Annotated in this window: 45 protein-coding genes and 2 pseudogenes (1 of these 47 running past the window's edge); 37 read left to right on the top strand and 10 right to left on the bottom strand. The window is 57.0% G+C overall.

Annotated features, from left to right (window positions below; all coding sequences use genetic code 11):
- Positions 1-763: the start of a Na(+)/H(+) antiporter NhaB gene (nhaB, locus tag L379_RS10190; RefSeq protein ID WP_017693269.1), read on the bottom strand. Its footprint begins 776 nt before the window's first position; only the first 763 of its 1,539 coding nucleotides appear in the window; the start codon lies at positions 761-763; the stop codon falls past the left edge of the window.
- Between the two features lie 201 nt (positions 764-964).
- Here nhaB and fadR point away from each other — a divergent pair, with 201 nt between their 5' ends.
- Positions 965-1,684: a fatty acid metabolism transcriptional regulator FadR gene (fadR, locus tag L379_RS10195; protein WP_015570315.1), complete on the top strand. Its 720-nt coding sequence runs from the start codon at positions 965-967 to the stop codon at positions 1,682-1,684.
- A 114-nt stretch (positions 1,685-1,798) separates the two neighbouring features.
- Here fadR and L379_RS10200 read toward each other — a convergent pair whose 3' ends face one another.
- Entirely contained in the window at positions 1,799-3,331 is a 1,533-nt protein-coding gene (locus L379_RS10200) for a SpoVR family protein (RefSeq protein WP_017384314.1), read from the bottom strand.
- A gap of 321 nt (positions 3,332-3,652) precedes the next feature.
- On the opposite strand from L379_RS10200, the gene L379_RS10205 reads away from it, so the two are divergent.
- The gene (locus tag L379_RS10205) at positions 3,653-4,951 is read left to right on the top strand and encodes a D-amino acid dehydrogenase (RefSeq protein WP_015570317.1); all 1,299 of its coding nucleotides are present in this window, start codon (positions 3,653-3,655) and stop codon (positions 4,949-4,951) included.
- A gap of 9 nt (positions 4,952-4,960) precedes the next feature.
- On the top strand, positions 4,961-6,031 hold the full coding sequence (gene dadX, locus L379_RS10210; RefSeq protein WP_032653929.1) for a catabolic alanine racemase DadX: 1,071 nt from the start codon (positions 4,961-4,963) through the stop codon (positions 6,029-6,031).
- 97 nt (positions 6,032-6,128) lie between these two features.
- Here the strand turns inward: dadX and L379_RS10215 are convergent, their stop codons facing one another.
- Both L379_RS10215 and ldcA read right to left on the bottom strand, forming a co-directional pair.
- Complete coding sequence (locus L379_RS10215) at positions 6,129-7,862, bottom strand: potassium/proton antiporter (RefSeq protein ID WP_017384312.1); 1,734 nt, start codon at positions 7,860-7,862, stop codon at positions 6,129-6,131.
- Positions 7,863-7,959: 97 nt separating this feature from the next.
- The gene (gene ldcA / locus L379_RS10220) at positions 7,960-8,874 is read right to left on the bottom strand and encodes a muramoyltetrapeptide carboxypeptidase (protein ID WP_032619539.1); all 915 of its coding nucleotides are present in this window, start codon (positions 8,872-8,874) and stop codon (positions 7,960-7,962) included.
- A gap of 107 nt (positions 8,875-8,981) precedes the next feature.
- Between ldcA and emtA the strand changes: the two genes are divergently transcribed.
- Complete coding sequence (gene emtA / locus L379_RS10225) at positions 8,982-9,593, top strand: membrane-bound lytic murein transglycosylase EmtA (RefSeq protein WP_017384310.1); 612 nt, start codon at positions 8,982-8,984, stop codon at positions 9,591-9,593.
- A gap of 37 nt (positions 9,594-9,630) precedes the next feature.
- On the opposite strand, the gene L379_RS10230 is transcribed toward emtA, so the two are convergent.
- On the bottom strand, positions 9,631-10,362 hold the full coding sequence (locus tag L379_RS10230) for a flagellar brake protein YcgR (RefSeq protein ID WP_017384309.1): 732 nt from the start codon (positions 10,360-10,362) through the stop codon (positions 9,631-9,633).
- A 160-nt stretch (positions 10,363-10,522) separates the two neighbouring features.
- Between L379_RS10230 and L379_RS10235 the strand changes: the two genes are divergently transcribed.
- Positions 10,523-12,625 (top strand): TonB-dependent siderophore receptor, encoded by a 2,103-nt coding sequence (locus L379_RS10235; RefSeq protein ID WP_032619544.1) that lies wholly within the window; start codon positions 10,523-10,525, stop codon positions 12,623-12,625.
- A 90-nt stretch (positions 12,626-12,715) separates the two neighbouring features.
- On the opposite strand, the gene L379_RS10240 is transcribed toward L379_RS10235, so the two are convergent.
- Positions 12,716-14,398, bottom strand: coding sequence for an alpha,alpha-trehalase (locus L379_RS10240; protein WP_023303876.1), 1,683 nt, complete (start codon positions 14,396-14,398; stop codon positions 12,716-12,718).
- A gap of 437 nt (positions 14,399-14,835) precedes the next feature.
- On the opposite strand from L379_RS10240, the gene L379_RS10245 reads away from it, so the two are divergent.
- The gene (locus L379_RS10245) at positions 14,836-16,173 is read left to right on the top strand and encodes a carbohydrate porin (protein ID WP_023303875.1); all 1,338 of its coding nucleotides are present in this window, start codon (positions 14,836-14,838) and stop codon (positions 16,171-16,173) included.
- A gap of 87 nt (positions 16,174-16,260) precedes the next feature.
- Here L379_RS10245 and gap read toward each other — a convergent pair whose 3' ends face one another.
- Both gap and L379_RS10255 read right to left on the bottom strand, forming a co-directional pair.
- Positions 16,261-17,271: a type I glyceraldehyde-3-phosphate dehydrogenase gene (gap, locus tag L379_RS10250; protein ID WP_015570325.1), complete on the bottom strand. Its 1,011-nt coding sequence runs from the start codon at positions 17,269-17,271 to the stop codon at positions 16,261-16,263.
- A 78-nt stretch (positions 17,272-17,349) separates the two neighbouring features.
- Positions 17,350-18,330, bottom strand: a complete 981-nt coding sequence (locus L379_RS10255; protein ID WP_032653925.1) for a GlxA family transcriptional regulator — start codon at positions 18,328-18,330, stop codon at positions 17,350-17,352.
- Positions 18,331-19,178: 848 nt separating this feature from the next.
- On the opposite strand from L379_RS10255, the gene L379_RS10260 reads away from it, so the two are divergent.
- The 13 genes from L379_RS10260 to L379_RS0124120 all read left to right on the top strand — a co-directional run bounded on the left by L379_RS10260 (position 19,179) and on the right by L379_RS0124120 (position 32,290).
- Entirely contained in the window at positions 19,179-19,673 is a 495-nt protein-coding gene (locus L379_RS10260; protein WP_006810964.1) for a hypothetical protein, read from the top strand.
- A gap of 23 nt (positions 19,674-19,696) precedes the next feature.
- Complete coding sequence (gene tssJ, locus L379_RS10265) at positions 19,697-20,200, top strand: type VI secretion system lipoprotein TssJ (protein WP_022648418.1); 504 nt, start codon at positions 19,697-19,699, stop codon at positions 20,198-20,200.
- Between the two features lie 28 nt (positions 20,201-20,228).
- Positions 20,229-21,572: a type VI secretion system baseplate subunit TssK gene (gene tssK / locus L379_RS10270; protein ID WP_015570328.1), complete on the top strand. Its 1,344-nt coding sequence runs from the start codon at positions 20,229-20,231 to the stop codon at positions 21,570-21,572.
- A gap of 17 nt (positions 21,573-21,589) precedes the next feature.
- Positions 21,590-22,828, top strand: a complete 1,239-nt coding sequence (locus L379_RS10275) for a DotU family type VI secretion system protein (RefSeq protein ID WP_003859963.1) — start codon at positions 21,590-21,592, stop codon at positions 22,826-22,828.
- Positions 22,829-22,830: 2 nt separating this feature from the next.
- Complete coding sequence (tssM, locus tag L379_RS10280; protein WP_032653921.1) at positions 22,831-26,451, top strand: type VI secretion system membrane subunit TssM; 3,621 nt, start codon at positions 22,831-22,833, stop codon at positions 26,449-26,451.
- A gap of 16 nt (positions 26,452-26,467) precedes the next feature.
- Positions 26,468-27,184 (top strand): type VI secretion system-associated protein TagF, encoded by a 717-nt coding sequence (gene tagF / locus L379_RS10285; RefSeq protein WP_015570330.1) that lies wholly within the window; start codon positions 26,468-26,470, stop codon positions 27,182-27,184.
- 11 nt (positions 27,185-27,195) lie between these two features.
- Entirely contained in the window at positions 27,196-28,212 is a 1,017-nt protein-coding gene (tssA, locus tag L379_RS10290; RefSeq protein ID WP_032653920.1) for a type VI secretion system protein TssA, read from the top strand.
- A 75-nt stretch (positions 28,213-28,287) separates the two neighbouring features.
- Complete coding sequence (gene tssB / locus L379_RS10295) at positions 28,288-28,812, top strand: type VI secretion system contractile sheath small subunit (protein ID WP_008502644.1); 525 nt, start codon at positions 28,288-28,290, stop codon at positions 28,810-28,812.
- 3 nt (positions 28,813-28,815) lie between these two features.
- A complete protein-coding gene (gene tssC / locus L379_RS10300; protein ID WP_006810956.1) occupies positions 28,816-30,315 on the top strand; it encodes a type VI secretion system contractile sheath large subunit in 1,500 nt (499 codons plus the stop codon).
- A gap of 65 nt (positions 30,316-30,380) precedes the next feature.
- Positions 30,381-30,887 carry a type VI secretion system amidase effector protein Tae4 gene (locus tag L379_RS10305; protein ID WP_032653917.1) on the top strand — a complete coding sequence of 169 codons (507 nt, stop codon included), beginning with the start codon at positions 30,381-30,383 and terminating at the stop codon, positions 30,885-30,887.
- Positions 30,884-31,309: a T6SS amidase immunity protein Tai4 family protein gene (locus tag L379_RS10310; RefSeq protein ID WP_032653915.1), complete on the top strand. Its 426-nt coding sequence runs from the start codon at positions 30,884-30,886 to the stop codon at positions 31,307-31,309. The genes L379_RS10305 and L379_RS10310 overlap by 4 nt, the downstream gene beginning before the upstream one ends.
- Positions 31,310-31,489: 180 nt before the next feature.
- Positions 31,490-31,972 (top strand): Hcp family type VI secretion system effector, encoded by a 483-nt coding sequence (locus L379_RS10315; RefSeq protein WP_014884229.1) that lies wholly within the window; start codon positions 31,490-31,492, stop codon positions 31,970-31,972.
- A 75-nt stretch (positions 31,973-32,047) separates the two neighbouring features.
- Complete coding sequence (locus L379_RS0124120; protein ID WP_050597040.1) at positions 32,048-32,290, top strand: hypothetical protein; 243 nt, start codon at positions 32,048-32,050, stop codon at positions 32,288-32,290.
- Between the two features lie 108 nt (positions 32,291-32,398).
- Here the strand turns inward: L379_RS0124120 and L379_RS10320 are convergent, their stop codons facing one another.
- Positions 32,399-33,379: an IS5-like element IS5 family transposase gene (locus L379_RS10320; RefSeq protein ID WP_001575870.1), complete on the bottom strand. Its 981-nt coding sequence runs from the start codon at positions 33,377-33,379 to the stop codon at positions 32,399-32,401.
- 110 nt (positions 33,380-33,489) lie between these two features.
- Here L379_RS10320 and L379_RS10325 point away from each other — a divergent pair, with 110 nt between their 5' ends.
- The 17 genes from L379_RS10325 (at position 33,490) to L379_RS10405 (ending at position 56,599) form a co-directional block, all read left to right on the top strand.
- A complete protein-coding gene (locus L379_RS10325; RefSeq protein WP_369797632.1) occupies positions 33,490-34,236 on the top strand; it encodes a hypothetical protein in 747 nt (248 codons plus the stop codon).
- A 56-nt stretch (positions 34,237-34,292) separates the two neighbouring features.
- Positions 34,293-34,646: a hypothetical protein gene (locus L379_RS10330; RefSeq protein ID WP_096152387.1), complete on the top strand. Its 354-nt coding sequence runs from the start codon at positions 34,293-34,295 to the stop codon at positions 34,644-34,646.
- Between the two features lie 90 nt (positions 34,647-34,736).
- Entirely contained in the window at positions 34,737-36,512 is a 1,776-nt protein-coding gene (tagH, locus tag L379_RS10335; protein ID WP_017384296.1) for a type VI secretion system-associated FHA domain protein TagH, read from the top strand.
- Positions 36,509-37,306, top strand: coding sequence for a PP2C family protein-serine/threonine phosphatase (locus L379_RS10340; RefSeq protein ID WP_003859969.1), 798 nt, complete (start codon positions 36,509-36,511; stop codon positions 37,304-37,306). The genes tagH and L379_RS10340 overlap by 4 nt, the downstream gene beginning before the upstream one ends.
- 16 nt (positions 37,307-37,322) lie before the next feature.
- Positions 37,323-38,309: a hypothetical protein gene (locus L379_RS10345; protein ID WP_032653907.1), complete on the top strand. Its 987-nt coding sequence runs from the start codon at positions 37,323-37,325 to the stop codon at positions 38,307-38,309.
- A 9-nt stretch (positions 38,310-38,318) separates the two neighbouring features.
- Positions 38,319-39,131 (top strand): type VI secretion system accessory protein TagJ, encoded by an 813-nt coding sequence (locus L379_RS10350; protein WP_017384294.1) that lies wholly within the window; start codon positions 38,319-38,321, stop codon positions 39,129-39,131.
- Positions 39,124-39,687, top strand: a complete 564-nt coding sequence (gene tssE, locus L379_RS10355) for a type VI secretion system baseplate subunit TssE (RefSeq protein WP_015570336.1) — start codon at positions 39,124-39,126, stop codon at positions 39,685-39,687. The genes L379_RS10350 and tssE overlap by 8 nt, the downstream gene beginning before the upstream one ends.
- A 2-nt stretch (positions 39,688-39,689) precedes the next feature.
- Positions 39,690-41,561 carry a type VI secretion system baseplate subunit TssF gene (gene tssF, locus L379_RS10360; protein ID WP_023296775.1) on the top strand — a complete coding sequence of 624 codons (1,872 nt, stop codon included), beginning with the start codon at positions 39,690-39,692 and terminating at the stop codon, positions 41,559-41,561.
- Positions 41,558-42,601 (top strand): type VI secretion system baseplate subunit TssG, encoded by a 1,044-nt coding sequence (gene tssG / locus L379_RS10365; protein ID WP_032653904.1) that lies wholly within the window; start codon positions 41,558-41,560, stop codon positions 42,599-42,601. Before tssF ends, tssG begins: the two co-directional genes overlap by 4 nt.
- A 38-nt stretch (positions 42,602-42,639) precedes the next feature.
- Positions 42,640-45,255 (top strand): type VI secretion system ATPase TssH, encoded by a 2,616-nt coding sequence (tssH, locus tag L379_RS10370; protein WP_032653902.1) that lies wholly within the window; start codon positions 42,640-42,642, stop codon positions 45,253-45,255.
- 24 nt (positions 45,256-45,279) lie between these two features.
- Positions 45,280-46,713 (top strand): serine/threonine protein kinase, encoded by a 1,434-nt coding sequence (locus L379_RS10375; RefSeq protein WP_032653898.1) that lies wholly within the window; start codon positions 45,280-45,282, stop codon positions 46,711-46,713.
- Between the two features lie 25 nt (positions 46,714-46,738).
- Positions 46,739-48,205, top strand: coding sequence for a Tle-like phospholipase domain-containing protein (locus tag L379_RS10380; RefSeq protein WP_017384289.1), 1,467 nt, complete (start codon positions 46,739-46,741; stop codon positions 48,203-48,205).
- Positions 48,202-48,963 (top strand): ankyrin repeat domain-containing protein, encoded by a 762-nt coding sequence (locus L379_RS10385; protein WP_023303867.1) that lies wholly within the window; start codon positions 48,202-48,204, stop codon positions 48,961-48,963. Before L379_RS10380 ends, L379_RS10385 begins: the two co-directional genes overlap by 4 nt.
- Before the next feature lie 197 nt (positions 48,964-49,160).
- Positions 49,161-51,083, top strand: a complete 1,923-nt coding sequence (locus tag L379_RS10390; RefSeq protein ID WP_032653896.1) for a type VI secretion system Vgr family protein — start codon at positions 49,161-49,163, stop codon at positions 51,081-51,083.
- A gap of 75 nt (positions 51,084-51,158) precedes the next feature.
- Positions 51,159-51,599, top strand: coding sequence for a DcrB-related protein (locus L379_RS10395; RefSeq protein ID WP_017384279.1), 441 nt, complete (start codon positions 51,159-51,161; stop codon positions 51,597-51,599).
- 3 nt (positions 51,600-51,602) lie between these two features.
- Positions 51,603-56,027 (top strand): RHS repeat-associated core domain-containing protein, encoded by a 4,425-nt coding sequence (locus L379_RS10400; RefSeq protein WP_155858413.1) that lies wholly within the window; start codon positions 51,603-51,605, stop codon positions 56,025-56,027.
- An 8-nt stretch (positions 56,028-56,035) separates the two neighbouring features.
- Positions 56,036-56,599, top strand: coding sequence for a hypothetical protein (locus L379_RS10405; protein WP_032653893.1), 564 nt, complete (start codon positions 56,036-56,038; stop codon positions 56,597-56,599).
- A 550-nt stretch (positions 56,600-57,149) separates the two neighbouring features.
- Here L379_RS10405 and L379_RS25105 read toward each other — a convergent pair.
- Positions 57,150-57,540: pseudogene (locus L379_RS25105) on the bottom strand (DUF933 domain-containing protein); the annotation flags it as partial.
- A 19-nt stretch (positions 57,541-57,559) separates the two neighbouring features.
- On the opposite strand from L379_RS25105, the pseudogene L379_RS26455 reads away from it, so the two are divergent.
- Positions 57,560-57,671: pseudogene (locus tag L379_RS26455) on the top strand (RHS repeat protein); the annotation flags it as partial.

Raw genomic sequence — 57,671 nt, 5'->3', positions numbered from 1 at the left:
TTGCTAACCCGCAGACCAGCACGGGCACGCTGACGGGCGCCATGCGCAGGAAAAATTCGCCAAAATGCCACTCAGCCGCTTTGGCGATAATCAGGTTTTGCGGCTCCCCGACCATGGTCATCACGCCGCCCAGCGCCGTCCCCACGCCCGCATGCATCATCAGGCTGCGCAGAAACGCGCGGAACTGTTCCAGCACGTCGCGGTTGTGCGCCTCAACGTGGCTGTCGTCCTGCAAGTTATCGCCAGGACGAGACGAGGCCACCCGGTGGTAAATCCCGTAAAAGCCGACGGCGACGCTGATCACCACCGCAACGACCGTCAGCGCATCCAGGAAGGCAGAGAGGAAGGCCGCGGCGAGGCAAAACGCCAGCGAGAGCAGCGTTTTCGACGGAATGCTCAGCAGCAAACGGGTGAAGATAAACAGCAGAAGCTGCTTCATAAAGTAGATCCCCGCCACCATGAAGATCAGCAGCAGCAGGACTTCAAGATTCGACGCTATCTCGTTTTTAACATGCTCCGCGCTGGTCATTCCAATGACCACGGCCTCCAGCGCCAGCAGCCCGCCGGGCAACAGCGGATAGCACTTCAGCGCCATCGCCAGGGTAAAGATAAACTCGGCGACCAACATCCACCCGGCAACGAAGGGATCCAGCAAAAAGATAACGGGATTAACGACCAGGAATACCAGTAAAGTAAGTTTGTACCAGTCAGGTGACTGACCTAAAAAGTTGCGCCACAGCGCGCGCCCAAATGAAATTTCCACGACAGACGTCCTTTACCCGTCAAATAAGACAAGACATCAGTATACGCAAAAATGGCGGCAGAGCGGGGGATTAAGCCATTTGTAAATTTCATAAAAATGAAACGGCGATCCCTCTTTTCTGTCTCTGCTGCGCTATCTGCCTCTGCGCGCCTCTGGTATGATGAGTACAATTTGCTAAAGCTGTGTAATGGAAATCTCACTATGGTCATTAAGGCGCAGAGCCCGGCGGGTTTCGCGGAAGAGTACATCATTGAAAGCATCTGGAATAATCGTTTCCCTGCGGGATCAATTCTACCTGCTGAACGCGAACTCTCTGAACTGATTGGCGTCACCCGTACCACGCTGCGAGAAGTGCTCCAGCGTCTGGCGCGCGATGGCTGGTTGACGATACAGCATGGCAAACCCACTAAGGTGAACAACTTCTGGGAAACGTCCGGGCTGAACATTCTGGAAACGCTGGCGCGTCTCGACCACGAAAGCGTACCGCAGCTGATTGATAATCTGCTTTCCGTGCGCACCAACATCGCCACCATTTTCATCCGCACCGCGTTTCGTCAGCATCCTGAAGATGCGCTGAAAGTGCTTGCCACCGCTAATGAGGTGGAAGACCACGCGGATGCCTTTGCGACCCTGGATTACAACGTGTTCCGCGGTCTGGCGTTTGCTTCCGGCAATCCGGTTTACGGTCTGATCCTGAATGGAATGAAGGGGTTATATACGCGCATTGGTCGTCACTACTTTGCTAACCCTGAAGCCCGCAGCCTGGCGCTCGGCTTCTACCATAAACTGAGCAAACTCTGCACCGAAGGGCTGCACGATCAGGTCTATGAAACGGTGCGTCGTTACGGCCACGACTCCGGTGAAATCTGGCACCGGATGCAGAAAACGCTGCCGGGTGATTTAGCGATTCAGAGTCGCTGAAATAAAAAACCTCTCGATTGAGAGGTTTTTTTTCGCCGGGTGGCGGCTTCGCCTGACCCGGCCTACAGGTCCCGTAGGCCCGGTAAGCGTAGCGCCACCGGGCAAAAAATCCCACTACAGCGTATTCAACCGCGCCGGACACCGGTCCAGCAGCTCCACGCTGCCATCTTCGTTCTGCTGCTCCAGCAACACGTCAAATCCCCACAGGCGATGCACATGCTTCAGCACTTCCTTACGCCCCTTATCCAGCGGCGCGCGGTTGTGCGGAATATAGCGCAACGTCAGGGAGCGGTCGCCGCGCAGATCCACGTTCCAGACCTGAATGTTCGGTTCAAGATTACTCAGGTTGTACTGGGATGACAGGCGCGAGCGGATCTCGCGATAACCCTCTTCGTTGTGGATCGCGGAGATCTCCAGGTAGTTGTTGCGGTCATCATCCAGTACGGTGAAGAAGCGGAAATCACGCATGATCTTCGGCGACATGAACTGGCTGATAAAGCTCTCATCCTTAAAATCACGCATCGCGAAGTGCAGCGTTTCCAGCCAGTCGGAACCGGCAATATCCGGGAACCAGTATTTGTCCTCTTCGGTGGGCGACTGACAAATACGCTTGATATCCTGGAACATGGCAAAGCCGAGCGCGTACGGGTTAATGCCGCTGTACCACGGGCTGTTATATGCCGGCTGGAATACCACGTTGGTGTGGCTGTGCAGAAACTCCATCATAAACCGCTCGGTGACTTTTCCTTCGTCGTACAGGTGGTTAAGAATGGTGTAGTGCCAGAAGGTCGCCCAGCCTTCGTTCATCACCTGGGTCTGCTTCTGCGGATAGAAATACTGGCTCACCTTGCGCACGATGCGCAGGATCTCACGCTGCCACGGCTCCAGCAGTGGGGCGTTTTTCTCCATAAAGTAGAGCAGGTTTTCCTGCGGCTCGGAAGGGTAGCGACGCGCCTCGGCGACGGTTTTCTCCTCTTCACGTTTCGGCAGGGTGCGCCACAGCATATTCACCTGGCTTTGCAGATACTCCTCGCGGCTCTTCTGCCGGGCTTTCTCTTCCTGCAATGAGATCTTCTGCGGGCGCTTATAGCGGTCAACGCCGTAGTTCATCAGCGCGTGGCAGGAGTCCAGCAGCTTCTCCACCTCGTCCACGCCGTAGCGCTCTTCGCAGTCGGTAATGTATTTGCGGGCGAAGATCAGGTAATCGACGATGGAGCTGGCGTCCGTCCAGCTGCGGAACAGATAGTTATTTTTGAAGAACGAGTTATGTCCATAGCAGGCGTGCGCCATCACCAGCGCCTGCATGGTAATGGTGTTCTCTTCCATCAGATAGGCAATACACGGGTTAGAGTTAATGACGATTTCATACGCCAGTCCCTGCTGCCCGTGCTTATACAGCCGCTCTGTCTCAATGAATTTTTTGCCAAACGACCAGTGCGGATAGTTAATTGGCATCCCGACGCTGGAGTAAGCGTCCATCATCTGTTCCGAGGTGATGACTTCAATCTGATGGGGATAGGTATCCAGACGATAGAGTTTGGCCACCCGGTCGATCTCCGCCAGGTAGACATCCAGCAACTCGAAGGTCCAGTCGGGTCCATCGCTCAGACGGGTGCTGTCCCTGGACATGGAATCTAGTGTAGCCATTAGCGCGCCCTCGTTGTCGGTCGCTCTCTCTGACTGGAGAGCCTCCTTTCAAGCATAGATCACCCCATTCAAATACGCGGGGCGCAGAAATTTTTTCTTTGCGATTTCGCGTTTTCGATACGGCAAATAAAGCGGTGCTCACAGAATTTTCTACTGGTTAAAAATAACGCGCAGCAGGAGATCCCAAATAAGCGCCATCCCCTGATACAGCGGGATATGTGAGTTGAGTCACCATAAAAAAGTCATATGTTGAATAATATTTTCAACTAGGTTATCAATCTGTAATTAGATGATTGTTCTTTTGCTCATAATGGAGTGGCTATGCGTGTTGTCATACTGGGAAGTGGTGTCGTTGGCGTAACCAGCGCCTGGTATTTAAGTCAGGCGGGACATGAGGTTACCGTTATCGATCGCGAATCCGGTCCGGCGCTGGAAACCAGTGCGGCGAATGCGGGGCAAATCTCTCCGGGCTACGCTGCGCCGTGGGCGGCCCCGGGCGTTCCGCTGAAGGCGATCAAATGGATGTTTCAGCGACATGCGCCCCTGGCGATCAGCCTTGACGGCACGCAGTTCCAGCTTAAATGGATGTGGCAGATGCTGCGCAACTGCGACACCCGCCACTATATGGAAAACAAGGGGCGTATGGTGCGGCTGGCGGAATACAGCCGCGACTGCCTGAAGGCGCTGCGCGCCTCAACGGGCATTGAATATGAAGGGCGTCAGGGCGGCACGCTTCAGCTGTTCCGTACCGCGCAACAGTACGAAAACGCGACCCGCGATATCGCCGTGCTTGAAGATGCGGGCGTACCGTATCAGCTGCTGGAAGCCAGCCAGCTGGCGCAGGTGGAGCCAGCGCTTGCCGAGGTCGCGCACAAGCTGACGGGCGGTCTGCGTTTACCGAACGATGAAACCGGCGACTGCCAGCTATTCACCCAGCGTCTGGCGCGCATGTGTGAGCAGGCCGGGGTGAAATTCCGCTTCAATACTTCTGTCGACAAACTGCTGTCGGAAGGGGAGAAGATTTACGGCGTGAAGTGTGGGGAAGAGGTAATTAAAGCCGATGCCTACGTGATGGCGTTTGGCTCCTACTCAACCGCGATGCTGAAAGGCATCCTGGATATCCCGGTCTATCCGCTGAAAGGCTACTCCCTGACCATCCCGGTGAAAGAGGACAGCGGCGCGCCGGTCTCGACCATTCTTGATGAAACCTACAAAATCGCCATCACCCGCTTCGATAACCGGATCCGCGTCGGCGGCATGGCGGAAATCGTGGGCTTCAATACCGAGCTGCTCAAACCGCGTCGTGAAACGCTGGAGATGGTCGTGGGCGATCTCTTCCCGCGCGGCGGCTTCATTGAGCAGGCAACGTTCTGGACCGGCCTGCGCCCAATGACCCCGGACGGCACGCCGATTGTGGGCCGTACACCATACAAAAATCTGTGGACCAACACCGGCCACGGCACGCTTGGCTGGACCATGGCCTGCGGTTCGGGCCAGCTGCTGAGCGACCTGATCTCCGGAAGGACGCCGGCAATTCCGTTTGACGATTTGAGCGCCGCACGCTATCAATCAGGGTTTACCCCATCGCGTCCACAACACCTGCACGGCGCGCATAATTAAGGAGTCGTCATGTCCCGTCCCATTCTGGCCCAGCTGGATTTGCAGGCGCTGAAGGATAACCTGCAAATTGTTCGCCGTGCTGCGCCGGGTTCTCGTGTCTGGTCGGTGGTGAAAGCCAACGCCTACGGTCATGGTATCGACCGTATCTGGAGTGCGCTCGGCGGCACCGATGGTTTTGCCTTGCTGAATCTGGAAGAGGCCATCCTGCTGCGCGAGCGCGGCTGGAAAGGACCGATCCTGCTGCTGGAAGGATTCTTTCATGCGCAGGATCTGCCTCTGCTGGATAAGTACCGCCTGACGACCAGCGTTCACAGTAACTGGCAGATCAAGGCCATCCAGGACGCGAAGCTGCATGCCCCGCTGGATATCTATCTCAAAGTGAACAGCGGGATGAACCGTCTGGGCTTCCAGCCTGAACGGGTGCATACGGTCTGGCAGCAGCTTCGTGCGCTGAAAAACGTCGGTGAGATGACGCTGATGGCGCACTTCGCCGATGCGGAAAAGCCGGACGGCATTGCCGATGCCATGGTCCGCATTGAGCAGGCGGCAGAAGGTCTGGACTGTCCGCGCTCGCTGTCGAACTCAGCGGCAACGCTCTGGCATCCCGAGGCGCACTACAACTGGGTACGTCCGGGGATCGTTCTGTACGGCGCGTCACCCTCAGGTCAGTGGCAGGATATTGCCAACAGCGGCCTGAAGCCGGTGATGACGTTACGAAGCGAGATTATCGGCGTGCAAACCCTGAAAGCGGGCGATACGGTGGGCTATGGCAGCCGCTATCGGGCAGCAGGTGAACAGCGCATCGGTATCGTGGCGGGGGGCTATGCAGATGGTTATCCGCGCATCGCCCCGAGCGGCACGCCGGTGTGGGTCGATGGCGTGCGCACCGGCACGGTAGGTACCGTCTCCATGGACATGCTGGCCATCGATTTGACGCCGTGTCCCCAGGCGGGGATCGGGTCACCGGTTGAGCTGTGGGGCAACGAGGTTAAAATTGATGATGTGGCCGCTGCGGCGGGCACCGTCGGGTATGAGCTGATGTGCGCGCTGGCGCCAAGAGTGCCTGTTGTGACGGTGTAACATGTGTGTGTGCCGGGTGGCGGCTTCGCCTTACCCGGCCTACGAAAGCCCGAATGTAGGCCGGGTAAGCGTTAGCGCCACCCGGCAAAAAAAGCAGCTACTCCGCCTCCTCCTCCATCGGCCTTACGCCGACTTTGCGCACCGCGTTATCTTCTTTCTCCGCTACCGTCCAGATCATCCCGGCAAACTCCACCTGGTCACCGACGACCGGCGCAGCTCCTAATAATTGCTGAATAATTTCACCCAGTGTTTGCTGGTTATCGCGATTCTCCAGTCCACCTTCCAGGCCATAAATCAGCGCCACATCCGCAAAGCGGGCGCTGGCTTCGAGGATAAAATCGCCGAAGAAACGCTGATCCAGCGCCACCGGGGGCGACTGGCTGAACAGCTTGCCGAGGGCAGGCAGGTCGCGCTCGCGGCCAATCACGCAGAGGATATCGTTCTCACGCAGCCGCGTGCTGCCGGTCGGGTGAAGCAGGGCGTTATCCCGGAACAGGGCGGCAATGCGCGTTTCAGCGGGCATATGCAGATCGCGCAGGGACGCGCCCACGCACCACTTATCGGCGCTTAGCTGGTAGACAAACTGTTCCCAGGGATTCTCAGGGTGAATATCCAGCCCCACGCGGGAGACCGGCCAGCCAATGGGCGGTACCACCACTTTGGCTTTTTTCGCCGCCCAGCCCAGCGACGTTCCCTGGAACAGCAGCGACACCAGCACTACGAAGAAGGCGACGTTGAAGAACAGGCGGGCGTTGTCCAGCCCGGCCATCATCGGGAACACTGCCAGAATAATTGGCACCGCGCCGCGCAGCCCCACCCAACTGATAAATATCCGCTCACGCAGGTTAAACCCGCGGAACGGCAGCAGCCCGGCAAACACCGACAGCGGACGGGCGAAGAAGATCATCCAGGCCGACAAAAGCAGCGCCGGTACGGCGATAGGCAGCAGGTCCGACGGCGTCACCAGCAGGCCCAGCACCAGGAACATGGCGATCTGCGCCAGCCAGGCCAGACCGTCGAAGTTCTGCAAGATGGCGTGACGGTTGCGAATCGGTCGGTTGCCCAACAGGAAACCGCAAAGGTAAACCGCCAGAATACCGCTGCCGTCCAGCGCGGTGGTGACGGCAAAGATCAGGATCCCACCGCTCAGGGCCAGCAGCGGGTAAAGGCCGGAAGGCAGCGTAATACGGTTAATCGTATGCTGTAACAGGTAACCGCCGCCGAGACCAATGATAATCCCGAGGCCAAACTGCTGGAGGATGTGCCAGGCGAACATCCAGCTCAGGCCGGTTTCGTGCTGCTGGATCATCTCAATCAGGGTAATGGTCAGGAACACCGCCATCGGATCGTTACTGCCGGATTCAATCTCAAGCGTGGAGCCAACGCGTTCGTTCAGCCCCTTGCCGCCGAGCAGTGAGAAAACCGCCGCCGCATCGGTAGAGCCGACAATCGCGCCAATCAGCAGGCCTTCCATTATATCGAGGTTAAACAGCCAGGCCGCCATCATGCCGGTCAGGCCGGAGGTGATCAGCACGCCGACGGTCGCCAGAGACAGCGCCGGGCCTAAGGCAACGCGAAACGAACTTGCCTGGGTGCGCATGCCGCCGTCCAGCAGAATCACCGCCAGCGCGAGGTTACTCACCATATAGGCGAAAGGGTAATTATCGAAGGGGATACCGCCGATACCGTCGATCCCGGCAAGCATGCCGATAGCCAGGAAAATGACAAGAATAGGTATGCCAAGACGCGATGAAAATGAACTTAATAAAATGCTAAAGGTTACCAGGATGGAACCCAGAATGAAAAGACTGATTATCGCTGTGGCACCCAATGTCGTCTTACTCCCACCTCAATGTGAACGCTGTTATTAAAACCCTAACATAATAACAACGTTAACTGCGTTTTATTGAGGGGGAATAACGGCTTTTTTATGCCTTTAAGACCGGATGACCGCTGATTGTTAACCGACTGCCTGAATTATCGTGTACAAGGTGCGCCTGGGCACCCAGCGGCAGGGTAACGGTTTGCTGCTCATGGCCGAAATCCAGACCGGCGATCACCGGGATATCCAGCCGGGAACGAATGAAATCAATCATCGTCTCCAGGGAATAGCCCGCATCGTAATCGTTGGGGGCTGAACCACTAAAACTGCCCAGCACAATGGCCGACTGCCGATCCAGGATCCCGGCGTGATACAGCTGCAACAGCATACGTTCGACGCGGAACGGGTGTTCGTTGATATCTTCCAGCACCAGTATGCCGTCCGTGATCTGCGGCAGCCACGGCGTTCCAATCAGCGACACCAGCATCGCGAGGTTGCCGCCCCACAGCTGTCCTTCACATTCCCAGTGCGGTCCATTGCCTTGCCACTCGACGGTGAACGTCGGGTTTTGCAGGGCGCGCCAGAAATGGTCCTGCGTAAATGCATCCAGCTCCGGCGCACCAAAGTTGCCGGCCAGCATCGGGCCGCTAAAGGTAATGACGTTATGCAACGCAAGCAGGCCGAGCTGGATCGCCGTGAAATCGCTGTGTCCGCAGATTAACAGCGGATCCTGCTGCTGGCGCGCGGCCAGCCCGGCCCAGTCGATGCTCTCCAGCAGCCGGCTTGCGCCATAGCCGCCGCGCACGGCCAGCACAATGGTGTTTTCACCTTCCAGCGTCGTCAGGCTGTTGATATCGCTCAGTCTCTGCGCCTCCGTACCGGCAAAACGCTGCATGCGGCGGGGGATAATTGTCTGATTTTCTACCTGATGGCCCATTTCCAGCAGGCGCTGAACGCCCCGCTGTGCCGCCTCCTGGTTGATGCAGTAGCCTGACGGTGCGATGAGATGAAACTGAGGCATGGCAATTCCTTGCTGAATGAGAATCTAATTGTCTATATCATGCCGCTTATACGCCGCCTGCTTCAAGGGGCGACGTACCGCGATGACCGGCTATAAGGATAGATGACGTGAAATTGAGATGGTTTGCTTTTTTGATTGTGCTGCTCGCTGGCTGTAGTTCAAAACATGATTATCAAAATCCCCCCTGGAACCCTGAAGTGCCGGTAAAGCGGGCCATGCAGTGGATGCCGATCAGCGAACAAGCCGGGAAGGCCTGGGGCGTGAGCCCGCGTCTGATCACGGCGATCATTGCCGTGGAATCCGGTGGCAACCCGACGCTGGTGAGTAAATCGAATGCGGTGGGGCTGATGCAGTTAAAAGCCTCGACGGCGGGAAGAGAGGTCTATCGCTACATGGGCTGGAAGGGACAGCCATCCACCAGCGAGCTGAAAAACCCGGAACGTAATATCTCTATGGGAACCGCTTACCTGAGTATTCTCGAGCATGGCATTCTGAAGGGGATTGACGATCCGGAAGTGATGCAATATGCGCTGGTGGTGTCGTACGTTAACGGAGCCGGCGCGCTGCTCCGAACCTTCTCATCCGATCGCAAAGAGGCGATAGAAGAGATTAACGATATGGATAAAGATGAATTCTTCGAGCACGTTGTGAAGAATCATCCGTCAGCACAGGCTCCACGTTATATCTGGAAAGTACAGAAAGCGATGGACGCCATGTAACGCCTTTGTCGGGCGGCAGCATGCTGCCCGACGCCTTTCAGCGCACTTTGTTCGCGCGTTCCCGCGCTTCACGCTCCAGTGAGAAGATGATGCGCTGTAGTTCGCGTTCGGCGCCTGGCCCGACATTCAGAAAGCGAAAGCTCAATCGCGGCGTGGTAATGGTTTCGTTTTTGCTGTCCACCACCTTACGCTCGCTGATGGCAATCAGCTGGGCGTCAAACCAGAAGCGTCCCCATCCGCCCATATCCAGCTCAATCTGACTAAAACGCATGCCTTCCACCAGTCCTTCCGGCTTCGGCGTATCCATTAACGCGCCCATCCCGCCCAGTGACAGGTCGAAGAGACGAAAGCGGATCTCTTTTTTGTCCGGCATTTTTGCCTTACAGAAATAGGCCGGGTGAAGCGGGGCGCTGATGCGAAAAAACTCGCGGCGTTGCACGAACCAGAGGTTAGCGGGCAGGGGAGCGATAAACGCAGGCAAACCCTGGTACGCGATCGTGGTCAGGCGGGGCAGTATAAACTCGACTTTAGCCCCCTGCGTTTCGGCCATCACCGAGAGGTTTTCTGCCTGGAGCGCGGCACGGTTTTCTTCGCTCTGGCTACCCAGATCCACGATCAGGTGTTCTGCCGTCACGTCCAGGATCTTGCTGATAAACTGGCTGGTTGACCAGTTGATGCGCAGCGGCACCTCGCCCTTTTTCAGGTCGCGTAACACCCCTAATACAGCCAGCGGATTTTGTTTCAGGAACTGCTCACTGTAGCTACTCACGCCAGATGGCTCCTCGATAGATGACAGACTGTCTCTGGGTTATCGGCACGCTGGCATGAAACTTAATACAAACGATCTGTTTTTCTCCGCCGATATTGATTTGCTAATGGAAATGATAATAATTGGCGTTCCCAATAGCATCTAATAACAAGACGACACTATGAGCACCTCACGTTTTGCGTTATGCGCGTTGGCAGGCGCCGTCACGCTGGCATTGCAAACACAGGCTTTTGCAGAAGAACCCACCATCGTGGTGACCGGTACAGAGCAGGGCAGCGCGCTCCCTGCCTGGACCAACAGCGCCACGAAATCAGCCGTCGCGGAAAGTAAAACGCCCCAGGTGATCAACACCATCGCCGCTAAAGAGATTGAGCAGCGGCACGCCAGTTCGGTAAACGAGATCCTGCGCTATGCGCCGGGCGTTTCCACGGAGGTGCGCGGGAGCACCTCTTACATGAGCGAGTACAAAATCCGCGGGTTCAACGTCGAGCAGGAGTTCTACAACGGCCTGCAACTTCCCTATAACGTCACCGGGAACACTAAAGCGCGAATCGATCCGCTGCTGATTGAGAGCGTCGATATCCTGAAGGGGCCGTCATCCGTGCTGTATGGCGGTGGCTCCCCGGGCGGGCTGGTCAATATTCAGAGTAAAAAGCCGCAGAAAGAGGCGAAAACAGAACTGGGCTTTAACACCGGAAACCGCAATCTGAAAGAGGGGTACCTGGATTCCACGGGGCAGATTGCGACCAGCGACTGGAACTATCGCCTGCTGGGTAAAGCGACAGAGAGTGACGAACAGGCGCACACCACGCGCTATGAAAACTATCTGGTGGCCCCCTCCGTGACCTGGCAGCCGGATGACAAAACGCGCCTGACCATTGACGCGCTGGCGCAAAATACGCCGAGCCTGACGCCGTCTGATCCGATGCCGCTTAGCTATCTGCGGTCTAAATACGCCGATCGTCGTGACTATGCCGGGGATGAGTGGAGCGGCTTTAAGCAGCGCCAGTGGATGCTGGGCTACAGCTTTGAGCACGAGTTTGACAGTGGCTGGGGCTTTAATCAGAAAGCGCGCTACTTTGACGTGGACACCCACCAGCGCAGCGCCTATTCAACCGGGACGGGCAGCGAGGTCTACCAGCTTAACCGCTTCGCCTATACCACGGATGAAGATTTACAGAGCTTCAACATTGATAACCAGGTCACCCGAACCGTCGCGCTGGGGGACTGGAAACATCATCTGCTGGCGGGCTTTGACTACCAGAAGCTGAACTCTCACTTCCATTATCGTTACGCCTCGTCCACACCGGGTATCGATATGCGTAATCCGGATCACTCGCAGATCGATAACGATGCGCTGGGGCTTGAAACCGCGCAGAAAAACCGTCTCAGCTATCAGCAGAATGGCTATTACCTCCAGGATCAGATTGCGTTTGGCGGGCTGAACGTGTTGGCCAGCCTGCGCTATGACGACTACCGTTCCGTCACCACCAACTATCTGCAAAACGGTGACAAAGCCTGGGTATCGCAGGATCGCCTCACCAAGCGACTGGGCGCGCTTTATGCCTTCGACAATGGTCTCTCGCCGTTTATCAGCTATTCGGAAGGGTTCGCCCCGGTATCGCCGCAGGGCACGCTGACCGCGAAAGACGTTAAGCCCACCACCAGCAAGCAGGTGGAGGGTGGGGTGAAATACCTGCTGGCGGAATACGCAACCACCTTCACCGCCTCGGTGTTTAACATTCGTCAGAAAAATGTGGTGACCAGCGATCCGGGCTTCCTCAACTATCGCCAGACCGGGGAAGTGGAATCGAAAGGTGCGGAGCTTTCCGCTATGAGTCGTCCAACGGATAACCTGACGCTGATTGCCAACTATGCCTACACCCACGCCATCAATACCGAAGATGACAAGTACCAGGGCAAACGACCGACGCAGGCCCCTGAGAACGCCTTTAATCTGTGGGGAGATTACACCTTTGACAGCACGCCGCTGAGAGGGTTAACGCTGGGGGCAGGGGCACGCTACACCGGGCCGATGGAGATCTCGCCAGCCAACGACGCAGGCAAGCTGGGCGGTACGACGCAATACGATCTGGCGGCGTCTTACCGCATGGGCGAGCTGGCGCCATCGCTGGAGGGGCTGACGTTGAAAGCGAGCGCGCAGAACGTCACCAACAAAGAGACGCTCACCTGCTATGACGCGACCAACTGCTGGATAGGCCGCGACCGCACGTTCCAGGTCGGGGCGAGTTACAGCTTCTGAAAAAAGCCCGGTGGCGCTTCGCTACCGGGCCAATCTATTGCACGGAACCATCCCCTCGCCCCACCGGGGAGAGGGTCAGGGTGAGGGGCGCTACTGCGCCGCCTGTTTCGCAGGTGCAACATCATCGTTTGCCGCAGGCTGATTCTCCGGTACGCTGTCGCACGGCTTCTCTTTCGGACAGACCATGTCCAGCATCCTGAGCGTCACGCCGTTACTCCAGCCGAAACCGTCCTGCAACGGATACTCACCGCCGCCACCGCCGGTACCGGTCGAAGAGACATCGTACTTCTCAACCAGTTTCTTCTCGCGATCGTAGGTATGCTGAACGTTTTTCAGGAAACGCCAGGTTACGTCCATCGCCACTTTCTGCTGACCATAGTTCTGCAACCCTTCCACCGCTACCCACTGCAACGGCGCCCAGCCGTTCGGCGCATCCCACTGCTGCCCGCTGTTGATGGTGGTGGTAGAAATACCGCCCGGTTTCAGCAGGCGTGACGACGCGGCTGCGGCCACTTTATCGGCGCGATCCTGTGATGCGGCCTTCACATACAGCGGGAAGAGGGCTGCGGCCGTCAGCTGATTACGCACCTTCCCGGTTTTCAGATCGTAATCCGCATACCAGCCCTCTTTATCGTTCCACAGGTGGCTTTCCATGGCTTTCTGACGTGCGGAGGCCAGCGCGTCATATTTACTTGCACTGGCGTTATCGCCGTCTTCCTGACTGGCGCGGGCCAGCAGTTTTTCCATCTTAAACATCAGCGCATTCAGATCCACCGGCACGATGCTGGTGGTGCGGATGGTACCCAGCTTCTGTGGATCGTCCATCCAGCGGGAGCTGAAATCCCAGCCCGAGGCCGCGGCAGAGCGCAGATCGCGGTAAATCTCGGTGGCCGGACGGTTAGGGTTATTTTTGGCGGTGGTCACGTCATCCAGCCACGACTCAGGGCGCGGCGTGTCCCGATCGTCCCAGTAGCGGTTGAGGATCGAGCCGTCATCCAGTTTCACCACGCGTTTGTTCGCCTGACCAGCCTGGAGCCCATCAGCCCCCTCCATCCAGTAAGCGTACTCTTTCTCCATCTGCGGACGGTATTTCTTCAACGCGTCGCTGTCATGCGTGGCCAGCAATTCCACCATCAGCGAGAAGAACGGCGGCTGAGAGCGGCTCAGGTAGTAGCTGCGGTTACCGTTAGGGATATGGCCCCAGGTATCAAGCTCGTAAGCGAAGTTGTCCACCATGTCGCCGATCTTATCCCAGTGGCCGCTCTCGGCCAGGCCCAGCATGGTGAAATAGCTGTCCCAGTAATAGACTTCGCGGAAGCGTCCTCCCGGCACGACATAGGGCTTTGGCAGGGGCAGGAGGGAGTCCCATTTGTTCGCTTTGTCAGTGGTGCGGGTCAGTACAGGCCACAGATCGTCTATGTGTTCGCGCAGGCTCTGGCCCTCAGGGGGAACGTATTTCTCACCTTCCTTCGGCAGGATAAAGTTCATCTCCACGAAGTGGCGCAGGTCAAAACCGGACTGGGTATGCTGCATCCGGTAATCCGCCAGGATGGTTAGCGGGTCGCTTTTGGGAACGGCATCCGCGAAGGTTTTCTGATCCGGGAACAGTTTGGCACTCTGTACTTCATTAAAGAGGGGGCCAAGGAGAATATCAGGTGAGCTTTGCTGGCTCGTTGGCTGGTCTTCAGCATAACCAAATGCGGTAACACCGAGTAGGGCGCCTGCCAACGTAAGGTGTAACAAGCCAGGGCGTAGCATTCGAGTTTTTATCATCGGTTCATCTCCATTCGTCGCTGGGCAGCGTCACCGCTGTCGTCAATCACCTGAAAACCTTAGACGAATATTGCCCGCTTCGCGTGTTAGATATCCCATTTTGCGCATTACCAGACAATTTACCGCCGCGCCCGGACGTGAGAAGCGCGCCGAAAACTATTTACTCGGGGAATGTTTTTTGGGGAATGATTTTAATTAAATATCCTGTCAGGGCACGCCATGAATATTGACCAGGCTTATGGGTTGCAACCTTTTTTAATTCTGTGACCGGGATTGTGTTTCTTTATTACATTCCGCGAATAACTTTCCGTGAAGGTCACACAAAGTAAAAAACATAACCGACATAACAAAAAACATAATAGCCTGCCGAAAAGCATTTAGACGAAATAGAGTGGCCCATCACTTTGGGTATTCACTTTTATTTCAGGATGGATTCTATGCAATTTAAAAAAATGGTTGTCCTCGTGGGGGCACTCTGTTCTGGCTCTCTTTTTGCGGCACAAAGCGCGACGAGCGTAGATGAAAAACTGGCGCAACTGGAGGCGCAAATCGAGGCGTTGAAACAACAGCAGGCGGCCAGTCAGCAGGCTGCTCCCGTGGTCGTCCAGTCAGAAGAGCCCGTCAATAAAGACGCACCACCGAAGCTGACGCTTTCGGGCTTTGGAGATATAAAATTTTATGGCGATGTGGAATTTAATATGGATGCTGCCAGCAAAACCGGCAGTCTGACTTCTGTTAAGCAAAGTGCTAATAGCGACTGGGCACCGGGAGATAAAGAACGGTGGGATATTAATGGTCGTATTTTGCTGGGGTTTGATGGTTATCGAAAAATGGATAACGGCCATTTTTCCGGATTTTCTGTACAACCACTGGGCGATTTGGCAGGGCAAATGTACCTTGATGATGCGGTATTTTTCTTTGGCGCAGAAAACGACTGGGAAATTAAAGTTGGACGTTTTGAAGCCTACGATATGTTCCCGCTCAACCAGGATACCTTTGTTGAATACTCGGGCAATACAGCGGACGATCTTTATAGCGACGGCTATGGTTACATTTATATGCTGAAAGAGGGGCGTGGCCGTACCGACAGCGGCGGTAACTTCCTGATGAGTAAAACGCTGGATAACTGGTATTTCGAGCTGAATACGCTGTTCAAAGACGGCAGCGATCTGTACGTCGACCAGCGCTACCATGGCGCGGAACTGGAAAATGATAAGAACGTCGCCTATGTCCGGCCAGTTATTTCGTGGCAGGACGGCCCGTTCTCAACGGCCGTCGCCATGGAAACCAATCTGGTCAACAATGCTTATGGCTATCGGGATGACGCGGGTCGTTGGGTCGATCAGTCTGACCGCACCGGTTACGGATTCACCATGACCTGGGATGGTCTGAAAGCCGATCCTGAGGATGGCATAGTCGTGAATCTCAACACAGCGTATCTTGACGCCGCAGACGAAACGGACTTCACCTCCGGCGTCAATGCCCTGTGGCGTAACGCTGAGCTGGGCTATATTTATGCGCATAACGAAATCGACGAATTTAACACTTCAACCTTTGACGCAGAGTGTGAGAATGATTGCTGGATCACCGATCCGGGTGAGTATGATATTCACACTGTCCATGCGTCGTACCTTATTCCCAACGTAATGAAGATGAAGAACTTTAACATTTACCTGGGCGCCTACGCTTCGTGGGTGAACGCGTCGCCGAAAAAGGGAAGCGATAAGAACGACGATCGTTATGGCGGTCGTGTGCGGTTTAAATATTATTTCTGAAGAGTGTCATGATGCCCCTCTGTTAGCAGGCAGAGGGGCCATTTTGCAGGCCGGGTATGCGCAAGCGTCACCCGGCAATACGATCGGCTACAACCCTTTCTTATCCATCAGCACCGCCAGATCCACCAGACGGTTCGAGAAGCCCCACTCGTTGTCATACCACGACAGGATCTTCACCATATTCCCGCCAATCACCAGCGTTGAAAGCCCGTCGATGATGGATGAGCGCGGGTCGCCCTGATAATCACGGGAGACCAGCGGTTCATCGCTGTAGCCCAGGATGCCTTTCAGCGGCCCGCTGGCGGCAGCCTGACGGAACGCGTCATTCACCTCTTCGGCGGTCACGTTGCGGCTCAGCGTCACCGTCAGATCGACAATCGACACCACCGGAACCGGCACGCGCAGAGAATACCCGGTGAGTTTACCGTCAAGCTCGGGGATCACTTTCCCGAGCGCTTTTGCCGCGCCGCTGGAGTAAGGCACAATGGATAATGCTGCCGCGCGCGCGCCGCGCAGATCTTTTTCCGGCTGGTCATGCAGCGCCTGGCTGTTGGTGTAGGCATGCGTGGTGTTCATCAGCCCGTGCTCAATGCCAAACTGCTGGTGCAGCACCTGCGCCGCTGGCGCCAGACCATTAGTGGTGCAACTCCCGTTGCTGACCACAAAATGCTGGGCCGGATCGTACAGCGTGTGGTTCACACCCATTACCACCGTCAGATCATCATTTTTAGCCGGGGCGGAAATAATGACGCGTTTTGCGCCGCCGCTCGTGATATGCACCGCCGCTTTTTCACGTTCGGTGAAGAAGCCGGTTGCTTCAATTACCACCTCAACGCCTGCGTCTTTCCACGCAATGTTTGCCGGGTCGCGTTCACTGAATACGGTGATGCGTTGCCCGTCAACCTGTAGCGCGCCGTCCGCCGCTTCCACAGGCACCGGCAGCGTGCCGAGCAGAGAGTCATATTTCAGCAGATGGGCGAGGGTTTTACTGTCCGTCAGATCGTTAATGGCCACAATCTGGAGATCCGGGTTGCCCAGCGCTGCGCGCAGGACATTACGTCCGATACGGCCGAAACCGTTAATACCGACCTTAACCATGATGCACTCCTTATCTGTGTTGTCTGGAGTTACTGTAGGCGTCAGGTCAGATGGCGTAAATGACAAAAAAGGATCATATTACGCCATTCTGCGGCAGTGGAAGCGCTGGCGGTATTCGCCCGGCGTGAGATGAAGCTGCTTTTCAAAAACGCGGCGCAGGTTGATGCTGGTACCAAACCCGCTTTTTTCGGCAATGACCTCAAGCGGATCCTGGGTCTGCTCCAGAAGCTGTCGGGCGGCGGCCAGACGCGCTTCGGTGACATAACGGGCCGGAGGCACGCCCACGTCACGCGTGAACACGCGGGTGAAATTGCGCGGGCTCATGGCGACCCGTTCGGCCAGCCTTTCGACGCACAAATCTGCGGTGAGGTTTTGCAGGATCCAGCTTTGCAGTTCGCTGACTGGTCCGGTCGCGCCGGACTGCTCCAGATTATAGCGGCTGAACTGTAGCTGGCCGCCAGGCCGACGCAGGTACATCACCATATCCTGCGCCACATTGCGGGCGAGGGTGAAGCCGTAATCATCCTCCACCAGCGCCAGCGCCAGGTCAAACCCGGAGCTGACGCCGCCGGACGTCCAGACGGGGCCATCCTGAACATAGAGCGGGCCGCCCTCAACGTTGACCGCAGGATAGCGGGTTTTCAGGGTTTCCAGAAGCCGCCAGTGGGTCGTTGCCCGGCGCCCATCGAGCAGTCCGGCCTGTGCCAGCAGCAGGGCCCCGCCGCAGACAGAGGCGACGCGTCGCGCATGCGGCGCGGCCAGGTGCAGCCAGTCCACCACGGCGGTGCTCTCCAGCTCATTCATGCCGCGGCCGGTAATGATGATCGTGTCCAGCGGCTCGCGCGGATCAAGCTCCGGCAGGCGATAGTCCGCCAGCAGGTTCAAGCCGGACTGGCCGTGGATCACCAGATGAGGCTGGGTGGTGGCGATAATGGTGCGGTAGCGGGGCTGCGCAAGGCCGTCCGGGTGCAGCCGGTTGGCCTGCATCAGAATGTCGGCGATACCGGCGGCCTCAAACAACATGCCACCATCGGGAACGATAATCAGGATCTTCTTCATGTCCTGAAAAGTACCTTTATCACAAAATAAGTCAAGCGGCAGGCGAACATTGTAGAAGAGACAAATGAGGCGTGCCGGGTGAAAGAGTAGAACGGCAGATGTTGGGAAGAAGTAAAATAAATATGTAGTAACGGTAAAACTTCTTGCGTGAGGTTCACTGTCAGCGCCGCTGAACCCCCCCAGTTTATGGGCTGCAAGGGAGCGCGCTGAACGATGAGAGAGCAAAAAGATGTAGCCGGGCTTAATTGTTTAGGTGCAAAAAATAACCCCAAAGGGGAATTTTGCTCAGGTTATTTCGGATCGCGAAATTAAATTTCTGCCATTTTCTTAGCCGCCATTTGTTTATGCGGGACGCTCGTGCACAATAAAAGTTATCTTCTGAATGCAACAATGAAAATATCCCAGATATATCCCGCAGCGCACAGAAAAAATGAAATTCTACTAATTATGGTAGTGGAGATAATAAGGGGTTACGTTAATGATAGTGGTTCTCTTTTTCCTGTTTAGCCATTAATTTTCATAGAGTTATGCTCGAAATCTGTCTAAGAAAAAGACGATTTTACCTAAGTGCGCATTTTTTATGAGATTAATCCTATAATGCATTGGGCGTATCATTAAACGCCATTAAGCAGGTGGGAAATATTGAATTGATGACAAGCTCATGTAAACTTGTCTACCGTTTGTCAAAATATGTCAGGAGCATGCTGGGCCCATTTCTGTCGGGTTCGTGCGGTAGCTATGCCTTAAAATAGTTACCTGCTGAAAATATTCCGACTATTTTAACAATAGCACCTAAGTCAAATTTTATCCCCTCTCTTCATCCTCTAAATATCGCTACGGAAAAGCATATGAAACTGCGCGTATTGTTATCACTTTTGTTTGTTATGGCGGTGGCGGGCTGTAAGGCGCCGCAGAAACCAGCGATCACCGATGATACGATTGTGACCAGCCAGGTGAATGGCATCACGCTGACGCACCGTCACGCTGTTACCCCTCCGGCGGAGTTCACTCAGGTGAATGAACCGTACCGTGCCATGTACCCGGCATCCCTGATGAGCCGTCCTGACTACGGCGGAAAAGTGATCCGTACGCTTGAGACCGGCAAAACTTACGTTGTGCTGGGGCAGGTTGAACATTTCTGGATGGCGCTGGCCGATGAAGGGAGTGAACAGCTGATTGGTTACGTGCCGATGCGTGCCGTGATCAAGGCTGACCAGTACGAAGCCACCGTGCGTAAACAGGCACTGCGCCCGAAAGCGCGTAAGAAAACCACCTGTGTTGATGTCGATGGCAACAGCAAAGCCTGCAAAGACAGCGCGAACGGTACCTGGATCCTGAACTAAACGGGTTTCACGAGCATATTTTTATGAATAATAAAAATTTTCATCGGATGTGGTTCCCTTTTTTTGCGTTGATTCTCGCGCTGATCGGTGGTTGTACGTCGTCTTCACACAGCGACCCCTCCCGCTACAATCTTCAGTTTCAGGCTCATCCTCAAATCAATGATTCTGCACCGCTTAAGGTCAGAGTGTTGCTGCTGAAATCCGATGCGGATTTCATGTCCAGTGACTTCTACTCCTTACAGAACAACGCGTCAGCCACGCTTGGCGCGAATCTGCTGAACAGCGATGTGTTCTTCCTGATGCCGGGCCAGCTTTCGAAAACCCTGAGCGGACAAAGCTCACCGGAAGCGCGCTATATCGGCGTGATGGCGGAATACCAGGCGCTGGACGGCAAAAAATGGCGCGTCTCACTTCCTTTGCCTGTTCCCGGCGAAAACGCGATTTACCAGTTCTGGAAATGGTCCGCAGATGAACTCCAGGCCAGCGTCTTTCTTGACGTAAATGGTATCCGGGTCATCAGCCAGTAACGCCCTTCATAACAGGAAAGAGATCATCATGACGAAAGCAGAAAAGGTCGTCTGGACCGAGGGCATGTTCCTGCGTCCCCACCATTTTCAGCGGACAGAAAGTTACCTCCTCAACCACGTTCGTGAGTGGGGGGCCTTGCAGCGATCGTATCTTTGGGGCTTTCTCGACCTTGAGCTGGATGAAGCGATGCTTCGCCAGGGCTGTATTGCCCTGAGCTACTGTAGCGGTTTGCTGCCTGACGGCACCTTTTTCCAGGTTCGCAGCGACCGCAACGGTCCGGCTCCGCTAAAAATTCCCGATAATCTCACCAATGAAAAGGTGGTGCTTGCGCTGCCGGTTCGTCGCGGTGGCCGTGAAGAGGTGATTTTCAGCGAGGAGCAGTCTTCTCTGGCGCGTTTTATTACCTTTGAACAAGAGGTGGAAGACGACAACGCCATGTCGGTTGGGGAGGCGACGGTCCAGTTTGGCCGCCTGCGTCTGACCCTGATGCTGGAGAAAGATCTGACGGCAGAATGGACCGCCATCGGCGTGGCGTACGTCACCGAAAAGCGCAACGACAACCACGTGCGGCTGGATAACAGCTACATTCCGCCAATGCTGAACGCCAATAACAGCCCGCAGCTGTACGGTATGATCAATGACCTGCACGGCTTGCTGGTGCAGCGTAGCCAGCAGATCGGCGGTCGACTGCGCCAGCCGGGGCGTTTCAATACGTCCGAGATGGTTGAGTTCACGCTTCTCTCGCTGATCAACCGCCACCTTGGCGACGTCTCACATTTAAAAACGCTGCCGTTGCTTCACCCTGAAGCGCTCTGGCGCAGCTGGCTGCCGTTTGCCACGGAGCTCGCCACCTGGACGCCGCAGCGTACCGCAGAGAGCATACTGCCGGTATACGACCATGACGATCTCGCCGTTTGCTTCAGCAAACTGATGCTGATGCTGCGTCAGGGGCTGTCGCTGGTCATGGAAGATCATGCCATCCAGCTGCCGTTGCACGAACGCTCCCACGGGCTGAACATCGCCACCGTGCCGGAGACCAGCATGGTCCGCGAATTTGGCTTCGTGCTGGCGGTAAAAGCCAATGTCCCCGGCGAACACCTGCAAACCCATTTCCCTGCCCAGATGAAGGTTGCGCCAGTGTCGAAAATTCGCGATCTGGTCCAGCTCCAGCTGCCGGGCATCATGCTTCGGGCAATGCCCGTCGCGCCGCCGCAGATCCCGTGGCATGCAGGCTACAGCTATTTCGAGCTCGAGAGGGGCAGCGAACTGTGGCACGAGATGGACAAGTCCGGGGCATTCGCGCTGCATCTCGCAGGGGAATTCCCGGGGCTCGATATGGAGTTCTGGGCCATCCGTAGCCCGACAGAATAATAAAGCGAGCGCTTAATATGCAGGAACGACAGGATACCGGCAGTGATGCCGTGTTTACCGGAGCCAGTGGGAACAATCAGCTGGTGGCGGCCGCCAATCCGCTGCTCAATGCGATTCCGCAAATCCGTCATTCGGTTTCCCACGACGATCAGGTCGGGCTGCGCCAGCGCCTGATTGACGAAATTCGCCGTTTCGAAGTGCGATGCCAGCAGGCGGGCTTACCGTATGAAGTGATTGTCGGCGCGCGCTACTGCCTCTGCACGGCGCTGGACGAAGCCGCCGCGCTGACCCCGTGGGGAAGCAGCGGCGTCTGGTCAAGCAATGGTCTGTTGGTGACGTTTCATAACGAAACCTGGGGCGGTGAGAAGTTTTTCCAGCTGCTGGCGCGTCTGTCGCAGAATCCGCGCGAACACATTCTGCTGCTGGAGATGATCAACTACTGTCTGCTGCTCGGCTTTGAAGGCCGCTACCGCGTGCTGGACAATGGCCGGACCCAGCTTGAAACCATTAAACAGCGCCTGTGGCAGATGATCCGTGGCGTGCGCGGCAGCTACCCGCCGCCGCTCTCGCCGCACCCGGAAGATCGCCCCGTTCTGCGCAAGCTCTGGCGGCCGATGATCCCTCTTTGGGCGTGCGTGGCGCTGGTCGGCTTTATCGCCTGCCTGTTCTATATCGTGCTGAACTGGCGTCTGGGTGATAACACCAGCCCGGTGCTGGCGAAAATTTACCAGTCCCAACTGCCGGAAACCACGATCCAGCAGCCTGCGCGTCAGCTGCCGGCGGTGCTGAACCTGCGCGGCTTCCTGAAACCAGAAATTGATGCCGGTCTGGTGGCCGTTAAGGATGAGGCGGATCGCAGCGTGGTGATCCTGAAAGGGGACGGACTCTTTGCCTCGGCCTCAACGGTGGTGCGCGATCGCTATGAGCCGGTCATCGACCGCATCGCCCAGGCGATGAATAACGTCAGCGGCAAAATTCTGGTGGTGGGGTACAGCGACAACGTGCCGATCCGCAGCGCACGCTTCGCTTCTAACTATGAACTCTCGCTTGAGCGCGCCCGTTCGGTGCAAAAACAGCTCCAGGGTAGCCTCTCGCAGCCTGAGCGCGTCAAAGCCGAAGGGCGGGGTGAGATCAACCCGGTAGCGCCTAACACCACGCCTGAAAATCGCGCCCGTAACCGCCGCGTAGAGATTACGCTGCTGGTATCGCCTGACAATACCCAGGCCGAGCTGAACGGATTGCCGCAAGGAAACTAAGGATGCTGACAACTCTACTTTCTATACTGACCAATCGCATTCTGTGGAGCTTCCTGGGCGTAACGGCGCTCGCGGCGGTCATCTGGATGATTGGCCCGCTGTTGTCCATCGTGGATACCCGGCCCCTTGAATCAGAGCAGAACCGCGTCATCAGCATTGCGGTGGTCTACCTGATTTGGGCCCAGAGCCACATTCTGCCGCGGCTGTATAACGCCTGGCTGAACCGTAAGCTGATGGACAAGCTCAACGAAAATACCACCAGCCCGGAGGCGGCCGATCCGCAGAAACGTCTGAACAGCGAGGAGCAGATCCTTGCCGGGCGTTTCGATGAAGCCGCCCAGATGCTGAAAAAAGCCCACTTCAGCAAAGCGGGACATGGCGCGCAGTGGACGCAGCGCTTCAGCACACAGTACCTCTATCAGCTGCCGTGGTACGTCATTATTGGCGCGCCGGGTTCAGGTAAAACCACCGCGCTGGCCAACTCCGGGCTGCAATTCCCGCTGGCGGATCGCTTCGGTAAAACCGCGCTGCGCGGCATTGGCGGCACGCGCAACTGTGACTGGTGGTTTACCAACGAGGCGGTTCTGCTGGATACCGCGGGGCGCTACACCACTCAGGAGAGCGAGCAGGTTCAGGACGCTGGGGAGTGGCTGGAGTTTATCAACCTGCTGCGTAAATACCGCCGTCGCCAGCCCATTAACGGCGTGATTATCACCATCAGCATTTCCGACCTGCTTTCGCAGTCCGCTGAGGCCTCGCGCCAGCAGGCGGTCAACCTGCGCCAGCGTCTCTCCGAGCTGCATGAACAGCTGGGTATTCGCTTCCCGGTGTATGTGATGGTGACCAAAGCGGACCTGCTTAAAGGCTTCCGCGCCTGGTTTGCGGATTACGACAAAGCCCAGCGCGACCAGATCTGGGGCTTTACGCTGCCGTGGGAGCAGACCAAACACGCTGATTACGACCTGATGGGCAACTTCCAGCAGGAATTTTCCCTGCTGCAACAGCGTCTGGACGCCGGCCTGCCGGAAACCATGCTCAAAGAGCATGACGCCAAAACCCGTGCGGAAGCCTATCTCTTCCCGCAGGAGTTCGCCGCGCTGCGTCCGCTGCTGGCAGACTACCTGAGCACGGTCTTTGCCCGTTCAAACTTCGAAACCGAATTTTCGCCGCGCGGCATCTACTTTGCCAGTGGCACTCAGGAAGGGATGCCGTTTGACCGCGTGATGGGCGAGCTGAACCGCGCGCTCTCCTTACCTGAAGGGGGGGAAAGCACGCGCTGGGATTCGGTGAGCAAAGAGGCGCCGATCCCGGGCGCGAAGGGCCAAAGCTTCTTCATTAAAAACCTGCTGCAAAACGTCATTTTCCAGGAAGCGGGCATCGCCGGGGAAAACCGCTGGTGGGAACTGCGCAACCGCGCGGTGATGTGGTCCGGCTACGCGGCGCTGCTGGCCCTGCTGGTGATCCTGGGTGGCCTGTGGCTGACCAGCTACGCCAAAAATAAAGCCTATCTGGAAGAAGTGGACGCAAAAGTGCCGATGCTGGAGCAGCAGAGCAAGGCGCTGCAAAACCAGCCCCAGCGCGATCTGTTTGCGCTTCTGCCGCTGCTTAACAGCCTGGTGGATCTGCCGAAAAGCAATGCCTTCGACGTTAACGACCCGCCGGTTTCCCGCCGCATGGGGCTTTATCGCGGGGATGACGTCAGCGATGCCTCGCAGTCTCTGTACCAGAAGGCGCTGGATCAGATGCTGCTGCCCGCCGTGGCAATGCACATTACCACCTGGCTGCGCAACGACAACGGCAGCGACGTGGAGTACAGCTACGAGGCGCTGAAAGCCTATCAGATGCTCTATCAGCCGAAGCACTATGACGGCAAATTCCTGCACTCGTGGGTGATGCTCAACCTGCAACGCAACCTGCCGCAGAACGTGACGCAGGCGCAGCTTCAGGAGCTGGAATGGCACCTGACGCAGCTGCTGGAGCCAAAAATTCAGGCTTCACCGTATGCGCAGGATGAGGATCTGGTGGCACGTGAAAGGGCGCTTATCAACCAGCAGCCGCTCTCAACACGCGTATATGGCCGCCTGAAACGTCTGCTGGAGCATGATGAAAACCTGAAGCCGGTTTCGCTTTCAGATCTCGGCGGCCCGCAGAGCGAGCTGGTGTTTTCCCGTAAAAGCGGCAAGCCGGTGAGTGAGGGCGTACCGGGCCTCTATACGCCGGACGGCTACTGGAAGAGCTTCAACGACCAGATCGACAGCGTGACCACCGCCCTGCACGAGGACGACGCCTGGGTACTGGGAGCGACCACCGCCCAGGAAGATAAACAGCAGATCGACAACGCCGTGCGCCAGCTCTACATGCGCGACTTTATCGTCAACTGGGATCGCTTTCTCGCTGACATTCAGCTCAACAACAGCGCCGATCTTTCCCAGCGTATTAACACCGCGCGCCTGCTTTCAGGCTCCAACTCGCCGCTGCGCCGTCTGGTGCTTAACCTGAGCAAGGTGCTGACCCTGTCGCGCACTGCGCCTGCGCCGGAAGATGCGCAGAAAGCGGAAGACCAAAGCAACCGCGCCACCCGCACGCTGGAAGCGCTGTTCAGCAACGGTGACAATGCCCCGACGCAGGGCGCGGTCGTGACGCAGGCGCCTGAGCAACTGGTGACCGACCACTATGCGCCGATGATTGAGCTGGCGCAGCCGCTGGAGAAGGGTGGCAAGACCATCGTCTTTGACGATTTTCTTAAGCAGGTTGACGAGCTTTATCGCTACCTGACCGCCGTTCAGGATGCGGCAAACAGCGGTATGCCCGCGCCGGGCGGCGATGCAATCAGCCGCCTGCAAGCCAGCGCGGGACGTCTGCCGGGCGGGCTGCAAACCATGTTCAGCAATATGGCCGTCGGCGCCAGCAGCGATACCCAGCGTCGCGATCTGGAGAACGTGCGTAAGCGCATTAACGTGGAAGTGGGTGGGTTCTGCCGTCAGGCGATTGCCGGGCGTTATCCACTGGTGCGCAGCGCCAGCACCGAGGTGACGCCGGACGATCTCGCCCGCATGTTCGCGCCGGGCACCGGACTGATGGACACCTTTTTCCGCGACAACCTGACCAACAAGGTGGACACCACCCAGGCGAACTGGCGCTTTATGCCGGGCATCGACGGTAAAACGCTGCCGGGCAGCGAAGGGCTGTTGCGTCCGTTCCAGCAGGCGCAGTCTGTCCGCGATGCCTTCTTTGCCAACGGCGCGACCACGCCATCCTTTAAGGTCACGGTGCGCACCGTGCGGATGGACAACACCATTCTGAACCTGACGCTGGACGTGGACGGCCAGCTGCTGCGCTACAGCCACGGCCCGCAGGCGGTGCAGATCATGAACTGGCCGGGGCCGGGCGGGACGAACCAGGTGCGTATGCAGCTCGGTCTGACCAATGGCAGCACCGCAACGCTGGTAACTAACGGTTCCTGGGCTCTCAACCGCTTTTTCGACAAGGCGCGCACCAGCCCTGGCGCGGGTAGCCTGAGCCGTCAGGCGACCTTCAACGTCGACGGACATCAGGTTACGCTGGAGTTTGCCCCGAACAGCATCCGCAACCCGTTCCAGCTTCCCCGTTTCTCATGCCCATAACCGCAAGGACAGCCGTATGACGAATACCCCTGCGATGAACCGTTATAGCTGGTATGGCAAATTACCCAGCGCCGGAGATTTTTTGCAGCGTCGCTTTCCGGATACCCTGCAACGCCAGTGGTCGCACTGGTTCCAGGTCGGCCTGCTGGCCTGGCAACAGGAAGAGCAGCGCAGCGGCGAGCGCCCGTTTTCAAAAGCCCCGGTGTGGAACTTTGTCGTCCCGCCGATGCTCGGTAGCCAGATGATTCAGATGGGCTGCCTGCTGCCGGGCCGTGACAGCGTAGGCCGCCACTATCCGGTATGCCTGCAACTGAGCTTCACCCCCGCCGAGTGGTCATCCCGCCTGCTCGGGCAGGCTGAGAGCTGGTACCAGCAGCTTGGCCGTCTGGGGCTGCACGCGGTGCGTAACAGCTATTCTGCCTCCCAGCTGGATGAAATGCTGATGACCATCCCGGCGCCCCAGCCGGTTGAGCCGCAAAAGCGTTCCGACATTCTCGACGTGATTGGCTATGACGACGATGGTCAGAGCACGCTGGGCTGGCCGCAGGCGGCGGAGTGTTTTGATCCGCTGCGCCAGACCAGCTACTGGTGGACAAACCGCTGCGACGGCTATCCGCTGTACACCCACGTCCACAGCGGTAACTTCACCGGGCAGCTCTTTACGCTGCTGTTCGATCCGGCAGGCGGCGCCCGTCCGGGCCGCCACGGTCTTTACCCGCCTATGTTTGAATAAGCAGGGATCTTATGAATATCGATGAATTTCTCGCGCCGATAAGCCCCGATACCCCCTGCGGTGAAAACCTGGAGTACGACGCTGATTTCCAGGCCATGGGGCAGGCCAGTCAGGGCAAAGCCGAGCAGCAGTTTGGCGACACTATCATTCCGGCAGAGCCTGCCGACTGGAATACGGTGGAAAAACTCGCCACCAGCCTGCTGGGACGCACCAAAGATCTTCGCGTCATGCTGGCGTTAACCCATGCCTGGACACGTCGTCGCGGGCTGGCAGGTTACGCCGACGGGCTACTGCTGGTGCAGGAAGCCCTGTCCCGTTACTGGGAGCAACTTTACCCGCTGCTGGAAGAGTATGGCGAAACCGATCCGTTCTACCGCATCAACGCCCTTGCCGGGCTGAGCGATAAATCTGACCTGACGGTCGCGGTGCGTAACGCCTCACTGCTCCGCTCAAACGGCGATGAGATTTCGCTCCGTGACGCCCAGGCGCTGCTTGACGGCAGTAAAACCGAGTGTCCGGATTATCCGGGCGGTCGTCCACGACTGATCGATGAGCTGGCCCGGGGCGATCAGCCTGGCACCGAAGCGGTAATCGTGATCAACGAACGCCTGCTGGCCATCCGCGAACTGCTTACCGGCTATCTCGGGGAAAGTGGCGTACCGGAGATGGAACAGCTGCTGAAAACCGTCGGGCTGGTTTCCAGCGCCTGTCAGGTGACCGATATCAGCAAGCTGCTGCCGACCCGTGACGCGCAGGCTGAACAGCATGCCGAGCCGCAGCCGGTGGCCGCGTCGCCCGTTCAGCAGGTGACGGACTGGCGCAGCGTGCAGGTGACCAGCCGCGCCGACGCCCAGCTGATGCTGGAAAAAGCGAAACAGTATTTTGCGCAGTACGAACCGAGTCACCCCGCGCCGCTGATGATTGAACGGGTGCAGCGGCTGTCTGAACTCAACTTTATGGACATTATTCGCGACCTGGCGCCAGACGGCGTTAACCAACTGGAAAACATCTTTGGACGCCGCGAATGACGCGTCCTGGCATTATGACGACAGGCATGGAGTCTGCCGTTTCACCTTCACCGCGCATCTTTGATGGAGAACATCATGGCAATGAGTAACAGTGGACAGAAATTCATCGCACGCAACCGTGCTCCCCGCGTGCAGATCGAGTACGACGTAGAGATCTACGGCGCAGAACGCAAAATTCAGCTGCCGTTTGTGATGGGCGTTATGGCCGATCTGGTTGGCAAGCCGGTGGAAAACCTGCCAGCCGTCGACGAGCGTAAGTTCCTGGAAATCGACATCGACAACTTCGACGAACGCATGAAGGCGCTGAAGCCGCGCGTGGCGTTCCAGGTGGATAACACCCTGACCGGCGAAGGTAAGCTCAACGTCGATCTGACCTTCGACAGCATGGACGACTTCCTGCCGGACGCGGTGGCCCGCAAAGTAGAGCCGCTGAACAAGCTGCTGGAAGCCCGTACCCAGCTCTCCAACCTGCTGACCTACATGGACGGTAAAAACGGTGCGGAAGAGCTGATCGCGAAAATTCTCCAGGATCCGACGCTGCTCAAATCCCTGAGCCAGTTGCCAAAAAATGACGAAAGTGCGAAAGGTAGCGAGGAATAATCGATGAGCAACCAGACTCAACAACACGATCAGCAGGCGGGCCAGGCGTTCAGCCAGGACGAGTTCAGCGCGCTGCTGAATAAAGAGTTCCGCCCGAAAACCGATCAGGCGCGCTCTGCCGTAGAAAGCGCGGTTAAAACCCTGGCGCAGCAGGCGCTGGAAAACACCGTGACCTTCTCAAACGATACCTACCGCACCATTCAGAACCTGATTGCCGGTATTGACGAGCAGCTTTCACAGCAGGTGAACCAGATTATTCACCACGAGGAGTTCCAGAAGCTGGAGAGCGCCTGGCGCGGGCTGAGCTACCTGGTGAACAATACCGAAACCGACGAGATGCTGAAGATCCGTTTTATGAGCATCTCCAAGCAGGAGCTGGGCCGCACCCTGAAGCGCTACAAGGGCGTGGGCTGGGACCAGAGCCCGATCTTCAAGAAAATCTACGAGCAGGAGTACGGCCAGTTCGGTGGCGAGCCGTTTGGCTGCATCGTGGGCGACTACTACTTCGACCACAGCCCGCAGGACGTTGAGCTGCTGGGCGAGATGGCGCGCATCGGCTCTGCGGCCCACTGTCCGTTCATCACCGGTACCGCGCCGGGCGTGATGCAGATGGAGTCCTGGCAGGAGCTGGCTAACCCGCGCGACCTGACTAAAATCTTCCAGAACACCGAATACGCTGCCTGGCGTTCACTGCGTGAATCAGAAGATGCCCGCTATCTGGGTCTGGTGATGCCGCGCTTCCTGTCGCGTCTGCCGTACGGCATTCGCACCAACCCGGTCGACAGCTTCGATTTTGAAGAGCAGACCGACGGCGCGAACCACAACAGCTACTCGTGGGCAAACGCTGCCTATGCGATGGCGGCCAACATCAACCGCTCCTTTAAAGAGTACGGCTGGTGCACCTCGATTCGCGGCGTGGAATCCGGCGGGGCGGTGGAAAACCTGCCGTGCCACACCTTCCCGAGCGATGACGGCGGCGTGGACATGAAGTGCCCGACCGAGATCGCCATCAGCGACCGTCGTGAAGCGGAACTGGCGAAAAACGGCTTTATGCCGCTGGTTCACCGCAAAAACTCCGACTTCGCCGCCTTCATCGGCGCGCAGTCCCTGCAAAAACCGGCCGAGTACCACGACCCGGATGCCACCGCTAACGCGCGCCTGGCCTCCCGTCTGCCGTACCTGTTCGCCTGCTGCCGTTTTGCTCACTACCTGAAGTGCATCGTGCGCGACAAAATCGGCTCCTTCCGCGAGCGCGAAGAGATGGAACGCTGGCTGAACGACTGGGTGATGAACTACGTGGACGGCGACCCGGCTAACTCCTCCCAGGAAACCAAGTCCCGCAAACCGCTGGCGGCGGCGGAAGTGCAGGTGCAGGAAATCGAAGACAACCCGGGCTACTACGCCGCGAAGTTCTTCCTGCGTCCGCACTACCAGCTGGAAGGTCTGACCGTTTCCCTGCGTCTGGTATCTAAACTGCCGTCGCTGAAGACGAAGGACGCGTAATGATAATTGCCGCCGGGGGGCCATGCCCGGCGTTAGCTTTATAGTATGGAAATTTGAGAGGAAATATGACCGCGAGACCTTCGTTTGTTGCTGCCTGGGCGGCGGCAACACGTATTTACGATGCAAATAATTCTATTGGCAAAGTTAAGCAAGTTATCGGCGGCAAAGTTAAGCACAACTTCGAAATAGCGCCAGATGAGGGCGGGTGGTCAAATAGTTGTGCCGTACGGATGAGTTATGTTCTTAACTATACCGGGCATCCCGTTCCGCGTATTGCAAATCTCACGGTATCCGGTGCTGATAATAAATGGTACTTCTACCGCGTAAAGGATGTCATTGCCTGGTTGACGCGTCAGTGGGGTAAACCTGACATGATCGTGAGTTATCCTTCCTTACCCGTTGAGCAATTAGCCAACAAAAAGGGCGTAATTCTGTTTGAGGTACAGGGCTGGAGTGACGCCGCAGGTCATGCAACATTCTGGAATGGTTTAACCTGTTCGGATCACTGTTATTTCAATGCGCCGGAGACGAATTACACGACGACCAAAGCTAATTTTTGGGAGTTGCCATGAAAAAAATGATTGCTAGTCTACTGTTGCTCACCAGTTCCGCCTCTGTGTATGCAACTGACGATCCGGTGTCGTTTGTCAAAAAAATGCCTTATAAGCAAGTTGTTAAAGACGTTGTTTTTTCTCGCTGCCTGGCACAAGTTGCAGATGATAACAGCCAGTTTTCTCTGGATGCAGCCCGTAGCAGTAGCGCATTACTGGAATGGGTGCCTTTCGATATTGAAAATGGCAATGACAAAATTAATGCCCTTATTAATAAATATAAAGGCGCAACCAATGCCTTTCATTCTGAGAGAAAACCCGATGTAAAAGGCGTAACCTTAAACTGCCTGCGTCTTTATCATAGTGACGAACTTAATCAACTTGCTCCTCAATTAATCATCGGAAATCCTGACCGCACCTGGATTCAGGATAATCCACAATAGTATAAGACTTCACATTCTTTCCTTTCGTTCAGGGGGAATGTAAGACTGTCAAATGACACGGGTCGTTTGATATGAGGCAGAGGTAAAATATGGACGGTTTTATTCAGCCCCATGCTTTCCTGTTTGCCATATAAGGGCTTTTTCGAAAGCAATATTGTTCATCCACGAAGAGTAGATATTATGGCTATTGATATGTTTCTGAAGGTCGAGGGTGTTACGGGCGAATCTAAAGATTCTAACCACACCGGCTGGACTGATATTACCTCCTTCTCCTGGGGCGCGTCCCAGCCAGGTAATATGAGCGTTGGCGGTGGCGGCGGTGCCGGTAAAGTGAACTTTAACGATCTGCACGTTAACGCTCTGATCGACAAATCCACTACAGCAATCCTGAAACACTGCGCAAGCGGTAAACACCTGACCAAAGTTGAACTGTCCGTCTGCAAAGCGGGTGGTCAGCAGGTTGAATACACCCGCATTACCCTGGAAGACGTTCTCGTGACTTCCGTTCAGTACACGGGTGCAGACAACGGCGATACCGTTGGCGTGACCTATGCATTCCAGGCTGCGAAAGTGAAACAGCAGTACTGGGAGCAGACCACTGCCGGTGGTAAAGGTGCTGAAAGCAGCGCTGGCTGGAACATCAAAGAAAACAAAGAAGCGTAATTGCGCGCGTGACCGGGGAGTTTTCCCCGGTCATTATTTATAGAGACTTAATTTCGTTTGCAAAGGGATGTCAATATGAGCGTAAAATCAACGGTTGCTCCTGGTTATTGTGTTGTTCAGCAGGCTGGTACGTTAGATTTCCAGGCAAGACTACTGTTCAATAAACCAGACAGTGAAGCGGCACGTTATTTTATGCAAGTGAACAGGGACACACGGTGGTTAAAACCCGGGCAAATATTGATCCTTAATGCTCCGGGTGCTGAAAATGCGGTTCAGCTAAGGAAGGTGCGAATAAGCGGGGAAATTCTTCTCGGCTGACTCAGTCATTTCATTTCTTCATGTTTGAGCCGATTTTTTCTCCCGTAAATGCCTTGAATCAGCCTATTTAGACCGTTTCTTCGCCATTTAAGGCGTTATCCCCAGTTTTTAGTGAGATCTCTCCCACTGACGTATCATTTGGTCCGCCCGAAACAGGTTGGCCAGCGTGAATAACATCGCCAGTTGGTTATCGTTTTTCAGCAACCCCTTGTATCTGGCTTTCACGAAGCCGAACTGTCGCTTGATGATGCGAAATGGGTGCTCCACCTTGGCCCGGATGCTGGCTTTCATGTATTCGATGTTGATGGCCGTTTTGTTCTTGCGTGGATGCTGTTTCAAGGTTCTTACCTTGCCGGGGCGCTCGGCGATCAGCCAGTCCACATCCACCTCGGCCAGCTCCTCGCGCTGTGGCGCCCCTTGGTAGCCGGCATCGGCTGAGACAAATTGCTCCTCTCCATGCAGCAGATTACCCAGCTGATTGAGGTCATGCTCGTTGGCCGCGGTGGTGACTAGGCTGTGGGTCAGGCCACTCTTGGCATCGACACCAATGTGGGCCTTCATGCCAAAGTGCCACTGATTTCCTTTCTTGGTCTGATGCATCTCCGGATCGCGTTGCTGCTCTTTGTTCTTGGTCGAGCTGGGTGCCTCAATGATGGTGGCATCGACCAAGGTGCCTTGAGTCATCATGACGCCTGCTTCGGCCAGCCAGCGATTGATGGTCTTGAACAATTGGCGGGCCAGTTGATGCTGCTCCAGCAGGTGGCGGAAATTCATGATGGTGGTGCGGTCCGGCAAGGCGCTATCCAGGGATAACCGGGCAAACAGACGCATGGAGGCGATTTCGTACAGGGCATCTTCCATGGCACCGTCGCTCAGGTTGTACCAATGCTGCATGCAGTGAATACGCAGCATGGTCTCCAGCGGATAGGGCCGTCGGCCATTGCCCGCCTTGGGATAAAACGGCTTGATGACAGCGGTCATATTCTGCCATGGCAGAATCTGCTCCATGCGGGAGAGGAAAATCTCTTTTCGGGTCTGACGGCGCTTAGTGCTGAATTCACTATCGGCGAAGGTGAGTTGATGGCTCATGATGTCCCTCTGGGATGCGCTCCGGATGAATATGATGATCTCATATCAGGAACTTGTTCGCACCTTCCCTAAAACAATTACAAAATGCAAAGCAAAAGGTTAATGGAGCATTGGCAGAACTGAATACAGATGAAGCTAATTTCTTTAACAAGCATTTTAGTACCATCGCAGCATTAACTAATTTTATGGATAAATCTCTCGGGGTGGTTGCTGATGCAGGTGAAAGGTACTTTAGCGAAATAGAAAAGAAATTAAAAGCTATCGAACTGGCTTATCAAAATCAATACAGAACGCAAGGCACATTGATCGGGCAGCAGTTTTTTGTTGAAAGGCAAAAACTTTTTTCTGAGCTGGACGTTTTATTAAATAAGCTGTCCAGACTAACGCTGAAACTGAAACCTTATGAAGAAATCAAGCACGCTTTAGGTTTATCAAGCAGGTCAATTGTCCACGAATGGAGTACTGCGGGTGTTGCCTCGATACGAGGGTATTCAACATATGTAGACAATGCTTCAAAAGCTGCCCGTTTTCTGAAAATGGGAGGATGGCTTGCTATCGGCTTCGCTGGTGCAAACACAACCAATGAAGTTTACGATGCCTGTACAGTAGGTAGAGAGCAGAGTTGTTCAAAAGTCGCCGTTAAGAAGTACAGTCAATTTGGCGCCAGTCTTGCGGGCGGGATTTATGGCGGAAAATATGGCGCCATGGCTGGGGCTGGCGTATGTGTTGCATTGGGCGTGGCAACAGGTGGTGTAGGGTTGCTCGCGTGTTCTGTGGTAGGAGCCGCTGCGGGTGGATACATTGGTGGCGAAGTTGCCGGTGGAGCAACTGAATATGTCATGGATAAGCTAAGGTGAATTTAGAAAATATTCTTTTATTTCTGATTGTTGTTTTATTTTTACTTGTCGTAATTATGGACTTCATCAGTTCCCGTTATTTTAAAAAACACGAGGCCGAATATAATCAGCTTCTTTCAGAATATAGGCAAAAAGGCTACGATCTCGATCTGGTGACAAATTACGCATCATTTTTTGGTTCGCTGGCGAACTATCAAAAAATAATCTGGTTTGTTCGTCTTCGCAAAGGCGTGAAGATGAAATTTACCAAAGACAGAAATGTTCAGGACGATGCCTATAAATTCGTTCAGGCTTTACCGGAAGAGAGAATCGGCTGGATATTAAAACTGCATCGACGCTATAAAGCTCAGGCCTTACTTTTTACGCTATGGCTGCTTATCGGCATTATTTTCCTGAATGTAGTCAAATAGCTTTAATCAGCCCTTAACCCCCAAACCCCGCCGTTCTCACCCCCGAGAGCGGCAGCGTTTGAGCGCTAATCATACCAGCAGGAATACGCCATGCGATTCACGATTATTTCTACGAAACCCGGTCATCAGCCGCCGCAAAGCAGCTGTGATTTTTATGCCCCGGGCGGCACCATTGGGCGCGGTACGGATAACAATCTGGTGCTGCCGGACAATGACCGCACCATCTCGCGTTTGCAGGCCATCGTTCACGTCGACGCCAGTGGCGAATGCCGCGTCACGAACCGCGGCAGCGTTACCCGCGTGGTACTGAATGATATCCCGCTGGAGCGTGGGCGTCAGGTTGAGCTTCAGGATGGGGATATTCTCGGTATTGATGATTATCGCATTGAAGTCAGCGAACTCATTCATGACACCCAGCCCGTAAGCCGCATGGCGGCCAGCATGCAGCAGGCGCGCCCAGTGGCGACACCTGCACCAGCGCCGCAACCGAAACCGGCCAGCGCCGCGCCTCGTGGAAAAGCTGAACCTACGGCCGTGCCGTCGGAAATCTGGGACAGCCTGATGCAGGAGTTTTCCATCTCCGACAGCATCTCCAGCAACCGGGCAAAACCACAGCCCGCCGCATCCCACGATCCGTTCTCTCAGCCTGCGGCCCCGGAGCGGAATGCCGAAGATCCGCTGGCAATGTTTAACGACGCCGAACCGTCGCTTGAACGTAAAAACGTTGACCCGGACACGCTGTTTAGCGATGAAGCGTTGTTTAAAAAAGAGAGCATCTTTGACGATGTCACCCCTTCAACGCTGGTACAGCCGGACGAAAGCAAACCTGCCCAGCCAAAGGAAGAGGCGTCGGACGAACTCGATCCGTTAGCCCTGTTTGGCGGGTCGGCGAGCGCACCTGCCGCGCGTCATGATGACCCTCTCGGCCTGATGGGCGGCGCGCCGTTAACCCATCCGGATGAAATCGTGGCCGATAAGCCGGAGCCAAAGCCTGAAGCGCAAGCCGCACAGGAAGAGGATGCGCTGGCCAGCTCACCGCTGTTCGATCCGGAACCGACTGAACCACAGGACGCGCCGCGCGCGGAAGAGGAGCCCGCGCGCCCCGATTACGCTGGCTTCACCATGCCAACGCCGCAGGCCGTGGCGCGCAGCAACGCGCAGGCGCCTAAAGGCCGCCTGCGTATCGACCCGGTTAAAAACGCTGCATCGCCTGCTGCCTCCGCGCAGACCGGCGAGCGGGGCGAGGTGCTTCAGGGCGAACTGCTGGAGGCGCTGCTGGAGGGCATGGGCCTGAGCGAAATGCAGCCGGTACCGCAATTCGACCGGGAAAATATGCGTCAGCTGGGGCAGATCCTGGGCATGTTCTCGCAGGGGACCGTGGCGCTGCTCTCCTCGCGCTCCATCCTCAAGCGTGGGGTGAAAGCCGATATGACCATGGTGCTCGACGATGCGAACAACCCGTTCAAACTGTTGCCGACCGGGAAAACGGTGCTGATCCAGATGTTCGGCACGCCGATGCCGGGCTTTATGCCGCCGACCAAATCGGTGCGTGATGCGCTGATCGATCTCCAGGCACACCAGCTAGGGATGATCTCTGGTATCCGCGCCATTATCGCCGCCATGCTGCAATCCTTTAACCCGGAACAGCTGGAGGAGCAGGCTAAGCAGAACGGGATGACGTCACGCCTGGCGCTGCCGGGCAGCCGTAAAGCCGCGCTGTGGGATTATTTCGTTCGCAGCTATGGCGAGACGGCGGGCGAGATCGAGGACGACTTCCATACCCTGTTTGGCGAAGCCTTCCTCCATGCCTATGACATGGAGGTCAATCAGTACAAAGACTCACAAAGCGGATCGGAAGAAAAATGAATATCGCAACGGCTTCTCTCTCCCGCCAGGGGACGCGCGCCAGCAACCAGGATCAGACGGGAGAAACCATCGGGGAACGTTCAGCCTGCTTTGTCGTCTGTGACGGCATCGCGGGCCTGCCGGGCGGCGAGGTGGCCGCTGAGCTGGCCCGCAACAGCATTATTTCCCGCTTTGACGGCGACAAGCACCTGAATGCGCAGCATATTCGTGACTACGTCCAAACGGCGAACCGCACCATCCTCAGCGAACAACAGGCCGTGCAGGACTATCGCCGGATGGGCACCACGCTGGTCAGCCTGTTTATCGACAGGGATTACCGTCTGGCTTACTGGGCGCACGCCGGAGACAGCCGCCTGTACCTGTTTCGCCGCGGCTGGCTGTGGCATGTCACCACCGATCACAGCCTCGTCCAGCAGATGAAAGATGCCGGGCATCAGACCGACGATCTCAACAGCAACCTGCTGTATCTGGCGCTGGGTATTGAGAATGGCGGACCGGAAGCGAGCTACAGCGATGTCGTGCAGGTTGAGGACGGTGATGCCTTCCTGCTCTGCACCGACGGTTTTTGGCACGGCGTCAGCGAAGAGCAGATGAAGCAGTCGCTGCATATGGTCAATACGCCACAGGAGTGGCTGACCTTAATGAACCAAATCATTCAAAAGAATGCCGAACAGGAGGGCAATGCTCAGGATAACTATACCGCCGTGGCGGTGTGGATGGGCAACCCTCAGGACACCACTTTGCTGCATACGCTCTCTGACGCAGCACAATTTCTTCCCTGCGGAACTGATTAGACACACAAGGATTGATATGAAACTTTGGCTATCGGGTTTGGCTCTTCTGACGGTGGCGACCACCGCACAGGCTGAAAACTTCCGCATCGTGCAGTCTCCTGCGCAGAAGCTGGATATCTGGATCGACAACATTAAAGACAATACGCCGCAAAGCTGGTGTAAGGCGGACGTGGCGCTGCGTATCGTGGCGAACGGCAAGAAAGAGGTTTCAGTGCTGGAAAACTTCGTGCCGCGCCTTGGCTCGCTGCTGGAGCACCAGTGCAGCAAGCTGAATACCCTGAACTGGACGCTTAACGATCCGGAAGGCACGACGCTTGCCCGGGGCACAGCGGCTAAAGCGCAGGACTGGGCGCTGGTGGTGAAGCAGCAGGAGACGGCGGCGGCAACGACCACCACCTCAGGCGCGCTGCTGCCACCTGACCAGAATCCGGAGACGCACACCGTGGCGGCAGATCGTACGCCATGGCAGGAGTTCACCCTTCAGGACGGTTGCCATCTGCGCACCTTCTGGGAGGGCGGTTCCTCCGCGCCAGCGCTGTTTATTCCGGATTCCGACACCACCCGCTGCGGCAACGGCAGCTGGCTCAGCGGCCACACCGTGGTGACGCAGAACCGTAACGGGACGCAGAAAGCGATTCCGGTCACCTACATTCACGGCTTCCCGGTGATGGGGCTGAACAACACGGTCGATCCTGAAAAGGCGCTGATAACCTCCGTCAACAAAGAGCGCATGGTCTTCAGCACCCAGAACAGCGACCAGAGCTGGATGATCCTGCCGTACGACAGCACCCTGAACGGCTGGAAGAGCAACGGCACGGTGGCGGTGGAAATCACCCGTGAGATCGCCAGCGACGACGCCAGACTCCAGGCGCGTATCGCAGAAGTGAAGAAGATCTGGAGCGCATGGGTTGCACCGGGCGCGGAGCTGAACGTTGTTCTGATTGACACGCTGCGTCCGCAGCTGCGCGATCCGGCAGTGGGCGCCTGGCGCGCGGCGAATTAAGGAGGGGCTATGAATACGCTTTATCAACGTCTGGCGGGCGAGTCGATTAGCGACGCGCTGCTTCGCCTGGAAGCCGATATCAAAGCCCGTCCGGCGGATGCCGATCTGCGCGCCGCGTTTGTGCAGTTTCTGATCCTCAGCGGCAACTGGGCGCGCGCCCTGACCCAGCTGAAAAGCTGGCTGGCGCTGAAGCCGCAGGCAAAACCGACCGTAACGCTGCTGGAGCAGGCCATTCAGGGTGAACAGCAGCGGGCGCGCGTGTTCGCGGGAGAGGTACGACCGGCAATGCCCGAGGCGCAGTGGCCGTGGCTGACGACGTTAGCCCAGGCGCTGACCGAAAGCGCCGGGCAAGCGCAAACGCTGCGCCTGGCGGCACTCGAACAGGCCCCGGCAAGCCGCGGGCAGGTCACGCTGGAGAATGAAGAGAGCCACACCTTTGAATGGCTGATGGACGGCGATGCCCGTCTGGGGCCGGTGTGTGAAACCCTGGTCAATGGCCGTTATTTCTGGGTGCCGTTCTGCGCCATCGACGCGATCCGTTTTCAGGCTCCGGCCAGCGTGACCGATCTGGTGTGGCGTCATGCGCTGGTCCGCCTCACGGACGGCACCGAGCAGGTGTGTCAGATCCCGGCGCGTTATCCGTTTGCTGACGGGGCGCCAGACAGCGTTAAGCTGGGGCGCACCACCGAGTGGCTCCCGCTGGACGATGACGGCGCCCTGTATGAAGGCATGGGGCAGAAAGCCTGGCTGAGCGAGCAAAGCGAAAGCCCGCTGCTTACCCTGAGCCTGGTGACATTTACCTCGGATGGTGCGGATGAGTAATCCCGCTGGCGAAGGCGATCTGCTGCGCAGCGGCTGGCAGGCCCGCAGCAGGCAGGAGAAAGTGGGGGCGCGCGACAAAATGCAGCCTTCACTGCTGGATCGCCTGACGGATAACGATCCGGAAAAAAAACGCGAGTCCGCCAACAGCAATCTGATTACCCACGCCGCGCTGCGTCGTAACGTCCTGCGGGATTTACAGTGGTTGTTTAACACCATTAACCACGATGCCTCCAGCGATCTGAGCGGGCTGACGCAGGTGAGCCGTTCCGTCGTGAATTTTGGCGTGGCGCCGCTGGCGGGGAAAAGAATGTCCGATATTGAATGGCACGACATTCAGCGCAAGCTCACCGAAGCGATTATTAACTTTGAACCGCGGATCCTGCCGCAGGGGCTTCAGGTTCGCTGCGTGTCCGATACCTCCTCGTTAGATCTGCACAACGTTCTGTCTATCGAAATCAAAGGTCGCCTGTGGTGCGTGCCGTATCCGCTGGAGTTTCTCTTTCGCACCGACGTCGATCTTGAGAACGGCCATTTTGAACTGAAGGATGCGGGGTAATTATGGAAAGCAAACTGCTCGAATATTACAACCGTGAACTGGCCTATCTGCGCGAGATGGGGGCAGAGTTCGCCGAGCGCTACCCGAAAGTGGCGGGGCGGCTCGGCATGCGCGGCATCGAAGTGGCGGACCCGTACATTGAGCGTCTGATGGAAGGTTTCGCCTTCCTGACCTCCCGCGTGCAGATGAAAATGGACGCCGAATTTCCGCGCTTTTCACAGCGTATGCTGGAGATGATTGCGCCAAATTATCTGGCGCCTACGCCGTCGATGGCGATCGCTGAAATTCAGCCCGACAGCAGCCGCGGCGACCTGAGCAAAGGCTTTATTGTGCCGCGCGGCACCATGATGGACAGCCTGGCGCTGAAAAAGACCGGCGTTACGTGCAGCTATACCACGGCGCACGAGGTGAACCTGCTGCCGTTAAAAATTGAGCGGATCGAGCTGGGCGGCGTTCCCGCCGATCTGCCGCTGGCCCAGCTCGGCCTGAGCCAGCGGGGGATCAGCAGCGCCTTACGGATCCGCATTGCCTGCGATGGCCCGCAGCATCTCGGGCACCTGGACTTTGACCGCCTGGAGTTCTTCTTAAGCGGCCCGGACATCGAGGCGCTGAAGCTGCTGGAGCTGGTGATGGAGCACCACGCGGGTATTGTCTGCCAGACGGTCAGCAAGCAGCCCCAGCGCCAGCTGCTGTCGTCTGACGCCCTGCGTCAGGAAGGCTTTAATGCGGACCAGGCGCTGCTCCCGGACGATCTGCGCAACTTCGACGGCTATCGCCTGTTGCAGGAGTACTTTGCGTTCCCGGCGCGTTTTCGTTTCATCAGCCTGAGCGGGCTGGGCAAGCTGATCCAGCGCTGCGAAGACGAAAAAGCGTTTGATATCTTCATTCTGCTCGACAAGAGCGACGATCAGCTGGAGCGCGTGGTGGATGCCAGCCACCTGGCGCTGCACTGCACGCCGGTGATCAACCTGTTCCCGAAAGTGGCGGCCCGGCAGAAGCTGAGCGAAAGCCAGCATGAATACCACCTGGTGGTGGATAACATCCGCCCGCTGGATTATGAAATTTATGCCGTGAAAAAAATCTATGCCAGCGCGGATGGTCAGCGGGACGACCAGACGTTTCGTCCTTTCTGGAGTACCTGGAGCGGAGACGCGGGCAACTACGGCGCCTATTTTTCCCTGCGCCGTGAGCAGCGCGTTCTCTCCGAACACGCGCTACGCTATGGCACCCGCACGGGCTATATCGGCTCGGAGGTCTTTGTCTCGCTGGTGGATGCGCAGCACGCGCCGTGGCAGGAGAATTTGCGCTACATTTCCGCCGAGGTGCTGTGCACCAGCCGTGACCTGCCGCTGATGCTCCAGCAGGAGCTTGGGCAGTTTATTATGGCCGACTCCATGCCGGTGAAGGCGTTAACCCTGCGTAAAGGCCCGACGCCGCCGCGTCCGGCGCTGGCGGAAGGGTTCAGCACCTGGCGGCTCATCAGCCAGCTGCAAATGAACTACCTCAGCCTGATGGACAGCGAAAACGAAGAGGGCGCTGCCGCGCTGCGTCAGCTGTTAGGGCTGTACGCCAACCTGGCCGAGACGCCGGTTGCCCGTCAAGTGGATGGCGTTCGTCACTGCGTGCTGGAGCCGGTGCACCGTCGCGTGCCTGAACCCGGCCCGGTGGTGTTCGCCCGCGGGATCGGCATCACCCTGACGGTGGACGAACGCGCCTTTTCCGGCGCCAGCCCATGGCTTTTCGGCAGCGTGCTGGAACGCCTTTTTGCCCGCCTGGTCTCCATCAACAGTTTTACGGAGTTCACGCTCAAGAGCCAGCAGCGTGGTGAAATCGGCTACTGGGCGCCGCGCATGGGTAAAAGGGCGCTGGTATGAGTGAAGTTGCCCCTGCAACGCTGCGCGTGCATCGCCTGACGCCGCTGCCCGATGCGTTCTGGCGCGGGGTGCGCGAGACGCCGTGGCGCTATGATCTGTTCCAGCTGTTAAGACGCATTGATGCCCAGGGCGGTGAACGTTACCCGCTGGGGCGCGCGCCGCTGCCTAAATTTGAGCCGCTGCGTATTGGTCAGCAGCCTTCAATGGGCTTTGCGCCGTCAACGGTTGCTGAGGTCCGGCAGCGGGAAGAGAACGGACTGCATGACGTTTCCATCCTGAGCTTCGGCCTGTTTGGTCCTAACGGCCCGCTTCCGGTGCACATGACTGAGTATGCCCGCGAGCGTATTCATCATCATCAGGATCACAGCCTCAGCGCGTTTGCCGACCTCTTTCACCACCGCCTGACGCTGCTGTTCTACCGCGCCTGGGCGGACGCGCAGCCTGCCGTTTCACTGGATCGCAACGACAACAGGCGCTTCGAAGGGTATCTGGCATCGCTGATTGGCATGGGGCAGCCTGCCCAGATGTCGAAAGGCAGCCTGAGCGCGCACGCCCGCTTTACTCACGCCGGGCACCTGACCCGACACGGGCGGGACCCGGAAGGGCTGGAGAAAATCCTGCGCAACTATTTCAACGTGCCGGTCAGGCTGGTGGCCAACGTCCCGCAGTGGATGCCGCTCTCAACGCGGGAGCAGGCACAGCTGGGCGAGGGGCGGCGTATGCCGCGCATGGGAGAGTCCGCTTTTCTCGGCATTGCGGTACGCGACGTGCAGCATAAATTTCGGCTTGAGATTGGCCCGTTGAGCGCAGACGACTACAACCGTTTTCTGCCGGGCGAAGGGTGGGTGACCGAGCTGCGCGACTGGGTGCGACAGTACGCCGGGGTGGAATTTGAATGGGAAACACGGGTGATCCTGCGCGCCGATGCGGTGCAGGGCGCCACGCTCGGTAGCGCCGGGCGATTAGGGTACAACACCTGGCTCGGCCTTCAGCCTCAGCCTGTTCCGCGTGGCGATCTGGTGTATCGCGCAGAGCGATAATCCTTCCGTATACCGAATCATTGTTAATGGAAACTAACATGTCAGAAATTAGCCGTGCCGTGCTTTTCGGCAAACTGGATACGCTGTTATTTACCTCTCTGGAAAGCGCGACTGCCTTCTGTAAGCTGCGCGGCAACCCGTACGTTGAGCTGGTGCACTGGCTGCATCAGCTGATGCAGCAGCAGGATGGCGATCTGCAACAGGTCATCCGTCACTTCGCCCTTGATGAACAGCAGCTGACGCGCGATATCGTGGCGGCGCTGGATGCCCTGCCGCGTGGCGCGAGTTCCGTGTCTGATCTTTCCGAGCATATCGACAGCGCCGTCGAGCGCGCCTGGGTCTACGGCTCGCTGAAGTTTGGCGTCAGCCGCATCCGCGGCGGCCATTTGCTGATCGGCATACTGAAAACGTGGAATCTGGCGAACGTGTTGAAAAGCATTTCGGCGCAGTTCACCCGTCTTAACGTCGAGGTGCTGATCGAGCAGTTCGACGCCATTTGCGCCAGCAGCAAAGAGAGCCAGCAGGCCGCCGCCGCTGCGGACGCGTCTGCCGGGGCAGTACCGGCTGCGCAGGGCACGCTGGCGCAGTATGGTCAGGATCTGACGGCGCGCGCCCGGGAAGGGAAAATTGACCCGGTGGTGGGGCGCGATGAAGAGATCCGCCAGATGGTCGATATTCTGATGCGTCGTCGCCAGAACAACCCCCTGCTGACCGGGGAAGCCGGCGTCGGGAAAACGGCGGTGGTGGAAGGGCTGGCGCTGCGTATCGCTGACGGCGACGTGCCGGAGCCGCTGCAAAACGTTCAGCTGTGGCTGCTGGATATCGGCATGCTTCAGGCCGGAGCGGGCATGAAAGGGGAATTTGAGGCGCGCCTCCAGGCGCTGATTAACGAAGTGCAGTCCAGCGCCACGCCGATTATTCTGTTCATCGATGAGATCCACACCCTGATTGGCGCTGGCGGTCAGCAGGGCACCGGCGATGCCGCTAACCTGCTCAAACCTGCCCTGGCGCGCGGGCAACTGCGCACCATTGGCGCGACCACCTGGGCGGAATACAAAAAATACATTGAGAAAGATCCGGCGCTGACCCGCCGTTTCCAGACCGTACAGGTTCACGAGCCGGACGAAGCCAAAGCCGTGCTGATGCTACGCAGCACCGTGTCGCCGCTGGAAACCCATCATCAGGTTTTACTCCTCGACGAAGCGGTCAGCGCGGCGGTGAAACTGTCGCATCGCTATATTCCTGCGCGTCAGCTGCCGGATAAAGCGGTGGCGCTGCTGGATACCGCCTGCGCGCGCGTAGCCGTCAGCCAGAGCGCGCCGCCTGCCCAGCTGGAAGACTGTCTGCGTCACCTGGCGGCCCTGGACGTAGAGCTGGAGATTGCTGAACGCGAAGCGCGCGTGGGGGCGGGCGATCCGGCGCGTGTGGCGGCCTTAACCGCCGAACGTGACGCGTTCGAAACCCAGCGCAAAGCTCTGGCCCGTCGCTGGGAAGAAGAGCGCACGCGGGTGCAGGAGATTATCCGTCTGCGTGCCGCGCTGTTTGCGGCGGGAGATGAGGATACGGCTGACCTGCGCGGCCAGCTGGCAGAACAGCAGCAGGCGCTGAAGACCTTACAGGGTGACGAACCGCTGCTGTTTGCCGCGGTGGATGAGAACGTGGTGGCTGCGGTGGTTTCAGACTGGACCGGGATCCCGCTGGGCCGGATGGTGAAAAATGAGATCGACGCGGTGCTGAATCTGGCCGACACGCTGAACCAGCGGGTTATTGGCCAGCGTCATGGTCTGGATCTGATTGCCCGTCGGGTAAAAACCTCCCGGGCGAAGCTTGACGATCCAAACAAACCGGTCGGCGTATTCATGCTCTGCGGGCCGTCCGGCGTAGGTAAAACCGAAACCGCGCTGGCGCTGGCGGAGTCGCTTTACGGCGGCGAGCAGAACGTCATTACCATCAACATGAGTGAATTCCAGGAAGCGCACACCGTTTCGACGTTAAAAGGTGCGCCTCCGGGCTATGTGGGCTATGGTGAAGGCGGCGTCTTAACCGAGGCCGTGCGCCGCCGTCCCTACAGCGTGGTGCTGCTGGACGAAATTGAAAAAGCGCACCCGGACGTGCACGAGATCTTCTTCCAGGTCTTCGACAAGGGCTGGATGGAGGACGGCGAAGGGCGTCACATTGATTTCCGTAACACCATTATTATTCTGACCTCTAACGTTGGCACCGACCTGATCGCAGCCATGTGCGCCGACCCGGAACTGATGCCGGAGCCTGACGCGTTAAGCGGCGCCCTGCGCCAGCCTCTGCTGGAGGTGTTCCCGCCTGCGCTGCTGGGCCGCCTGCTGGTGGTGCCGTATTACCCGCTGAGCGACGAGATGCTGGGGCAGATTGTGCGTCTTCAGCTCAGGCGCATTCAGCGTCGTCTGGAAGAGAATCACAACATTATTTCTGAATTTGACGACAGCGTGGTCGAACAGATTGTTCAGCGCTGTACCGAGGTTGAGTCGGGCGGGCGTATGGTGGATGCGATTCTGACCAATACGTTGCTGCCTCAGATGAGCCAGATTTTACTTACCGCCAGCCGCAGCGACGAGCAGTACCGACGTCTGCATGTCACCTGCGAGCAGGGCGAGTTCCACTGTCAGTTTGCCGCGTAATAATCATCAAGAGAACTGTAAAAGATGACGGATAATGATAACAATCGGACTGTCCCAAACGCGCTCCCGGTCGGGTACCGTTTCAATGAGTTTGAGATAAAAGAGGTGATTGGCGGCGGCGGATTCGGCATCGTCTATCGCGCCTGGGATCACCAGCTCGAACGCACTATCGCTATCAAAGAATTTATGCCTTCCTCCCTCGCCGTGCGCGGCGAGGATATGACGCTGGTGCTGCGCAGCGAGCGCTTTGGCAAAGCGTTTTCTGCCGGCCTGAACAGCTTCATCCAGGAAGCCCGCCTGCTGGCGCGCTTTAACCACCCGAACCTGCTGCACGTGCTGCGTTTCTGGGTGCAAAACGACACGGCCTATATGGGAACGCTGTTTTACAGCGGTACCACGCTGTCGCGTCTGCGCGAAGAGAAACCGGAGCTGATTAACGAGGCGTGGATCCGCCGCATGCTGCCAATGCTCTTCGGCGCCATCAAAACGATCCACGACGAGGGTTATCTGCACCGCGACATCTCGCTGGATAACATTCAGATTCAGGATAACGGCCTGCCGGTGCTGCTCGATTTCGGATCGGCGCGCCGCACCATCGGTAATCTCTCGGATGAGACGGAAACCATGCTGCGTCCGGGCTTCGCGCCTATCGAGCAGTATACCGACGACAATGAAAGCGAGCAGGGGCCGTGGACGGATATCTACGCGCTCGGCGCCGTATTGCGTACCCTCATCGTAGGCTCTCCGCCACCGGTCAGCGTGGTACGCTCGATTCAGGACACCTGCAAACCGCTGGTGGAGCTGATGCCGCAGGGCTATTCCATCCCGCTGCTACAGGCCATCGACAAGGCGCTGGCGCTGCATATGGAAGACCGTCCGCAATCCATTGAGGAGTTCGCGGCGCTGATCGAGATGCCCGTCGCCGGTATCGACGAGGTGCTTACCGCGAAGAAGACCGGCACGATGCTGGTGCCGGTGGAAGAGGAGACATCTGCTTCCGCGCTGGACTGGCGACGTTACAAGCTTCCGGGGCTGGTGGCCGCGGGCGTGCTGGTTGGGGTGGTTGCCGGTGCGATGCTGTTCGGCGGCGACAGTCAGGAAACGCCAGAGCAGACGGCGCAAACGCCTGCCGTGAGCCCTCCGGCTGAGACCTCCGCCCAGGCGGAAACCAGACCGGCAACGGCAGACGTGAGCGAGCCGGTTGCGCCACCTGCTACGGCGCAGCAGAGTGCGCCGCCTGTCGACGCCAGCCCGGTCGCGCTGGTCTACATCCGCATGCTTGATGGTGAGACGCTGAAGGTGAACGGCGAGTCTAAAGCGCTGCGTCCGGGCAATAACGGTTACGCATCGCTGAAATTGCCTGCGGGCGAGACCCGCATTGAACTGGAAGGCAATGGAAGAACGCGTACCCAGACGCTGGATATTGCGAAGCCAGGCACCTGGCTGGTGAATCCGTAAGCCTGCGGGTAACAGGACGGAGCGAATGTATAACATCAAGTTTGTCTATCTGTTCCACGAGAACGTCTCGCCAGCGCTGTTTGCGAAAATAATCCGCCCGTCCGTTGCCGGACAGTGGATTATGTCGGTTCCCGACCATTCGCTGCGCTCGCTCTTCACGCGCTACGATCTGCTGCGCACGATCACCGGTGCGAATCCTTATCAGTCCGGGCGCGATACCCGCACGCTGATCGCGCAGGATTTAGAGATGGGCAGAGTGGTTGCCATTGACGAAAGTTTTCGTGACTGGTCATCAGTAACGGAAATTTTTTACATCAATGCCAAAGGGCAACTCCAGGCTGCCTCGCTGGTCGGCCTGGGCTGGTATCCGGTAAGTACGATTGTCGACCGCTACGAAACCATGGTGAGAACGTACGGCTCTCGCCCTGCACCAACGGTACTGCCAAAACAGGTGGTGAAATCTAAAACGGCACAGGTGCCGGATGAACCTACTCCCGGCAAGGACGGTAAAACCTATGCCGGGCAGCTTCAGAAGATGACCAAAGCAGAGCGCTGGCAGGCGCGTAAAGATCTGATTGCGAAGGGGAGCAATAGCCTTTATCCGGATGCCCAGATCGCCGCGAAGCGTCTGGCGGCGAATAATATCGCGGTGGAAAAAGCGAAGCTTGCGGAAAATATTTATAAGACCGTGAACCCGCTGGAAACCACACCGGGCGTGCCGGAGGGGTGGACGGATATCAGTAATGACGATGCGCTGTTAGGAAAGTTCGGGCTGAACAAATCAATGCTCTTTGACGATGATACGTCCCCCAATTTTCTGGCGCGCGTCTATCAACCGAAGCCGGAAGTGTTTGGTACAGATATGAACCCCACACTGGTATTCAGGGGATCGCGCGAGCCTGGTTTCGCCTCTCTGTCTGAGAATGTCTCCTCTTTACTGACCAAAGGGGAGCTGGCGCCGGTGGTAAACGGGGCTGACTGGTCGAATAACTTCTCACAGGGCATGGGTATGGCTTCAGATTATTATAAAAAGGCCGTGAGTATTGGTAAGGAGCTGGCAAGGTCAGGCCAGAATATTGATATTGCCGGTCATTCCCTTGGCGGTGGCCTCGCCTCTGCAACCTCTATGGGCAGCGGGAAAGCGGGGTGGACGTTCAACGCCGCCGGCCTGAATGCCGGAACCGTAGAAAAATACGGCGGTAAGATATTAGGCAGTACGGATAATATCCAGGCGTATCGGGTTGAAGGTGAACTGCTGACGAAGATTCAGGAAGTTAACCCCTGGGAAGATCTGAAAACGATGAAAGGGCATGTCCCTTCGTGGATCCTCAAAGAGGAAATCTCTGCGCTGAGCCCTAATGCTGCCGGAATACCCCACGATCTTCCCGGTGGAACCGGAAGCGCGCTGGACCGCCACGGGATTAATCAGGCGATTGATTGCATAGAGCAACAGAAGGACGAGGATATTTCGATAATCGGGAGTCGATTGTGAAAAAACGGTTGATGGCTTTTGTCGCGTTATGTTTTTTATTCATGATTCAGGGGTGTAAGCAGGATATGGACCTTAATCCACAGGACTACTTCAGCGGTCAGCAGCTTGAACTGGCGAAAGCGATTGAAGAAGGTGATGTCGACGCGGTGAAGACGCTTGCACCAGAAAGCGATCTTAATAAACCGGGAAAGCAGGATATGACCCTGCTTTTTTGGGCCATCGGCAACGCGATTAATGATAAAAAAACATCGCCCCATTTAAAGGTGATTACATTGCTTGTTAAGGCCGGCGCAGATCCGCTCCAGCCTCGACCGCAGGGAAAAAGCAGCCCTGCCGAATTTGCCCTGAAGGGGGACAGCGCGGATTGGATCGATGCGATGCTGGACGGTGGCCTCTCACCCAACGTGAAAGATAAGGTCTTCCACGAACCGATCGTCTTCCAGTCGCTTAAAGCGAAAAACACAGAGACTCTGGAAGCCATGCTCGATCGCGGAGCTGACGTCAATGCAACCAATTCACTGGGTAAAACGCTGGTGTTTGATGCGCTGGATAACCAGGCTTACGAGCATGTCTTGTTACTGCTCGATCGTGGAGCGGACCCGTCAGTTAAGGCTAAAAATGGCTGGTCAATGAGTAATGCGCTTGCGGACGCGCTGAGTGGACTTGATAGAGGCAGCGAGCAATACGAGAAGTTAAATGAAATAAAAGAGAAACTTATTCAGAAAGGGGGCGTGTGGCCACCTGCGCCGGTTAAGTGATTGCTCAACTTTCATGAAAGCCAGAGATAAGGTTTTTTCCGGAGTTTCCATTAGCCTGCACTCTTTGGATTTATAAAAACGAAAGTTCGTACCTCCAGACAAATCAACCCAGCATTGCATCAATCCAAAACCACCTCGTCGAAATTAGCTTTACGTTCATAAACGTTCCCAGCATAAACCATTACGGAATAAAGATTATGCTCAACCGAATTACCGTCCAGCTCCCGGTTGAGGGGCTGCTTTTCTGGAAACTCTCCGGCCGTGAGGCGATGTCCGAGTCGTTCGCGCTGACGCTGACCCTGCTTGGTACGGACGCGCGCATTGACCGCAGCAAGCTGCTGGGCCAGCCGGTCACGGTGACCATCCCCACGCAGAACCTGCTCACCCCCCGCTATATCAACGGCAAGGTGACGCGCGTGGCGGTGAGCGCCGTGGAGCTGACGGGCACCCGCTACGCGGTGTACCAGCTGACGGTGGAGCCGGACCTGTGGCCGATGAAGCGCGACCGTAACCTGCGTATCTTCCAGGGCCAGACGGTACCGCAGATTGTCAAAACTCTGCTGGGTGAGCATCAGGTTAACCTCGAAGACAAACTTACCGGCAGCTACCGGGTGTGGGACTACTGCGTGCAGTATCAGGAATCGAGCCTGGACTTTATCAGCCGCCTGATGGAGCTGGAGGGGATTGCGTACTACTTCAGCCACGAGGCGGACAAGCATACCCTGGTACTGACCGACGCCGCGACCCAGCACCAGCCGTTCAGCGGCTATGAGGTCATTCCTTACCATCAGACGCCGTCCGGCGGCAGTACGGATGAAGAGGGCATCAGCCAGTGGGCGCTGGAGGACAGCGTCACGCCGGGAATTTACAGCCTCGACGACTATGACTTCCGCAAGCCGAACGCGTGGCTGTTCCAGGCGCAGCAGAACCCGGCGTCCCCGAAACCGGGCAGCATCGACGTGTACGACTGGCCGGGCCGCTTTGTGGAGACAGGGCATGCGGAGTTCTACGCCCGAATCCGTCAGGAGCGCTGGCAGGTGGAGCATCAGCAGATTCAGGCGACGGCCACGGCGGCGGGCATTGCGCCGGGCCACATCTTTACCCTGACCAACGCGCCGTTCTTCAGTGACAACGGCGAGTATCTGGTGACGGCGGCGGGTTACCACTTCGAGGAGAACCGCTACGCGAGCGGTGAGGGGGAAACCATTCACCGCACCGATTTCACCGTTATCCCGGCGTCGGTGTCCTACCGTCCGGCGCAGAGCACGGCGTGGCCGCGCACCTACGGCCCGCAGACGGCGAAAGTCGTGGGACCGCAGGGGGAGAGTATCTGGACGGACAAATATGGCCGCGTGAAGGTGAAGTTCCACTGGGACCGTCTGGCGAAGGGCGATGACACCAGCTCCTGCTGGGTGCGCGTGTCGAGCGCCTGGGCGGGCCAGGGCTACGGCGGGGTGCAGATCCCGCGCGTCGGCGATGAGGTGGTGGTGGACTTTATCAACGGCGACCCGGACCGTCCGATTATCACCGGCCGCGTGTATAACGAAGCCAGCATGCCGCCGTGGGCGCTGCCGGCTGCCGCGACGCAGATGGGCTTTATGAGCCGCACGAAAGACGGTTCAGTCGACAATGCCAACGCCCTGCGCTTTGAGGACAAGGCGGGCGCGGAACAGGTGTGGATCCAGGCCGAGCGTAACATGGACACCAGCGTTAAAAATGATGAAACGCACAGCGTCGGCGGCGCGCGCAGCCATTACGTGAAGAAAAATGAGCTGCATCGCGTGGAGGCTAATCAGATCCAGGCCGTGAAAGGCGGAACCGAGATCCTGACGGGTAAAGGCAAGCTGGATGCGGCGGTAGAGCAGTATGTTATTGCTTCCGGGACGAAGCTGCGGCTGGTCTCGGGCGAGAGTGCTATTGAGCTTAACGCTAACGGCAAAATTAACCTGATCGGCAAAGAGTTCAACTTCTTCGTTGAAGGGGACGGCTATATCACCACGGGCGGCAAGCTGCACCTGAATACGTCGGGCACCCAACCGGGCACAACGGCGCCGGGGTCAGGGCATAAAGGGGATATCGATGCGGCGGTGCAGGAGAAATTTACGCCCCCGGAAGATTAACCGCTTTCTGTCTGCCGCCGGGTTGTCCGTGGCGGCACGTAAAACCCTTTAGCAATTTTAGACGCGAGTTCACCGATGAAATACACCCTCCAGGAAGGTTCCTTTACCCTTTTTCCTGCCGCCTGGCAGGACAACAGCATGAACATCATTCGCGATGACGAAAGCGGGCTGTCCGTGGTGGTCAGCCGCGGCGTTATCCCGGATGGCAGCGACTACGAACAAGAGTTTCACCGCCAGTGGGACGTGCTGCGTCCTCAGATGGGTGAGATCGCCCAGAGCGAATTTCAGCACGTAAAAGCCGGGTCTGCCGGCAACATTGATGGGGTTGAAGTTGAGACCACCTTTGACCGTAACGGCCAGCGCCTGTGGCAAAAACAGCTGGCCGTGCAGACGCCAGGCAAACCGGTACTGATGATTTTTACCCTCTCGGCCTTAAAAGCCTTTACGGAAGAGGACGAGGCGCGCTGGAGCGCACTGAAGCAGAGTCTGACGCTAAACGACAACCGGAATGTGTAAGGCATGAGCGATAACAACGCGGCCCGTAAGGGCGACGAGATTATTCACTCCAGCATTTTTGCTGATATTACCAGCATTGTGGCGGAAGGCGCTGCCTATGCGGTGATTGGCGCGGCGGTGGGCGCGGCAGCGACCGTCGCGGCCCCACTGCTGGGAGCCGGGGCCGCAGCAGCAGGCGTGGCGGCGATTGGATCCAGCTGTCTGTTGAGCGGCATTATCGGCGGGGTTCTGGCGAACGTCGCCGGGATCACCGACGATATTAGCAACGCCGCTGAAGGGCTGGGTAACGCGCTTTTCCCGCCGTCGCCCGCGGGCAAAATCACCACCGGTTCGAGCAATGTTCTGACAAATAAACTTCCCGCTGCGCGCGCCGCCGGGACGTTAACGCCTGCCGATACCCCGTCCCCTGAGCCGCAGTCGCCGGGCAGCTTTGCCGACTACGCGGGTATGCTGCTCTCCGCTGCCGGACAGTTCGGCAGCGAGATGTGGCAGCCGAGCGTCGCCTCTGCCGCCGCAGGGACCTCGCCGCTGGAAGAAGACAAGGTGGCGTGTGATAAACACTCCGGGCCGCAGTATCTGGCGGAAGGCTCGAAAAGCGTCTTCATCAACGGACAGCCTGCGGTGCGCGCAAAAGATCGCACCACCTGCGAGGGCACCGTTTCCGACGACGTCTCCCCGAACGTGATCATAGGCGGCGACACGCTCACGGTCCGCGATATCAAAAGCGGTAAAACGCCGGGTCTGGCGCTGGGGATGATTGCGCTCTCCCTGCTGCGCGGGCGTCCGGGCAAGATCCTGAAAAACATGCCCTGCGCGCTGGCTGCTGCCGGTGGCGGGATGCTGGCTGATATGGCCGTCAACGCCGTGTTCGGCTCCTCGCACCCGGTTCATGCCGCTACCGGCGTGAAGGTGCTGAATGACGACGACGAACTCGATTTCTCGCTGCCAGGGCGCTTTCCGCTGCGCTGGCAGCGCAGCTACAACAGCCTGACCACCCGCGAAGGGCTTTTCGGTCTGGGCTGGGCTACCACCTTTGACAGCTATCTGGCGCTGGAAGAAAACAACGCCACCTGGTTCGATGAAACCGGGCGCGAGCTGAGCTTTGAACTGCCGCCGGTCGACCGCGCGTTTTACAGCATCAGCGAAGGCATCATTATCCGCCGCAATGAGAGCGGCGACGTGGCGATAGCTGACGATGACGGCGCGGTGTGGCGTCTGTATAAACCGACCCGCGCTAACCCCTCCATCCTGCGCCTGGCCTCCCTCAGCGACGAGTACGGCAACTCGTTGCTGACGGAATGGGATGAGCACGGGCGGCTGGTCGGTCTGCACGATGAGCCGCGAGCGATCGATGTCACCCTGCGCTATGACGATGAACGTTTCCCGCAGCGCGTTACCGCTGCCAGCCATTTTGACGGCAACCAGACATGGCCGCTGATGCAGTGGGGGTACGACGCGCGCGGCCAGCTGGCCAGCGCAACGGATGCCTCCGGCGTGGTAACCCGTGAATACCGTTATAACGATGATGGCCTGATGGTCTGGCACCGTCTGCCGGGCGGGCTGGAGAGCGAATACCGCTGGCAAAAATTCGACCACTGGCGCGTGGTGGAAAATCGCACCAGCACCGGCGACGGCTGTCGCTTTACCTACGATTTAGCCGCCGGGCTGACGACCGTCGATCACTACGACGGTCAGACGCGAAAGCATTACTGGAACGCGCAAAACCTGATTGTTCGCTACGTTGACGAGCGCGGTGAGAACTGGCGCTACGAGTGGGATGACAACGAACTCCTCACGCGTCGCATCGATCCGCTGGGTAATGCCGTTACCTTCGTCTATGACGAGATGGGCAACCGGGTGCAGGAGATCGACGCCGACGGCAATACCCGCACCACCACCTGGCTGGAGCACCGTGCGCTTCCGGCGTCCATCATCGAAGCCGACGGTAGCGCCACCCGGTTCCTGTATGACGAACATCACGGGCTGAAACGCGTGGTGGATCCGATGGGGCAGACCACGCTGCTGCGTCGGGACGAGTTTGGTCAGGTTGTGGAAGAAGTTGATGCCGCCGGGAACAGCCGCTACCAGGAGTACAACGAAGCCGGGCAGATGGTGCGTGCGACGGACTGTTCTGGCCGCGTGACACAATACCGTTATCATCCGCTGGGCTGGCTGGTGGCTGAGATAAGCGCCGACGGCGAAGAGACGCGTTACCGCTACGACGCCGCGGGGCGTCCGGTGCAGCTCGACCGATCAGAAGGCTGGACCGAGTCGCTCAAATGGAACGAACGTGGTCTGCCGGTGAAGCATGCGGGCGCCGACGGGAAAGAGAGCGAGTTCAGATACGACGAGGCAGGGCGCTTAACCGCCACCCGCAATACGCAGGGTGAAGAGGTGCGCCGCCGCTGGGACAGCCGCGGACGGCTGGTCGCCATGGAAAACGAAAACGGCGAAGCGTATCAGTTCCGCTGGGGCGCAGACTCGCTGCTGCTGGAAGAGGTGGGACTCGATGGCGTGGCCTCGCAGTATCGCTACGATGCCTGCGGACGTACGATAGCGCGCACCTTTGCCGCCGGACATCCGGAGGCCATCACCCACGCTTTCGCCTGGAGCGCGAGCGGCCAGCTGGTCGCCCGCACCACGCCGGAGGGGCAGACCCGCTACCACTACACCCCGTCCGGCCTTCTGAGCCGGATTGGGCTGCATCCCGCGCTTTCAGAAGATGCCTGGAGCGCCGAGGCCGAGCAGGAGCTTGTGTTTGAGTATGACGCGCTCGGGCGCGTCACGCGCGAAACGGGCGAACACGGGGAGCTGGCGTGGGAGTATGACGCGCTGGGTAACCGCACCTCCGTCACGCTGCCCGATGGTCGGGAGCTGAAACAGTTCTACTACGGTAGCGGGCATCTGCTCAGCATTGCCCTTGATAAGCTGTCGGTCTCCGACTTTACCCGCGACGAACTCCACCGTGAAACCAGCCGTACGCAGGGGCTGCTGACCACCCGCAGCGAATACGACCGCCTTGGCCGACTGCATCGCCGGGACGTCTTTACCGGCAATGCCCAGCGCCCGTCGCCGCGCCGCTGGTCCCGCCGCTGGGATTACGACTATCGCAATAACCTGGTCCGCGAAGAGCGGGACGATAACCCGTTCAGCTGGTACCGCTGGCAGTACGACAGCGCCGGACGTCTGCTGGTTCAGGACGGCACGCTGCCCGGCCAGGAGCAGTGGCGCTGGGATGCTGCCGGTAACCCGCTTGAAGGCTCGGCTGAGAAGGTCACGCACAACCGCCTGACGCAGCTGAACGGCATTCGCTGGCGCTATGACATCCACGGCCGCACCGTGGAGAAAGATAACGGCCAGACCCGCTGGCACTACCGCTACGACGGCGAGCACCGCCTGACGGAGGTCATAAGCCAGCCGCGGGACCGCAACAGGCCGCAGACGCAGGTCAGCTTCCGCTATGACCCGCTCGGGCGACGCATCAGCAAAACGCGCCGCCAGATGGTGGGCGGACAGCCAACCGGTAACCCAGTCACCACCCGGTTTGTCTGGGAAGGGTTCCGGCTGTTGCAGGAGGTGCACGGGGATGTGCCGCTGACCTACGTCTACAGCGATCAGGACAGCTACGATCCGCTGGCTCGTATTGACGGCGTTGATGCCCCGGAAATCTTCTGGTTCCACTGTCAGCCCAACGGCACGCCGGAGCGGATGACGGATAGCGAAGGGCAGGTGCGCTGGGAAGGGGTGAACAGCGCCTGGGGCAAACTGCTGCGGGAAAGCGAGACGCAGGTATCAGGATATTCTCAGAACCTGCGTATGCAGGGGCAATACCTGGATCGTGAGACAGGGCTGCACTACAATCTGTTCCGGTATTACGACCCGGACTGCGGGCGGTTTACGCAGCATGACCCGATAGGGCTGGCGGGGGGGATAAACCTTTACCAGTATGCGCCGAATGCGCTGGGGTGGGTGGATCCGTGGGGGTTGGCTCCTGACGATCTCATTCGTTACCGCCCACATGATTCTCTTTCTGCTCAAGGTGGAGCTAGGAGCTCTGCTATTTCTAGGGCATGGGTGCAAGAAAAAGCCTTATTGCAGGATGGTGGGGCTGGCACAAGAAATTGGACAGCGCAAGAGAGGGATTTAATTTTGAAGACTCCCAACAAGAGCTTAACCTCTGTGATGTCCCGGGCAGGCTATACCGGGCATCATATCAATTCGGTAGAAGGCAATGGTACGCTTGGTTCCAAATGGCAAGGTGATCCGAGGAACATTGTTTTCTTGAAAAATCATAACCATTCCGACAAGTTCAATGAGCATGTCCATGGTGATCAAGGACATAGAGGGAATACCAAGAACTCGACGCGTGGGCGCTTAATTGATAGAGAAAGAACACTAAAATCTAGACAACGATGTAAGCAATTATAGGTGGAAAGATGAACATAAAAAATGCAGTCCAAGATCTTGCGAACAAATTCAAAATGAATGATTTGAATATGGGAGAGATAGACTATACAGACGATGAAAATGAGACTTCTTTTCCCGTGAATATAAATGGGGAGGTTGATTTTTTTTATCGTCATTTAATTTTAAATGACCGTCCAACATTTGATGGTACTTTCTATTTACAGATTATTGAGCCTCACGATCTCAATGAAATATTATCCGGTTGGCGAGTTCAAAATGATACGGTCTGGCGCGATGAATATATAATCTTTGCTGAAAGAAATGGTGACGTTCTTTTTTGTGACACCCAAAATTTAACATCGCCTGTTTATGGTAGCATTCAAAAACGCAACTTTATCATTTCCGCTTCCTTAGCTGACTTTTTGGATGCTTTTTGTTCTGCCATTGAGATAGAACAAAATAATTATGATGGTGATGCTACCGATGATGATTTTAATTTAAGAGAAGATTTCCTGGAAGATATCGATTTGATGCTTAAAACCAAACTAAAAGATGTTGAGGTGGAAGGGTTTAAGAAATTCTTTTTTGGTTAGTTTTTAATTTTTTAATAATAAAGATTCACTGTTTTAGATACCTCCTTGCTTCTAAAAGCATTTATTTCTTATGCCCCTTTTATCGGTGAGGAGGTTTATTTGCTATTGATAATGAATAAACACATGAAAAAAGATTTACATCTCTTGTAGAAAAAAGAAACGAGTTTCATGATGTTAAAAAATACGCCAAGGCTTTAGAGCAATACCAAAACTCCTGGCAAGCTCTTCCTGAGCCAAAGATCGAATGGGTAATTGCCAACTGGATCTCTGCGTGCATGTACAGTGCTTGCTTTGCTCTCAAGGAGAACGATGAGGCGAAGAAATGGGGAGAGAGGACACTAAGTACACTTGGATCGGATATAAACCACAGCGCAGTTAATCGACCTCGGCATGGTTTGTTATGAGTTGAATCCATCCGATGAAGCGTACAAATATTTTAACGATTCTTATAACTACGACAAAGAACGAGCGTTTCTAGACAGACTTGAAAAATACTTTGAGTTCTATCTTCGTAAGAGGGCGTAAGGTCGTTTTTTTTCGTAAAAACAAATCAAACGTTAAACAAGAAGTTCATCACGTCGCCATCTTTAACGATGTAATCTTTCCCTTCCGCACGCATCTTGCCTGCTTCTTTCGCACCTTGCTCACCCTTGTAGGTTATGAAGTCTTCAAACGCGATAGTCTGTGCACGGATGAAGCCTTCTCGAAGTCGATGTGGATCTTACCAGCCGCCTGAGGCACAGTCGCATCGACAGGGATGTTTCACGCGCGCACTTCTTTCCGCCCGCGGTGAAGTAGGTTTGCAGGCTGAGCATCTCATGGCCCGCGCGGATCACGCGGTTCAGACCCGGCTCGGCCATGAAATCTACACGATCGGCGTCGTTCACTTGAGCGATATCGGATTCAACCGTGGCGCAAACCGCCACCACTACAGAATCTTCACCGATCGAAGATTTTACTGAGAAGATCCCGCACAACCGCCTGTCGCAGCTGAACGGCATTCGCTGGCGCTATGACATCCACGGCCGCACCGTGGAGAAGGATAACGGCCAGACCCGCTGGCACTACCGCT

Origin of the sequence: Enterobacter sp. MGH 33, assembly GCF_000534535.1 — a bacterium.
In the GTDB taxonomy this organism is placed as follows: domain Bacteria; phylum Pseudomonadota; class Gammaproteobacteria; order Enterobacterales; family Enterobacteriaceae; genus Enterobacter; species Enterobacter hormaechei_C.
The sequence above is the reverse complement of the archived record's forward strand: the minus strand, read 5'-3'. Positions and strand labels throughout refer to the sequence as shown.

Excerpts from the sequence above, each read along its gene's own strand:
- L379_RS10200 (WP_017384314.1), bottom strand. The coding sequence starts at position 3,331 with ATGGCTACACTAGATTCCATGTCCAGGGACAGCACCCGTCTGAGCGAT.
- L379_RS10390 (WP_032653896.1), top strand. The coding sequence starts at position 49,161 with ATGCTCAACCGAATTACCGTCCAGCTCCCGGTTGAGGGGCTGCTTTTC.
- L379_RS10235 (WP_032619544.1), top strand. The coding sequence starts at position 10,523 with ATGAGCACCTCACGTTTTGCGTTATGCGCGTTGGCAGGCGCCGTCACG.
- tssJ (WP_022648418.1), top strand. The coding sequence starts at position 19,697 with ATGAATAATAAAAATTTTCATCGGATGTGGTTCCCTTTTTTTGCGTTG.
- L379_RS10255 (WP_032653925.1), bottom strand. The coding sequence starts at position 18,330 with ATGAAGAAGATCCTGATTATCGTTCCCGATGGTGGCATGTTGTTTGAG.
- L379_RS10350 (WP_017384294.1), top strand. The coding sequence starts at position 38,319 with ATGAATACGCTTTATCAACGTCTGGCGGGCGAGTCGATTAGCGACGCG.
- tssK (WP_015570328.1), top strand. The coding sequence starts at position 20,229 with ATGACGAAAGCAGAAAAGGTCGTCTGGACCGAGGGCATGTTCCTGCGT.
- tssB (WP_008502644.1), top strand. The coding sequence starts at position 28,288 with ATGGCAATGAGTAACAGTGGACAGAAATTCATCGCACGCAACCGTGCT.
- L379_RS10345 (WP_032653907.1), top strand. The coding sequence starts at position 37,323 with ATGAAACTTTGGCTATCGGGTTTGGCTCTTCTGACGGTGGCGACCACC.
- L379_RS10275 (WP_003859963.1), top strand. The coding sequence starts at position 21,590 with ATGCAGGAACGACAGGATACCGGCAGTGATGCCGTGTTTACCGGAGCC.
- dadX (WP_032653929.1), top strand. The coding sequence starts at position 4,961 with ATGTCCCGTCCCATTCTGGCCCAGCTGGATTTGCAGGCGCTGAAGGAT.
- L379_RS10340 (WP_003859969.1), top strand. The coding sequence starts at position 36,509 with ATGAATATCGCAACGGCTTCTCTCTCCCGCCAGGGGACGCGCGCCAGC.
- L379_RS10330 (WP_096152387.1), top strand. The coding sequence starts at position 34,293 with ATGGACTTCATCAGTTCCCGTTATTTTAAAAAACACGAGGCCGAATAT.
- L379_RS10380 (WP_017384289.1), top strand. The coding sequence starts at position 46,739 with ATGTATAACATCAAGTTTGTCTATCTGTTCCACGAGAACGTCTCGCCA.
- ldcA (WP_032619539.1), bottom strand. The coding sequence starts at position 8,874 with ATGCCTCAGTTTCATCTCATCGCACCGTCAGGCTACTGCATCAACCAG.
- tssM (WP_032653921.1), top strand. The coding sequence starts at position 22,831 with ATGCTGACAACTCTACTTTCTATACTGACCAATCGCATTCTGTGGAGC.
- L379_RS10315 (WP_014884229.1), top strand. The coding sequence starts at position 31,490 with ATGGCTATTGATATGTTTCTGAAGGTCGAGGGTGTTACGGGCGAATCT.
- tssC (WP_006810956.1), top strand. The coding sequence starts at position 28,816 with ATGAGCAACCAGACTCAACAACACGATCAGCAGGCGGGCCAGGCGTTC.
- L379_RS10405 (WP_032653893.1), top strand. The coding sequence starts at position 56,036 with ATGAACATAAAAAATGCAGTCCAAGATCTTGCGAACAAATTCAAAATG.
- gap (WP_015570325.1), bottom strand. The coding sequence starts at position 17,271 with ATGGTTAAGGTCGGTATTAACGGTTTCGGCCGTATCGGACGTAATGTC.
- L379_RS10400 (WP_155858413.1), top strand. The coding sequence starts at position 51,603 with ATGAGCGATAACAACGCGGCCCGTAAGGGCGACGAGATTATTCACTCC.
- L379_RS10260 (WP_006810964.1), top strand. The coding sequence starts at position 19,179 with ATGAAACTGCGCGTATTGTTATCACTTTTGTTTGTTATGGCGGTGGCG.
- tssG (WP_032653904.1), top strand. The coding sequence starts at position 41,558 with ATGAGTGAAGTTGCCCCTGCAACGCTGCGCGTGCATCGCCTGACGCCG.
- L379_RS10375 (WP_032653898.1), top strand. The coding sequence starts at position 45,280 with ATGACGGATAATGATAACAATCGGACTGTCCCAAACGCGCTCCCGGTC.
- L379_RS10395 (WP_017384279.1), top strand. The coding sequence starts at position 51,159 with ATGAAATACACCCTCCAGGAAGGTTCCTTTACCCTTTTTCCTGCCGCC.
- tssF (WP_023296775.1), top strand. The coding sequence starts at position 39,690 with ATGGAAAGCAAACTGCTCGAATATTACAACCGTGAACTGGCCTATCTG.
- L379_RS10305 (WP_032653917.1), top strand. The coding sequence starts at position 30,381 with ATGACCGCGAGACCTTCGTTTGTTGCTGCCTGGGCGGCGGCAACACGT.
- L379_RS10205 (WP_015570317.1), top strand. The coding sequence starts at position 3,653 with ATGCGTGTTGTCATACTGGGAAGTGGTGTCGTTGGCGTAACCAGCGCC.
- L379_RS10310 (WP_032653915.1), top strand. The coding sequence starts at position 30,884 with ATGAAAAAAATGATTGCTAGTCTACTGTTGCTCACCAGTTCCGCCTCT.
- tssH (WP_032653902.1), top strand. The coding sequence starts at position 42,640 with ATGTCAGAAATTAGCCGTGCCGTGCTTTTCGGCAAACTGGATACGCTG.
- L379_RS10320 (WP_001575870.1), bottom strand. The coding sequence starts at position 33,379 with ATGAGCCATCAACTCACCTTCGCCGATAGTGAATTCAGCACTAAGCGC.
- tssE (WP_015570336.1), top strand. The coding sequence starts at position 39,124 with ATGAGTAATCCCGCTGGCGAAGGCGATCTGCTGCGCAGCGGCTGGCAG.
- tagF (WP_015570330.1), top strand. The coding sequence starts at position 26,468 with ATGACGAATACCCCTGCGATGAACCGTTATAGCTGGTATGGCAAATTA.
- tssA (WP_032653920.1), top strand. The coding sequence starts at position 27,196 with ATGAATATCGATGAATTTCTCGCGCCGATAAGCCCCGATACCCCCTGC.
- L379_RS10240 (WP_023303876.1), bottom strand. The coding sequence starts at position 14,398 with ATGATAAAAACTCGAATGCTACGCCCTGGCTTGTTACACCTTACGTTG.
- tagH (WP_017384296.1), top strand. The coding sequence starts at position 34,737 with ATGCGATTCACGATTATTTCTACGAAACCCGGTCATCAGCCGCCGCAA.
- L379_RS0124120 (WP_050597040.1), top strand. The coding sequence starts at position 32,048 with ATGAGCGTAAAATCAACGGTTGCTCCTGGTTATTGTGTTGTTCAGCAG.
- fadR (WP_015570315.1), top strand. The coding sequence starts at position 965 with ATGGTCATTAAGGCGCAGAGCCCGGCGGGTTTCGCGGAAGAGTACATC.
- L379_RS10245 (WP_023303875.1), top strand. The coding sequence starts at position 14,836 with ATGCAATTTAAAAAAATGGTTGTCCTCGTGGGGGCACTCTGTTCTGGC.